This is a genomic window from Streptosporangium sp. NPDC003464 (assembly GCF_053588315.1).
In genome coordinates this window covers 1-47,228 of the sequence record NZ_JBSFPS010000034.1, presented here as the reverse complement: position 1 = coordinate 47,228, position 47,228 = coordinate 1, and the positions used below count along the sequence as shown (strand labels likewise).

Annotated in this window: 48 protein-coding genes, 2 pseudogenes and 1 riboswitch; of the genes and pseudogenes, 27 read left to right on the top strand and 23 right to left on the bottom strand. The window is 69.9% G+C overall.

Going from position 1 to position 47,228, the window contains the following annotated elements; translation table 11 throughout:
• Window positions 1-472: 472 nt before the first annotated feature.
• From ACWDS7_RS10820 to ACWDS7_RS10800, 5 genes are all read left to right on the top strand, one after another.
• Window positions 473-835 (top strand): hypothetical protein, encoded by a 363-nt coding sequence (locus ACWDS7_RS10820; RefSeq protein ID WP_451929082.1) that lies wholly within the window; start codon window positions 473-475, stop codon window positions 833-835.
• Between the two features lie 90 nt (window positions 836-925).
• Window positions 926-1,765, top strand: coding sequence for an alpha/beta fold hydrolase (locus ACWDS7_RS10815; RefSeq protein ID WP_451929081.1), 840 nt, complete (start codon window positions 926-928; stop codon window positions 1,763-1,765).
• Window positions 1,766-1,933: 168 nt separating this feature from the next.
• On the top strand, window positions 1,934-2,110 hold the full coding sequence (locus ACWDS7_RS10810) for a hypothetical protein (RefSeq protein WP_451929080.1): 177 nt from the start codon (window positions 1,934-1,936) through the stop codon (window positions 2,108-2,110).
• A gap of 366 nt (window positions 2,111-2,476) precedes the next feature.
• On the top strand, window positions 2,477-2,704 hold the full coding sequence (locus tag ACWDS7_RS10805; protein ID WP_451929079.1) for a pentapeptide repeat-containing protein: 228 nt from the start codon (window positions 2,477-2,479) through the stop codon (window positions 2,702-2,704).
• A gap of 518 nt (window positions 2,705-3,222) precedes the next feature.
• Window positions 3,223-3,951, top strand: a complete 729-nt coding sequence (locus ACWDS7_RS10800) for a glyoxalase (RefSeq protein WP_451929078.1) — start codon at window positions 3,223-3,225, stop codon at window positions 3,949-3,951.
• A 39-nt stretch (window positions 3,952-3,990) separates the two neighbouring features.
• On the opposite strand, the gene ACWDS7_RS10795 is transcribed toward ACWDS7_RS10800, so the two are convergent.
• The 7 genes from ACWDS7_RS10795 to ACWDS7_RS10765 form a co-directional block, all read right to left on the bottom strand.
• A complete protein-coding gene (locus ACWDS7_RS10795) occupies window positions 3,991-4,266 on the bottom strand; it encodes a hypothetical protein (RefSeq protein ID WP_451929077.1) in 276 nt (91 codons plus the stop codon).
• 59 nt (window positions 4,267-4,325) lie between these two features.
• Window positions 4,326-5,546 (bottom strand): alpha/beta fold hydrolase, encoded by a 1,221-nt coding sequence (locus ACWDS7_RS10790; RefSeq protein ID WP_451929076.1) that lies wholly within the window; start codon window positions 5,544-5,546, stop codon window positions 4,326-4,328.
• A gap of 287 nt (window positions 5,547-5,833) precedes the next feature.
• On the bottom strand, window positions 5,834-6,484 hold the full coding sequence (locus ACWDS7_RS10785) for a response regulator (protein ID WP_451929075.1): 651 nt from the start codon (window positions 6,482-6,484) through the stop codon (window positions 5,834-5,836).
• A 5-nt stretch (window positions 6,485-6,489) separates the two neighbouring features.
• Window positions 6,490-6,753 carry a hypothetical protein gene (locus tag ACWDS7_RS10780; RefSeq protein WP_451929074.1) on the bottom strand — a complete coding sequence of 88 codons (264 nt, stop codon included), beginning with the start codon at window positions 6,751-6,753 and terminating at the stop codon, window positions 6,490-6,492.
• Complete coding sequence (locus ACWDS7_RS10775; RefSeq protein ID WP_451929073.1) at window positions 6,750-7,478, bottom strand: sensor histidine kinase; 729 nt, start codon at window positions 7,476-7,478, stop codon at window positions 6,750-6,752. Before ACWDS7_RS10775 ends, ACWDS7_RS10780 begins: the two co-directional genes overlap by 4 nt.
• Window positions 7,479-7,663: 185 nt before the next feature.
• Window positions 7,664-10,489, bottom strand: a complete 2,826-nt coding sequence (locus ACWDS7_RS10770; RefSeq protein ID WP_451929072.1) for a hypothetical protein — start codon at window positions 10,487-10,489, stop codon at window positions 7,664-7,666.
• Window positions 10,490-10,844: 355 nt separating this feature from the next.
• Window positions 10,845-11,492 carry a winged helix-turn-helix transcriptional regulator gene (locus ACWDS7_RS10765; RefSeq protein WP_451929071.1) on the bottom strand — a complete coding sequence of 216 codons (648 nt, stop codon included), beginning with the start codon at window positions 11,490-11,492 and terminating at the stop codon, window positions 10,845-10,847.
• A gap of 112 nt (window positions 11,493-11,604) precedes the next feature.
• Between ACWDS7_RS10765 and ACWDS7_RS10760 the strand changes: the two genes are divergently transcribed.
• The 3 genes from ACWDS7_RS10760 to ACWDS7_RS10750 are packed head-to-tail and all read left to right on the top strand — an operon-like array spanning window position 11,605 to window position 13,281.
• Window positions 11,605-12,159 carry a dihydrofolate reductase family protein gene (locus ACWDS7_RS10760; protein WP_306872695.1) on the top strand — a complete coding sequence of 185 codons (555 nt, stop codon included), beginning with the start codon at window positions 11,605-11,607 and terminating at the stop codon, window positions 12,157-12,159.
• Window positions 12,160-12,208: 49 nt separating this feature from the next.
• Window positions 12,209-13,042 (top strand): alpha/beta fold hydrolase, encoded by an 834-nt coding sequence (locus tag ACWDS7_RS10755; protein ID WP_451929070.1) that lies wholly within the window; start codon window positions 12,209-12,211, stop codon window positions 13,040-13,042.
• Between the two features lie 29 nt (window positions 13,043-13,071).
• The gene (locus ACWDS7_RS10750; RefSeq protein WP_451929069.1) at window positions 13,072-13,281 is read left to right on the top strand and encodes a DUF4287 domain-containing protein; all 210 of its coding nucleotides are present in this window, start codon (window positions 13,072-13,074) and stop codon (window positions 13,279-13,281) included.
• A gap of 326 nt (window positions 13,282-13,607) precedes the next feature.
• Here ACWDS7_RS10750 and ACWDS7_RS10745 read toward each other — a convergent pair whose 3' ends face one another.
• Window positions 13,608-14,252: a DedA family protein gene (locus ACWDS7_RS10745; protein ID WP_451929068.1), complete on the bottom strand. Its 645-nt coding sequence runs from the start codon at window positions 14,250-14,252 to the stop codon at window positions 13,608-13,610.
• Here ACWDS7_RS10745 and ACWDS7_RS10740 point away from each other — a divergent pair.
• The 4 genes from ACWDS7_RS10740 to ACWDS7_RS10725 all read left to right on the top strand — a co-directional run bounded on the left by ACWDS7_RS10740 (window position 14,251) and on the right by ACWDS7_RS10725 (window position 18,155).
• The gene (locus ACWDS7_RS10740) at window positions 14,251-15,012 is read left to right on the top strand and encodes a Chromate resistance protein ChrB (RefSeq protein ID WP_451929067.1); all 762 of its coding nucleotides are present in this window, start codon (window positions 14,251-14,253) and stop codon (window positions 15,010-15,012) included. The two genes, ACWDS7_RS10745 and ACWDS7_RS10740, sit on opposite strands and share 2 nt — an antisense overlap.
• On the top strand, window positions 15,009-16,247 hold the full coding sequence (locus tag ACWDS7_RS10735; protein ID WP_451929066.1) for an MFS transporter: 1,239 nt from the start codon (window positions 15,009-15,011) through the stop codon (window positions 16,245-16,247). Before ACWDS7_RS10740 ends, ACWDS7_RS10735 begins: the two co-directional genes overlap by 4 nt.
• A gap of 187 nt (window positions 16,248-16,434) precedes the next feature.
• Window positions 16,435-16,695: a hypothetical protein gene (locus tag ACWDS7_RS10730; RefSeq protein WP_451929065.1), complete on the top strand. Its 261-nt coding sequence runs from the start codon at window positions 16,435-16,437 to the stop codon at window positions 16,693-16,695.
• A 335-nt stretch (window positions 16,696-17,030) separates the two neighbouring features.
• Window positions 17,031-18,155, top strand: coding sequence for a pentapeptide repeat-containing protein (locus ACWDS7_RS10725; RefSeq protein ID WP_451929064.1), 1,125 nt, complete (start codon window positions 17,031-17,033; stop codon window positions 18,153-18,155).
• A 90-nt stretch (window positions 18,156-18,245) separates the two neighbouring features.
• Here ACWDS7_RS10725 and ACWDS7_RS10720 read toward each other — a convergent pair whose 3' ends face one another.
• From ACWDS7_RS10720 to ACWDS7_RS10710, 3 genes are all read right to left on the bottom strand, one after another.
• Window positions 18,246-18,893 carry a TetR/AcrR family transcriptional regulator gene (locus ACWDS7_RS10720; RefSeq protein ID WP_451929063.1) on the bottom strand — a complete coding sequence of 216 codons (648 nt, stop codon included), beginning with the start codon at window positions 18,891-18,893 and terminating at the stop codon, window positions 18,246-18,248.
• 273 nt (window positions 18,894-19,166) lie between these two features.
• Window positions 19,167-19,859, bottom strand: a complete 693-nt coding sequence (locus ACWDS7_RS10715; protein WP_451929083.1) for an alpha/beta fold hydrolase — start codon at window positions 19,857-19,859, stop codon at window positions 19,167-19,169.
• Window positions 19,859-20,164: an alcohol dehydrogenase catalytic domain-containing protein gene (locus tag ACWDS7_RS10710; protein WP_451929062.1), complete on the bottom strand. Its 306-nt coding sequence runs from the start codon at window positions 20,162-20,164 to the stop codon at window positions 19,859-19,861. Before ACWDS7_RS10710 ends, ACWDS7_RS10715 begins: the two co-directional genes overlap by 1 nt.
• Window positions 20,165-20,477: 313 nt before the next feature.
• Between ACWDS7_RS10710 and ACWDS7_RS10705 the strand changes: the two genes are divergently transcribed.
• The 4 genes from ACWDS7_RS10705 (at window position 20,478) to bluB (ending at window position 23,561) form a co-directional block, all read left to right on the top strand.
• Window positions 20,478-21,095 (top strand): type 1 glutamine amidotransferase family protein, encoded by a 618-nt coding sequence (locus tag ACWDS7_RS10705; RefSeq protein WP_451929061.1) that lies wholly within the window; start codon window positions 20,478-20,480, stop codon window positions 21,093-21,095.
• Window positions 21,092-21,535: a MarR family winged helix-turn-helix transcriptional regulator gene (locus tag ACWDS7_RS10700; RefSeq protein ID WP_306872727.1), complete on the top strand. Its 444-nt coding sequence runs from the start codon at window positions 21,092-21,094 to the stop codon at window positions 21,533-21,535. The genes ACWDS7_RS10705 and ACWDS7_RS10700 overlap by 4 nt, the downstream gene beginning before the upstream one ends.
• A gap of 213 nt (window positions 21,536-21,748) precedes the next feature.
• The gene (locus tag ACWDS7_RS10695) at window positions 21,749-22,297 is read left to right on the top strand and encodes a DUF6886 family protein (RefSeq protein ID WP_451929060.1); all 549 of its coding nucleotides are present in this window, start codon (window positions 21,749-21,751) and stop codon (window positions 22,295-22,297) included.
• A gap of 333 nt (window positions 22,298-22,630) precedes the next feature.
• Window positions 22,631-22,830, top strand: a riboswitch (cobalamin riboswitch).
• Window positions 22,831-22,862: 32 nt separating this feature from the next.
• On the top strand, window positions 22,863-23,561 hold the full coding sequence (gene bluB / locus ACWDS7_RS10690) for a 5,6-dimethylbenzimidazole synthase (protein ID WP_451929059.1): 699 nt from the start codon (window positions 22,863-22,865) through the stop codon (window positions 23,559-23,561).
• A gap of 184 nt (window positions 23,562-23,745) precedes the next feature.
• Here bluB and ACWDS7_RS10685 read toward each other — a convergent pair whose 3' ends face one another.
• The gene (locus ACWDS7_RS10685; RefSeq protein WP_306872740.1) at window positions 23,746-24,282 is read right to left on the bottom strand and encodes a MarR family winged helix-turn-helix transcriptional regulator; all 537 of its coding nucleotides are present in this window, start codon (window positions 24,280-24,282) and stop codon (window positions 23,746-23,748) included.
• Window positions 24,283-24,413: 131 nt separating this feature from the next.
• Between ACWDS7_RS10685 and ACWDS7_RS10680 the strand changes: the two genes are divergently transcribed.
• Window positions 24,414-25,289 (top strand): NAD-dependent epimerase/dehydratase family protein, encoded by an 876-nt coding sequence (locus tag ACWDS7_RS10680; protein WP_451929058.1) that lies wholly within the window; start codon window positions 24,414-24,416, stop codon window positions 25,287-25,289.
• Window positions 25,290-25,884: 595 nt separating this feature from the next.
• Here the strand turns inward: ACWDS7_RS10680 and ACWDS7_RS10675 are convergent.
• Window positions 25,885-27,069: an FAD-dependent oxidoreductase gene (locus ACWDS7_RS10675; RefSeq protein ID WP_451929057.1), complete on the bottom strand. Its 1,185-nt coding sequence runs from the start codon at window positions 27,067-27,069 to the stop codon at window positions 25,885-25,887.
• Window positions 27,070-27,122: 53 nt separating this feature from the next.
• On the opposite strand from ACWDS7_RS10675, the gene ACWDS7_RS10670 reads away from it, so the two are divergent.
• The 5 genes from ACWDS7_RS10670 (at window position 27,123) to ACWDS7_RS10650 (ending at window position 33,746) form a co-directional block, all read left to right on the top strand.
• Entirely contained in the window at window positions 27,123-27,815 is a 693-nt protein-coding gene (locus tag ACWDS7_RS10670; protein ID WP_451929056.1) for a TetR/AcrR family transcriptional regulator, read from the top strand.
• A 220-nt stretch (window positions 27,816-28,035) separates the two neighbouring features.
• Window positions 28,036-30,639, top strand: coding sequence for an AAA family ATPase (locus ACWDS7_RS10665; RefSeq protein ID WP_451929055.1), 2,604 nt, complete (start codon window positions 28,036-28,038; stop codon window positions 30,637-30,639).
• Between the two features lie 114 nt (window positions 30,640-30,753).
• Complete coding sequence (locus ACWDS7_RS10660; RefSeq protein ID WP_451929054.1) at window positions 30,754-31,005, top strand: DUF4242 domain-containing protein; 252 nt, start codon at window positions 30,754-30,756, stop codon at window positions 31,003-31,005.
• Window positions 31,006-31,059: 54 nt separating this feature from the next.
• Entirely contained in the window at window positions 31,060-31,716 is a 657-nt protein-coding gene (locus tag ACWDS7_RS10655) for an RICIN domain-containing protein (protein ID WP_451929053.1), read from the top strand.
• A 575-nt stretch (window positions 31,717-32,291) separates the two neighbouring features.
• Entirely contained in the window at window positions 32,292-33,746 is a 1,455-nt protein-coding gene (locus ACWDS7_RS10650; protein WP_451929052.1) for an alpha/beta hydrolase, read from the top strand.
• A gap of 18 nt (window positions 33,747-33,764) precedes the next feature.
• On the opposite strand, the gene ACWDS7_RS10645 is transcribed toward ACWDS7_RS10650, so the two are convergent.
• Window positions 33,765-34,520 (bottom strand): class I SAM-dependent methyltransferase, encoded by a 756-nt coding sequence (locus ACWDS7_RS10645; RefSeq protein ID WP_451929051.1) that lies wholly within the window; start codon window positions 34,518-34,520, stop codon window positions 33,765-33,767.
• A 233-nt stretch (window positions 34,521-34,753) separates the two neighbouring features.
• Here ACWDS7_RS10645 and ACWDS7_RS10640 point away from each other — a divergent pair, with 233 nt between their 5' ends.
• A complete protein-coding gene (locus ACWDS7_RS10640; RefSeq protein WP_451929050.1) occupies window positions 34,754-35,692 on the top strand; it encodes an RNA ligase family protein in 939 nt (312 codons plus the stop codon).
• Between the two features lie 141 nt (window positions 35,693-35,833).
• Here the strand turns inward: ACWDS7_RS10640 and ACWDS7_RS10635 are convergent, their stop codons facing one another.
• The 5 genes and pseudogenes from ACWDS7_RS10635 to ACWDS7_RS10615 form a co-directional block, all read right to left on the bottom strand.
• On the bottom strand, window positions 35,834-36,592 hold the full coding sequence (locus tag ACWDS7_RS10635) for a MerR family transcriptional regulator (protein WP_451929049.1): 759 nt from the start codon (window positions 36,590-36,592) through the stop codon (window positions 35,834-35,836).
• 10 nt (window positions 36,593-36,602) lie between these two features.
• Window positions 36,603-37,487, bottom strand: coding sequence for a DUF2268 domain-containing protein (locus ACWDS7_RS10630; RefSeq protein ID WP_451929048.1), 885 nt, complete (start codon window positions 37,485-37,487; stop codon window positions 36,603-36,605).
• A gap of 62 nt (window positions 37,488-37,549) precedes the next feature.
• Window positions 37,550-37,756, bottom strand: a pseudogene (locus ACWDS7_RS10625) (MerR family transcriptional regulator); the annotation flags it as partial.
• 696 nt (window positions 37,757-38,452) lie between these two features.
• A pseudogene (locus ACWDS7_RS10620) lies at window positions 38,453-39,282 on the bottom strand (IS5 family transposase).
• 86 nt (window positions 39,283-39,368) lie between these two features.
• Window positions 39,369-40,037: a TetR/AcrR family transcriptional regulator C-terminal domain-containing protein gene (locus ACWDS7_RS10615; RefSeq protein WP_451929047.1), complete on the bottom strand. Its 669-nt coding sequence runs from the start codon at window positions 40,035-40,037 to the stop codon at window positions 39,369-39,371.
• 198 nt (window positions 40,038-40,235) lie between these two features.
• Here ACWDS7_RS10615 and ACWDS7_RS10610 point away from each other — a divergent pair, with 198 nt between their 5' ends.
• A complete protein-coding gene (locus ACWDS7_RS10610) occupies window positions 40,236-40,817 on the top strand; it encodes an NAD(P)-dependent alcohol dehydrogenase (protein ID WP_451929046.1) in 582 nt (193 codons plus the stop codon).
• Window positions 40,818-40,912: 95 nt separating this feature from the next.
• Window positions 40,913-41,401: a DUF6326 family protein gene (locus ACWDS7_RS10605; protein WP_451929045.1), complete on the top strand. Its 489-nt coding sequence runs from the start codon at window positions 40,913-40,915 to the stop codon at window positions 41,399-41,401.
• Window positions 41,402-41,417: 16 nt separating this feature from the next.
• Here ACWDS7_RS10605 and ACWDS7_RS10600 read toward each other — a convergent pair whose 3' ends face one another.
• Window positions 41,418-41,804, bottom strand: a complete 387-nt coding sequence (locus ACWDS7_RS10600) for a hypothetical protein (RefSeq protein WP_451929044.1) — start codon at window positions 41,802-41,804, stop codon at window positions 41,418-41,420.
• Window positions 41,805-42,188: 384 nt separating this feature from the next.
• Between ACWDS7_RS10600 and ACWDS7_RS10595 the strand changes: the two genes are divergently transcribed.
• On the top strand, window positions 42,189-43,316 hold the full coding sequence (locus ACWDS7_RS10595; RefSeq protein ID WP_451929043.1) for a VanZ family protein: 1,128 nt from the start codon (window positions 42,189-42,191) through the stop codon (window positions 43,314-43,316).
• Window positions 43,317-43,429: 113 nt separating this feature from the next.
• On the opposite strand, the gene ACWDS7_RS10590 is transcribed toward ACWDS7_RS10595, so the two are convergent.
• The 3 genes from ACWDS7_RS10590 to ACWDS7_RS10580 form a co-directional block, all read right to left on the bottom strand.
• Window positions 43,430-43,906 carry a hypothetical protein gene (locus ACWDS7_RS10590; protein WP_451929042.1) on the bottom strand — a complete coding sequence of 159 codons (477 nt, stop codon included), beginning with the start codon at window positions 43,904-43,906 and terminating at the stop codon, window positions 43,430-43,432.
• Window positions 43,907-44,529: 623 nt separating this feature from the next.
• Window positions 44,530-45,555: a hypothetical protein gene (locus ACWDS7_RS10585; RefSeq protein WP_451929041.1), complete on the bottom strand. Its 1,026-nt coding sequence runs from the start codon at window positions 45,553-45,555 to the stop codon at window positions 44,530-44,532.
• A gap of 424 nt (window positions 45,556-45,979) precedes the next feature.
• A complete protein-coding gene (locus ACWDS7_RS10580) occupies window positions 45,980-46,390 on the bottom strand; it encodes a hypothetical protein (protein ID WP_451929040.1) in 411 nt (136 codons plus the stop codon).
• A gap of 333 nt (window positions 46,391-46,723) precedes the next feature.
• Between ACWDS7_RS10580 and ACWDS7_RS10575 the strand changes: the two genes are divergently transcribed.
• Window positions 46,724-47,062 carry a hypothetical protein gene (locus ACWDS7_RS10575; RefSeq protein ID WP_451929039.1) on the top strand — a complete coding sequence of 113 codons (339 nt, stop codon included), beginning with the start codon at window positions 46,724-46,726 and terminating at the stop codon, window positions 47,060-47,062.
• Window positions 47,063-47,228: the final 166 nt, after the last annotated feature.

Here is a 47,228-nt window from a genome sequence, read left to right as displayed (position 1 = left end):
GCCCTGCTGCAGGAGTCGGCGGCCACCTGGGCCGTCGCCGTCTGCGACATCCCGGACGCGTGGGCGGCCGTGACCGGCAGGGCGATGGCCGCTGCAACCAGCAGGGGGGCGGTCATGATGCTGATACGACGAAAATTCAAGATCTTCCCTCCGCGGATACCACGATCAACTAGCAAGATCGTCCAGCAGTGGAGCCGGGGACGCCGCGACGATGCCAGCCCGCAGGCGCGGAGCCCTGAACGCTGAAAAGAGGCGACATCAACGGTGCCGGATCCGTTCCGGACCATGCACTGGGTCGTGAACAGAACGCTCCGCGCCCGGTGTGGCCGCCGGTCAGGAGAACTCGTGGCGGCCAGCCTGGATCAGGCCGGCCGCCTGCCTGGAGAGGTCCCTGACCGCCCACAACCCCCGCTGCACACACCATCCGGCGGCACTGACGCCAGTGAGGCTGCTTATCGGTCACGATGTCCAGATGTCGCTCTCACCGGTTCACCTACCAACTGCTCTCGTCGTGCGATACCGCGCATGCGATCGTGAGACCGTCGACTCCGCGCTCGTCGACACGCCACGTCATCTGGACGCGTTGACGGTTGACATCGGAGAGCGCGGGATCCTCACACCGCTTTCCCTTGGGTTCAACGAGGAGTTCGGGACGCTGGACGGCAACCACAGGATTGCCGTGGCTCTTCGACTCGGCCTGGAATCGGTCCCGGTCACATTGTTCAGACAACCGCTGACCCCTCGGCCTCTTCACGCGCAGCCCATGCTTCCCGAGGACCTGATCATCCTTCAGGACGTAGCGGGGTCGGCAATCCTCCTCGCCACGCACGACTAGAGCCTGTCTGATAGATGATCACGGTGGGTGCGGTTAGATGATCGTCCGTGGTGCGACGAGGTGAGCTGATCGGGAAGGTTCACCGGGTTCATGGACCTGGGGCGTACGAAGATCGGCGGCGATATCGACATGCCGCCGAGCGTGATTCCGCCTAAGGTCTGCTGGATGACGCTCTCTTATGACATGGCTGGCGATGGCCCCGTGCTGGTGCTGTTGCATTCCGGGGTGTGCGATCGGCGCATGTGGGATCCACAGTGGTCGGTCCTGCTCGATGCAGGATACCGGGTGGTCCGCTGCGATTTCCGTGGGTTCGGCGAGACCCCGGTGGCGGACCGCCCGTACGACAACGCCGAGGATGTCGTGGATCTGCTCGGGAGCCTCGGCATCGAACGGGCGGCGCTGGTGGGGTCCTCGTACGGCGGGCAGGTGGCCATGGAGGTGGCCGCCCGTCAGCCAGACATGGTCACGGCCCTGGTGCTGCTCTGTTCCGCTCTACCCGGGCACGTGCCCAGCGACGTGCTGCGATCCTTCGCCGAACGGGAGGAGGCGCTGATCGAAGCCGGTGACATCGCGGGGGCCGTTGATCTGAATGTGGAGAACTGGCTGGGCCCCGAGGCCGATGACACGGTTCGAGAGCGGGTCCGCCGGATGCAGCGACGCGCGTTCGATGTGCAGTTGGCCGCGGCGGAGGAGTTCGCACCGACCGAGGCGGAGGTGGATCTCTCGCTGATCAAGGCCCCGTGTTTGGTTCTGTCCGGTGGCCACGACCTGGCGGATTTCCAGGAGATCGCCGCCCGGCTACCGGAACGACTTGCCGATGCCCGTCACCGGGAGCTGCCCTGGGCGGGTCACTTGCCCAACCTGGAGCGGCCCGCCGAAGTGACGGACCTGCTGATCCGGTTCCTGCACGCAACAGTCCCGGCGCGCTGAGCAAACTCGATCTCAGCCGCGCCGGCCACGGGGACTGTGCCCGTGTCCTGGTCGCCGCGCATTCCCGGGAGCCGGTGACGGTCCCGGAGGCGAGTTCTTCCCACTGGAACGTGACGCCCAGGGCGTGCACGCGCACGCTCCCTGCGGCGGAACAGGAGAGGGAACGACATGAGCGACACCGTCACCCTGACCACTGGATCCGAGACCATCGTCATCCCGCTCGACGACGAGTGCCACAACCTCCCGGACGACACCGTGGTCACCGGCGTGCGCAACGAGACATCGGCCGGAGTGGTGCTCTGGAGCGGCCGAAACTGCCGGGACCAGTGGTGCCCCTGGCCGTAGTCCTGCCAGGCCAAAGCCAGAGCTTCGATCCGGGACTCAACGTGGGCTCGCTCGGCTTCACTCCTGCCGCCGCACTCCCCGCCAACCTCCGCCCCGAGTGACGGCCGGCCGCCGGCCTTCGGGGAGCTTGGCGGTAGCAGCCGCTGCCTGCGATGTTTCGGCGTCATACCGGACAGTGCGTCGGCTCTGTCCGAGCTGCCCGATAACGATCATGTAGCGTCCGGACGGATGTGGGCCGCGGGCGGCTGGAATGGAGGACATGCCGTTACTGCCGCGCCGTCCTTCCTCCCGAGTCGATGTGCCTGTTGTTAACGCCCCGCAGACCAGCGCTCCACCCTCCCGGCCGCACCGACCTTCTGGGAGGGGATGCGCCTGGACCTGACCGGTGCCACCCTCATCGACTTCGACCTGACCGACGGCCACGTCACCGACGCCGGGTTCACCAGGGCGGCCTTCACCAGGGGCGCCTGGTTCAACAAGGCGACCTTCACCGGGTACGCCAATTTCCACGAGGCGACCTTCACCGAAACCCCTCGGCTGGGTGGGGCTGTGGTGGTCGATCCTGCGGCCGCCCATGTGTGGCCGGACGGGTGACGGCTGGAGACGACAGCGGAGGGGACCGGCCGTCTGATCCGCGAGGAGACCGACCGCGACCCGGCCCAGGATGCCTGACCGGAGGTGGCGCGCCGGCGTTGCCCTTTGGCCATACACCGGATGGCCAAACACCGGACAGTGCACCGATTTCTGTTTGGTCATTCTCCGACGGCCCGTTTCAGCCGTATTCCCGTGACACCCCAACAGCTGTTCTTCGCGGTCTGTGAGGTGACGCGGTATCTGGCCGTGTGCCGGCCAACATGGCCAAAACGGTGGCCGGTGTCACCCGAGGTGGCCATGTGGAACGGTGGGCGGGCGGACCGCGGATACCTGACAGCAGCACCTCCAGGAACGCAATGCCGCAGGTCAAAAAAAGGGGTGGCCTGTTTCCGCCGCATTCCGGTGGTATGCCCTTTAGTTCGATATACCTCACGAATGCCTGACTCGCTGGAACGATCCATGTGCGAGGTTCGCCGCAGGGTGCAAGCATCGTCGGACGACCTGGGAGGTGGAATGACGTGAGTGAGATTTCGGTTCGGCCGAACGAGACGACGGTGCCGTTGATGCCGTGCGCGTCGGTCGAGGAGACCTTGGCGTTCTACGAGGCGCTGGGGTTCCAGGCGACCCACAAGCAGAGCAAGCCCTATGTCTACCTGGCGCTGCAGTGGAGCGGATTCCAACTGCACTTCGGTCCGGCGCCCAAGAGTCTGGATCCGGCCCGGGAGGAGTCCGGAGGGTGCCTGGTCATGGTCGACGCCGTGGCGCCGTACCACGCGGCGTTCGTCGCGGCGATGCGCCAGGTCTATGGCAAGGTGCTGAGTTCAGGCCTGCCGCGGATCACCCGCTACCGGCCAGGCGCGTCCCGGTTCACACTGATCGATCCGTCCGGGAACTCGATCATATTCATCCAGCGTGGCGAGCCTGCCGACGTGGAGTACGGCGGCTCGAAGAAGCTGACAGGTCTGGCCAAGGCGCTCGACAACGCCCGGATTCTGCGCGAGTTCAAGAATGACGACCTGCAGGCTTTCCGCGCGCTCAAGTCCGCGGTGCGCAGGCATGGCGCGGACGCCCCGGTGGTCGAGCGGGCCATCGCCCTGTGCCACCTCATTGACCTGGCCATGGTCCTCGGCGAGCCCACCGATCCATGGAGCGCCGATTTGCGCGGTCTGGAGCTCACCACCAGCGACAGGCAGCGCATCGAGTCAGAACTCGGGCATCTCACCGGACTTCAGGAGTGGCTTCCCTGAAAGGGGCCGTGCCCGTCAGGATCCTCGGTCTCCCCGCTGTCAGTTACCGGATTCCACGGTGGGCACCGCGCGGAGCGCCCACTGCCCGACCGGGTTCTGCCGCATGTGGTAGCTGGGCCGGCAGGTGGCGAACACCATCCGGTCCCAGTCCGACAGCCAGGGGGCGTCCGCGCCGGAGAACCACAGGCCGCCGGCGTTCATGCCGACGGGGACGCCGCGCTGGGCGGCCCACCCGTAGATGCGGCCGTCGCGGCGGTGGACGCCACCCGAGTCCGGCGGCGGTTCCTCCGAGGTGGTCCTGGGGCGGACCAGCATGGAGAGGCCTGCCGGAACTCAGGGGTTACTTCTCAGGTGGCGCCGTACCTGGGGGCGGGTCACCGCTTCGAGTTTGTCACCGGCTCCACCTTCACGGGCGGGATCGCGGCCAGGCATGCGGTGTCGCCGAGCTTGCCGTGGCGGATGAATCCGGAAGTGATCCCGGCCACGCAGCCGCTCGGGTCGTATTCGGCCACGTGCCCCATGTTGGGCACCTTGAGGAAGGTGGCGTCGCGGTACTGGCGGGCGGCCTGACGGGTGGCGTGTACGGAGGTTGTGGCGTCGAGGTCGGCGGCGACGCCGAGGACGGGCACGTCGGGGAAGTGCCCGGTCGAGGTGTAGGGCCGGTGGGCCGGCCACTTCAGGCAGGCGGAGGTCATGGTCGAGGCACCGTGGCCGAGCGGGCGGAAGGCGCCGAACTGACCGCGCGCCGCACGGAAGGCACGCTCGAACTGCCGCTCACGCTCGGTGGGCGACGCCTCGACCGACCAGGGACGGCGGTAGTCGTTGCAGGTCACGGCGGTGTGGAGGGCGGCGTCATCGTCGGACTGGAAGAAAAGCGCCGATGCGAGCTCCTTGAGCCGGGTGTAGTCGCCGCGGACCGAGGCGTGCAGGGCCTTGGGTAGCTTGCCGAGGGTCGGGACGATCCCCGGTTGGGCGCCGAGCATGGAGGAGGCACCACTGCCGGCCAGGATGGACAGCTCCGGCTCGCCGAAGGTGGTGTTCTTGCCGCCGGCGGTGAACGTAATGGGCTTGGCACGCAGGCGCTTCGCCGTCGTGGTCAGGTCTCGTACGGCGGCGGCGCCGTCGCAGGCGCGACTGCGCGCGCAGACCAGGCGGAGGTTGTCGGAGCCGGCCTGGCCGGTGTCGCGCCAGAGCGGGTCGTTGTTGAGCGGGATGCCTCCGGACAACACGATCGAGCGGACGGCGGCCGGGTATCGCTGGGCGTAGATGGACATGAGGTAGGTCCCGTAGGACAGGCCGTACAGCGAGACCTTCTCGATGCCGAGCGTGGTGCGCACGGCCTCGAAGTCGTCGGCGATGGCCGTGCTGGTGTACGCGGCGGCTTTGGGGCCGAGCTTCGCGGCGCAGGCGGCCACGGCGTCGACCGAGGAGCGTCCGTAGGGTTGGCTGGTGCCGCAGGTGATCGGGCCTGAGTGACCGGTACCGCGGGTGTCGATGAGCAACAGGTCGTGGTCGGAGATGAGAGGGGCGAGGACGGCGGTGAACTGCGCGGTCACACCGATCGTGCTCTGGCCGGGGCCACCGGGGTTCACCATCACGGTTCCGGCGGCGGGCTGGGCGTGGCGGCCCCGCCGTACCAGGGCGTATCCGACGGAGGTGGTGCCGAGTTCGGGGCGGCCGGACAGGAGCGGGCGCTCCCACGCTGCCGCACTCGACGGTGTGGCCGGGAACGGTGGGGCACCATTCGGGGGCGGCGGACAGCGGAGTGAGCAGGCCGAGGCCCATGGAGGAAGCGGCCAGCAGGCCAGTGACGGTCGGGAACGTGCTTTCAAGCTTGGAGAACGCCGGGGTGGCCGCACATCTGCCGATCGGGTCTTGCGTGTCAACGATCGGGCAGGATTCCGGCGTCGTGGGCGATGATCGCCGCCTGGACTCGATTGCCGCAGCCGAGCTTGGTGAGGATGCGGCTGACGTGGGTCTTGACCGTGCCCTCGCCCATGAACAGGTCTTTGGCGATCTCGGCGTTGGAGTGACCGGCGCCGACCAGCACGAGCACCTCGCGCTCCCGCTCGGACAGGACGGCGATGAGCTCGCCGGCCCGTCGGTTCTCGCGCTGGAGGTAGCGGTCGAGGATGCGGCGGGTGAGCTGTGGGGCGAGGATGGCGTGGCCGTCGGCGACGGTGCGCACGGCGTGGACGAGTTCTTGCGGGCCGGTGTCCTTGAGGAGGAAGCCCGCCGCGCCCGCTCGCAGCGCGCCGGCGAGGTTCTCCTCCTCGCCGGACGTGGTCAGCATGATGGACTTGACGGTTGGGACGGTGCGGGACAGTTCGGCGACGGCGGCCAGGCCGTCCATGCCGGGCATGCGGATGTCCAGCAGCGCCACGTCCACCTGGTGCTTCAGGGCGGCGGCGACGGCTTCCGCGCCGTCGGATGCCTCGGCCACGACCGCGATGTCGTCGGCGTGTTCCAGGATCAGACGGACACCGGTGCGCAGCAGGGCTTCGTCGTCGGAGAGCAGGACGCGGATAGGCATGCCGCTCATTCTCCCGGGCCCACGCGCACGTCATTCTCCAGGCCCACGCGCACGCTGATGAGCCGCTTGTCCACGATGCGCTCGCCGGCCAGGCAGTAGCGGACGATGCGGACCGGGTCGGCGGTGATGTCGTAGCCGGCGTAGAAGTACCAGCAGCGGGTGCCTTCGGGGCGGGGCGGCTCGTGGCCGGCGGCGGCCAGTTCGGCGATCGGCTCCGACGTCCCGACGGCGCGGCGCAGCGCGGTGTCGGCCATCCCGATGTCGATCATGGTTGCCCGTGACGGCAACGGCAGGTAGGCCAGGGCGGTGCCGAGGAGCACCGCCACCGCCGCTGTCCCGGCCGCGTGCGCCAGCGCGAGCCCGGCACGCGAGCTGCCGTGCGGCAGGGCGGTCGGCGTAGGTGGGGCGGGCTCACCGCCGATCCGGTGCAGGCGGCTCCGTCCCAGGGCAACCGGGCCAGGATCCGGAAGCCGCCTCCGGGCGGCTGACCGGCGGTGAACGTGCCGCCCAGCAGGCGTACCCGCTCCCCGAGCCCGGCCAGGCCGCTCCCCGACCCGCTGTCGGCCGTGCCGGGCGAGGGCCCGTTCTCCACGGCGAGGACCAGCTCGTGCGGCTCGTGCCGCACCTCCACCCGGCACGCCGCTCCAGGCGCGTGCCGATGGAGGTTGGTCAGCGCCTCGCGGACCAGCCGATGCGCGGCTATCCGTACCGCCCGGTGCTCCCGCACCAGTCGTGCGCGCTCGGCCAGCGGAGGAGCGGCGCTCAGCTCCAGCCCTCCGGCGTACAGGGAGATGAGGCCGAGCCGGTGGCCGATCAGGTCGTGCATCTCCTGGGCGATCCGGGAACGTTCGAGCAGTCGGGCCCGTGAGGCGGTCAGCTCGTGGGCGCGTTCCAGTACGTCGTTGCGCTCCCGCAGGGCGTGCACGAGTCGCTCGCGCTGGACCACGATGAGCCCCAGGAGCGCCGGCGCGGCCAGGCAGATCACCGATGGCATAGGCCCATTCAAGGGGCTGCCCGTGCCAGGTGGGTCGGGGGCCCGACGGACCAGGACCTCAGAGGCCACGGCTGATCATGCACGAGGTCGTAAGGCCGTGGCCGGAAACCTTTGTCGGGCCGGCACCACCCCCGACGCCTGGTGGCGTAACCGGTCAGACCCGGTGAACCTTTCCGATCACCGCACTATGGACAGATGGGCCGGCGCGGCTCGTCCTTCAGGTACAGGCTCCACTCGGCGTCGGTGAGAGTACGGCCCGCCGTCGCGCAGAGCAGCGCCACCGGGTCGGCCGCCGCCGCGGTCCCCCACAACCGCGCGGCGCCGTCCTCGCCCGCGGTCGCGAGGGTACGGCCGTCGGGGCTGAACACCACCCCCAGGGACGAGCCGCCGGAGCCGGTCATCGGCCGGCCGATCTGCCGGTACGCCTCGGGGTCCCAGAACCTGATCGTCCCGTCGACCCCGGTGCTGGCGAGCAGCTGTCCGTCCCGGCTGAACGCCACCCGCAACACCGTGCCCGTGTGCCCGGTGAGCGGTTGGCCCAGCGGCCGGCGCGTCCGCACGTCCCACAACCTGACCGTCCCGTCGACTCCGGCGCCGGCGAGGGTCCTGCCGTCGGGGCTGAAGGCCAGGTCGTACACCGGACCGGGGTGCCCGGTGAGCGGCGCCCCGATCCGCCGCCCGGTGGCGGCGTCCCAGAACCTGATCGTGGTGTCGAGGCCGCCGGTGGCGAGGGTCCTTCCGTCGGGGCTGAAGGTCACCGTCCAGATCGTGTCGGTGTGCCCGGTGAGCGGTTGGCCCAGCGGCCGGTGCGTCCGCACGTCCCACAGCCTGACCGTCCCGTCGGCGCCCGCGCTTGCCAGGACCCGCCCGCCGGAACCGAACGCCACGTCGTACACCGGGCCGGAGTGCCCGGTGAGCGGCGCCCCGATCCGCCGCCCGGTGGTGGCGTCCCAGAGCAGTACGGTCCGGTCCCCTCCGGCGCCGGCGAGCACACGGCCGTCCGGGCTGAACGCCACCCCCAGGACGGCGTCGGTGTGACCCGTGAGCGGCGCGGCGGTCTCCTCACGGGTGACGGGGTCCCACAGCCTGACCGTCTTGTCGTCCCCGGCGGTGGCGAGGGTCCTGCCGTCGGGGCTGAAGGTCAACGCCCTGATCGGGCCGGCATGACCGGTGAGGGGCCACCCGAGCTGGCGACGGACGGCGGGATTCCACAGCCTGATCATGCCGTCGTTACCCGCGCTGGCCAAGGTCCCGCCGTCGGGGCTGAACGCCATGGCCCTGGCCTGGTCGGTGTGGCCGGTGAGTGCCTCCCCGAGTTGCCGGTGGGTGGCCGGATCCCACAGCCTGACCGTGCCGTCGCCTCCCACGCTGGCCAGGGACCGGCCGTCGGGGCTGAATCTCACCTCCCAGATGACGTTGTCGGTGTGGCCGGTGAGGGCCTTCCCGAGTTGCCGGTGGGTGACTGGATCCCACAGCCTGACCGTGCCGTCGTCCCCCGCGCTGGCCAGCGTCTTCCCATCGGGACTGAACGCCACCCGCAGCACCGTCTCGGTGTGCCCGGAGAGCGGGCGGCCGAGCCGGCGGCGGGTGACCGCGTCCCACAGCCAGACGACCTTGTCGTTGCCTCCCGTCGCGAGGGTGCGGCCGTCGGGGCCGAACGCCACGTCGTACACCGGACCGGGGTTGCCGAGCGGACGCCCGAGCCCGCGGCGGGTGGCGGGGTCCCACAACCTGACGGAACCGTCGACCCCGGCGCTGGCGAGCGTCCGCCCGTCGGGGCTGAACGCCACCCCGTAGACCGCGCCGCTGTGGCCGGTGAGGGGCTGCCCGAGCTGCCGACGGGTGACGGGATCCCACAACCTGACCGTGCCGTCCTCCCCCGTCGTGGCGAGGGACCGGCCGTCGGGGCTGAACGCCACGTCCTGGGCCGGGCCGCTGTGGCCGGTGAGGGGCTGCCCGAGCTGCCGACGGGTGACGGGATCCCACAACCTGACCGTGCCGTCCTCCCCCGTCGTGGCGAGGGACCGGCCGTCAGGACTGAACGCGGCTCCGTTGAGCTTCCCGCTGTGGCCGGGGAAACCGCCCACCGAGGGGTTGGCGAGCGCGTTCAGCAGACCGGCGTGGGCGTCCGGTGTCTGCGTGATCCGCCACCCGGCCACGGCGAGCAGCCGGGACAGGACGGGGTCGGTGTCGTCGAGGTTCTCGCTCCGCGCCGCCAGTTGGCGTGACAGGGCGTCCTGGCGCCTGACCTCCGCCAGGTCACGCTGCTGGACCGCGATCAGGCCCGCCACGACGGACAGGACGAGCAGCACCGCCATCGCCAGCACCGAGCCGGTGATCACCTGGACCCTCCGGCGCTGCGCCCGGACGTCCTCGCCTTCGAGCTCGTCCTTGGCGAGGCCGTGCATGGGCGCGGCCAGTTCCGCGATCGCGCCGCGGAAGGACGCGTTCCGCAGGGTCAGATGGACGTCCTCGTGCGCCCATCTCATGTCCAGGTAGCGGGGTTCGACGCCGAAGACGCCGTGCAGCGCCGGATGGACGGCGGTGGAGGCCGCGCGGTCGAAGTCGCCGGCCGCCTCGTCCCAGACGCAGCCCCCGTCGGTCACCACGATCATGATCGTCTGTGGCCTCTTGACCTCGATCCACCGGCCGATCTCCTTGCCGACCCACCTGGACCGGGCGGACTCCGGTGAAGCCAGGAGGACGAACCAGGCGGACCTGTCGAGGTTGGAGCGGATGCTGGGCCACAGCTCCGCGGTGACTGCCAGGCCGGTCGTGTCCCGGAAGACCTCCAGCGCCCGCCGGCGATGCCAGGGCCTGGCCAGCTGCTGCAGCCCCCGCTGGATGGCGGGGGCGAACGCTCCCCGGGCGCTCCGCGAATAGGAGATGAAGGCCGCGTACCGCTTACCGGCGACGGCGAGGGGCTCGGCGGCCACGTGCCGCTCACCGGCCACGGCCTCGGCGTTCGCGCCCGCCGGGGTGAGATCGTCCCGTCCGGCCAGAACCGTCACCTCCAGCGCGCTCTCCGGCGTCCTCCCGCCCCCTCCCCCGGAACCTCCGTGCCGGGAAGGCCACACTCAATGGGGTCATCGGTCGCCGGCTCCGACTCGTTTCCAGCCGGCGAGGTCGCGGGCCGGCCCCGTGACGGACCAGTGAGCCGAGCGCCTCCGGCGGACGCGCGCCACCTCTCGGGGTCCCAGGAGCAATGCGGCCGACCTGCATCGACTCGCTCAATCAAGATCGCGTTTGTGGGTTTTGGGCTTACCTTGGCCGCGCCCCGGGTGGAGCCGGTCGGAGGGCGCGCCCCAGGTGGAACCGGTAGGAGGGCAGGTGCGGCAGACCGGCGGCGTCCCGCCGGATGGCTGGTCAGAAGCGAAACGCCTGGACGAACCGGTGGAGAAGCGCGGGATCGCCCTCCACCCGCACGCTGCCGTCGGTGAGTGCTTGGTCGGGGGTCTTGGCACCGGTCATCAGCGCGTGGATCCCCTGGTCGTTCAGCCTTTCGATGATGAGGTCCGGGGCCGGGTGCGGACCGATGCCGACCGTCAGGGCTCCGACGGTGATCTGCAGGCGGAGGGTGAACTCGCCCATGCGCACCTCATAGCCGACGGTGGTGTCCCGGGCCGCCTCCGGGCGGTAGGTGGTGCGGAAGGCCATGGCCACCGATTCGGCGGTGATGGCCTCGCCGGGGCGGGGCTCGGTCATCGTGCGGGCGCCCCAGCGGCCGAGCGCGATCAGCGCCGGTTCCAGATCGCGTCCGTAGTCGGTGAGCTCATAGACGACCGCGCGCTCGGGGTGGGGCAGCGCGCGGCGGGAGGCCAGGCCCGCCTCCTCGAGTCGTTTGAGGCGGGTCGACAGGATGTTGGTCGGGATGGCGGGCAAGCCCTTGCGCAGGTCGCCGTAGCGCTGGGGCCCCGACAGCAGGTTGCGGACGATCAGCAGCATCCAGCGTTCGCCGACCATCTCCAACGCGCGGGCCAGGCCGCAGAACTGTCCGTACTCACGAGCCGTCATGCTGCACATCCTATAGCGAACTTCAGTTGACAAAGCATGCTTGTAAAAGACAAGCTTGCTGCTCGTTCGGCCACCCGGCCGGTTCACCTGGTGATGTGTGAGGAGTGATCGCATGACTGACGGCCTTACGGCGCGGAAGATCGCGGCTGGGCTGTTCATCTCGCTGGACGGCGTGGTGGAGGCGCCGGAGAGGTGGCACTTCCCGTACCTGAGCGAGGAGATGGGTGCGGTGGTCGGTCAGATGTACGCCGAGGCCGACACGCTGCTGCTGGGCCGGGTCACCTACGAGGCGTTCGCCGCGGTGTGGCCGCACCAGACCGGTGAGATGGCCGACGCGATCAACGGCATCGGCAAGGTCGTGGCCTCCACGACCCTGACCCAGGTCACCTGGGACAACTCCACCCTGATCGAGGGCGACCTGGTCGCGGCGGTGAAGGAGCTCAAGGAGCAGCCCGGCGGCACGATCGCGCTGTCGGGCAGCGTCAGCCTGGTCCGCACCCTGCTGGCGGCCGGTCTGCTGGACGAGCTGCGGCTGCTGGTCCACCCGCTGGTGGTCGGCGCCGGCATGCGCCTGTTCCCCGAGGACACCCCACCGGTCCCGCTGGAGCTGGCCCGGTCGGCCACCTTCGCCAACGGCGTCCTCGACCTGACCTACCAGCCCGCCTGACTCACCCCCTCTCTGATCCACCCCCACCGGACGAGAACGGAACACCCTCATGAACGATGTCCAGACCGAGATGCTCCAGGTGCCCGGTGCGCGTCTGCACTACGAGGTCCGGGGATCCGGGCCGCTGCTGCTGATGATCCCCGGCGCGCCCGCCGACGCCGGAGCGCTGGCCGCCCTGGCGGCCGTGCTGGCCGACCGCTACACCGTGGTCACCTACGACCAGCGCGGTCTGTCTCGCAGCCCGTTGACCGGACCGCCCGCCGACCAGGACGTCACGGTGTTCAGCGCCGACGCCTCCCGACTGCTGGCCGCCCTGACCGCCGAACCCGCCTACGTGCTGGGCAACAGCGGCGGCGCGCTCACCGCCCTGGACCTGGCCACCCGCCATCCCGAACAGGTCCGCGCCCTGATCGTCCACGAGCCGCCGCTCCCCGAGCTGCTGCCCGACCGCGACCACTGGCGAGCCGCCTTCCAGGACGTGCACGACACCTACCGCGAACACGGCGCCGGCGCGGCGATGGGTAAGTTCATCACCACCGTCGACGGGGAGAACGCCACCCCTCCCCCGATGCCCGACCCCTCCCAGATGCCGCCCGAGGCGCTGGAGATGATGGGCCGCATCCAGGGCAACCTGGACCACTTCCTGTCCCACATCCTGCTGCCCGTACTGCGCTTCACCCCTGACGTCGCCGCGCTGCGCTCCGGCTCTGTCCCGATCGCCGTCGGCGTCGGGACCGCCTCCGGCGACGGAGTCCCCGCCCTGTCGGCCCGGGTGCTGGCCGACCGGCTCGACACCGCGCCGTTGGTCTTCCCGGGCGACCACCAGGGCCTGGCGACCGATGCCACCACCAGCGCCGACATCATCCACGCCACCCTGGCCTGACCACCACCGACGGAACAGGACCGCAGAACATGGCCACACCGGTCAAGGGCAACCCCGCCGGCTACTTCCCCTCGATCGAGACCAAGTACGGCCGCCCCGTCCAGGAGTGGATCGACCTCATCAATGCCTCACCCCTGACCAAGCACATGGAACTCGTCGGCCGGCTCAAGACCGAGCACGGCCTGGGTCACGGCCACGCCAACGCCCTGGTCGCCCACACCCTCGCCAGCAGGAACTAGCCCAGATCGGCCCCGTCCCGTGAACACCGGGCCGGCTCTCACGGGACGGGGTTGGGCAGCCATCGCGCGACAGCATCCGGATCACCTCACAGGCGCGGGCCGCGCCGGTGCGGATCGACCCGATGGTCCGCGGGATGTCCTCCCGGTGCCGCTCGATGCGCCCCAGGTCGATGCGGCCGAGGAACGCCGAGGAACACGGTGCGGCTGGTGAGGCCCTCGCCTCGCACGCCGGCCAGGCGGGCCTTCTTGGCCTGGCGCAGCCGGGCGAGGCCGGTACGTTTACCGTCCGGCGGCGCCTGATCGCCGTGGGCGGGTCGCCGTCAGGGCTACCGGGGGTCGTGGCGGGCATGTCGTCGTCGGCGGACGAGGTGGAGGCCCGCGTAGGCGCCGACGAGCAGGGCGAGTGCCGTGATGGCGTACCACTGGTAGTGGCGCAGGTCGTCTTCGATGGTGACCAGGTGGCGGCCGGCGTAGGAGCCGAGGATTGTCCACAGGGCGACCCAGAGGGCGGCGCCGAGGGCGTTGTAGGTGAGGAAGCGGCGCCAGGGCATGCCAGTGGTGCCGGCGATGACGCCGTTGAGCTGGCGCAGACCTTCGATGAACCGCGCCCCAATGATGATCTTGGTGCCGTGGCGGGCGACGAACCGTTCGGCTCGCGCGAAGCGGGCGGGGGTCAACAGCAGGTAGCGGCCGTAGCGGGTGACCAGGCGGCGGCCGCCGGCACGGCCGATGCCATAGCCGATGTTGTCGCCGATCACCGCGGCGAAGAACGCCACGGCGGCGACGGCCACGATGTTGAGGTGGCCCTGGCCGGCGTAGGCCGCGCCGGCGATGAGCACGGTCTCGCCGGGCACCGGGACGCCGAAGTTCTCCAGCAACACCAGCATCGCGATGGTGAGATAGCCGGATCCACCGCTCAGTCCCCACAGCCGCGCAAGCACGGGCAGGACAGCGGACAGCGGCGCGATCATGATGTACCGCTGTTGGCCGGCGGGTGAGGGGCGGCCGTCATCCTCACCCCGCTCGGCACCGGAGTGCTCACCGCCTGACAGGCCCGGTTGGGCTCGGAGACTCACACCGTTGCGTCCCTGCCGCCGCTGTCGCCTTCGTCGCATCTCCAGCCCTCCCCCTCACCAGCTGGATGTAATCCATGTTACATTCCCCAGTGTGACAGTAAAGGCAGATGTTGGCTGGCTGATCCTGGTGATCAAACTGCCCGCGGAGCCATCGCGGCACCGAGTGGCAGCCTGGCGGGAGTTGCGCAAGATCGGCGCGGTGTCGCTCGGCCAGGGCGTATGGACGGTACCGGACGTGCCGGTCTTCGCCCACGGTCTGGCACGCGTGCGGGAACTCACCGAACAGGCCAAAGGCCAGGCCATCACCATGCGCGCATCCGGCCATGGTCCCGAGGACGCCACCCGCCTGCAGGCACTGTTCACCGCCGCGCGCTCCGCGGACTGGACCGAGTTCCTGGCCGACTGCGGCAAGTTCGACCAGGAACTGGCCAAGGAGATCCGCAACGCCAAGTTCACGCTGGCCGAACTGGAAGAAGAGGAGCAGAGCCTGGAGCGGCTGCGCCGCTGGCACCGGGACCTGACGGCCCGGGACGTGTTCGGGGCACCCGAGGCGGCCGAGGCCGCCGAGCGACTCAAGCAGTGCGTCGCGGCCTGCGAGGACTACGCGGAAAAGGTGTTCAGCGCCCTGCACCAGACATCACCGGAGAATCCATGAACTCGGCGGATGCTCCCCGGGCGGCGCCACGTCGGCAGATGTGGCCGCTGTACGCGGCCGGGTTCACCACCGCCTTCGGCGCGCACGGCATCGCCGCCAACCTCGGCGGCTTCTCCGAGGACGCGGTCACCTCGCTGCTGGTGCTGGGCGGCCTGCTGGCCCTGTACGACGGGGCCGAGGTGCTGCTCAAGCCGCTGTTCGGCACACTCGCCGACCGCATCGGAGCCCGCCCGGTGCTGCTGGGCGGGCTCATCGCCTTCGCCGCCGCCTCGGCGGCCTACGCCATCGCCGACAGCCCCGGCTGGCTGTGGGCGGCCCGCCTGGGACAGGGCGCCGCGGCCTCCGCCTTCTCCCCCTCGGCCTCCGCACTGGTCGCCCGCCTCAACCCGGCGGCCAAGCACGGCCGCGCCTTCGGCTCCTACGGCTTTCACAAGTCCATCGGCTACACCCTCGGCCCGCTGCTCGGCGGCGTGCTGGTGTGGGCCGGAGGAATGCGGCTGCTGTTCGCGGTACTGGCGGTGCTCGGCGTGGCGGTCGCCGCCTGGGCCCTGCTCGCCGTCCCGGCCGTACCCCCGCTGCCCAAGACCCGGCAGACGGTGCTCGATCTGGCCAGACGCCTCGCCGATCCGGCCTTCCTCGGCCCGACCGCGGCACTGGCCGCGGCGACCGCCGCACTGTCGGTCGGCGTGGGCTTCCTGCCCGTCACCGGCGCCGCGGCCGGCCTGGGCACCATCGCCACCGGAGCGGCGGTGTCGGTGCTCGCCGCCTGCGCCGCCCTCGTCCAGCCCAGAACCGGACGCGCCCTCGACGAGGGACGTATCACCGCACGCGGCGGCATCACCGCAGGACTGCTGCTCACCGCCGCGGGCCTGGGCTGCGCCATGGTGCCCGGCCTGCCCGGCCTGCTGTCCGGCGCCGCTCTGATCGGCGCCGGAACCGGCCTGATCACTCCCTTGGGGTTCGCCGCCCTGGCCGCCTCCACCCCCACCGAACGCCTCGGCCAGACCATGGGCGCCGCCGAACTGGGACGCGAACTCGGCGACGCGGGCGGCCCGCTCCTGGTCGCCGCCATCGCCACAATGACCAGCCTCACCTACGGTTACGCCGCGCTCGCCCTCCTGCTCGCCATCGGCCCCGTGCTCATCATCACGATGCTCCGCCGCACCAACACCGCACTGAACAACGCGCCAACCCCCTCCCGTCCGTTGCCCACCGACACGGAGAAGACGACCTGAGCGGTACCCCCGCGCCGAGCGACTCACCCTGTCGAAGCAGATCTCACCGCCCGCTGCATGAGCTGCCATCAAGGGCTCTGACCAGCCCTGTTAACTAACCCTTTCGGCTTACTCCGTCTGTTCCCTCAACGGAGCGACGGGGGACTGGGGTGGGCTACGGCCCTCACGTCCCTCCTCGCTGCGGGTGATGCCCCTCGGACTGCAGAACGACGCGCACCCGACGGACGCGGGCTACGCCAAGATGGCCGACGCCTGGTACAGCGCCATATCGGCGGCGGACGCCAAGGGCTGGATTCAGACCCCGCTGCCGAGTCGATCGATGCGGCCTCTGTCGGCGCTGCCGTTCCGCGAGGTCGGTCACCCGGGCCGTGCCGAGGTCGCGCACCACCTGCAGGATCCGGGGGCTGAGGAACATCGGAACCGAATCATGCGGTTGTACGCTGCGTGATCGCTCGCACGGCGAACCGAGATCGTTATCGCAGGTGACCATGCGGAGTCAGCCATCCCCGAAGGTCTCCCGTCCATGCTCCGCAGGGAGTGCGAGGCCAGAAGCCGCAGACACTCACCCACTGTCTGCGACAGCTGCCCATGATCATTCCTACCGCTGATTCCTGCGCTCAGACTTCTCGCGGGCCGACGCGTTTCTTAACGGCACCCCAACCATGTGGTCCGGTGAGCCACGTGGATCTAGATTGAACGCGTTGACTCCACGAGATAGTTGACTCCACGAGACAGTGGAGCCTCGACCGATGCAACCCTCCTAGCCCGACCCTCGGTGAGGCCATGACGCGCATCGAAGACCGCACGCCCCCGCTCCCCCGCCACCCCATCCGAACGGACAAGATCGCCCGCGTCGGCGCGTCCTGGCGCCAGCGGCTCTCGGCTCCCTTCATCGTCACCGCACTCCTGGGCATGGCCGCCTTGGCCTGTGCCATCCTGCTCCCCCGTCACCTGCTCGCCTGGGACCTGGGATCCGCGCAACCGCCGGCCGACTACGCGGCCGCCGTGAACAACATCCGTACAGCCCTGCTCCAGGGAGTAGGCGGCCTGGTGCTTCTGATGGGCGCCTACCTCACCTGGCGCCAGCTCCAGCTCAGCCGCCACGGCCAGGCCACCGAATCGTTCGCCGCCGCGATCGCCCACCTGGGCGATTCCAGCGTGGACGTCCGACTCGGCGGCATCTACGCCCTGGAACGCATCGCCCACTCCTCCGCAGCTGACCGCCGCACCATCGGCGAGATCCTCACCGCATTCATCGGCACCCGCACCCGCCACCCTCACAGAAACGCCCAGGACGCCCAGCACACGGCCGCGACCCCCGACGATTCGGTCAACCTCTCCCTCCGAGCTCCGGACCTCCACGCGGCACTCACCGTTCTCGGCCGCCGCCAATCAGTGAGAGGCCAGGTGCTTGGTCTGGACCGGGTGGTCCTGCCCAAGGCCAACCTCGCCTCCGCCCGGCTCCAGGATGTGGATCTCCATTTCAGCGATCTCACCGAATCCTCCCTCGTCGGAGCCGATCTGACCCGTGCAGATCTGACTGGAGTACGGCTGGCCGGGGCGGTCCTCCCCGACGCGGTCCTCTACCAGGCCGATTTACGTGACGCCGTCCTGACCGGCATCATCGCCGAGGGCATCGACCTGCGCGCCACCGATCTGAGCAAAGCTGACCTGCGTAACGCCAACCTGCGTGGCGCCCGCCTCGATTACAGCGATCTCCGCGGAGCCACTCTGAGCGGAGCCGTGCTGACCGGCGCCTCCCTGAAACGGGTGGTTTTCGACGAGAGCACCGTCTGGCCTGACGGTTTCGAACCCTCCTTGATCGGACCAGCCCGGCCGCGACCACTCCCACCCGTCCGTCCCCGGACCTACGACGAATTCGCAGTCAGGGACAGGCCGGCTGAGTGAATGCGCGAGTCCACCGAGGCGGTCGTAGGGCGGAACGGCTGACCGAGGAGGGACGGCGGCTCACGGAGCTGGAGCTGGAGGACCGCGCGGTCAGACGGCACCCCGCTGCTCGTTGTGCGCGCAGCCTGGAGCAGAACGGTGAGCGACGCCGGCGAGCACCAGGTCGAGTTCGGCCAGCGAGTCCTCCAACGCGGCCCGCTGATCCGAGGCCCGTGCGATGTCCAGGGCGCTCTCGCAGATCCCCCCGTACAGCAGCGAGGTGGCGGGGTCCAACGGCCGATCGGGGATGCACCCGGCCTCGATCGCGATGGCCAGCCCGCGCCGCATCTGCTCCTTGCATCCGGCCTGGATGTCTCGCATGGCAGACCAGCCGAGCGCGCCCGGCGCCTCGACCAGCGTGATCTGGCGTACGGCGGGTTCGAGGGATGCCTCCAGCAGGCGCCGGCAGCCCGCCGACATCCCGTCCCACGGATCCGGCTGGGCCTGGAACGCCTGCCGGACGATCAATGCGAGGTCCTTCTGGTCGGCGGCGTAGACCTCGCGGAAGATGTGCTCCTTGTTACTGAAGTGATGGTAGAAAGCGCCACGTGTCACGCCGGCCCTGGCACAGATCGCGTCCACCGCGGTGGCGGAGAAACCATCGGCGATGAACAGCTCGCGCGCCGCCGCCACCAGCGCGCCCATGGTCGCCTTGGTGCGCTCGTGCTGGCTCCGGCGCACACTCGTGTTCCCTGCCACCCGCGTATCTCCTCCTGTTCTACGCCCAAGGATAGAAGGACATGCGCGGCGGACGTGTTTCCCAGCCGTCACGGGCCCTGCACGTGAGGCAGCGACGGGACCTGGCCCGCGATCAGGCGCCCATCGGCGAGCCGGTCCAAGGCGGCGGGTCGACGCGCGACAAGATCGGATGCCGGAGCGGAGGCGGCAGTGTCGCGGTGCCGAGCGTGAGCCGGGCCGGCAGCAGGTGGCCGATCCTCACTTCGGTGGCGGACCGCATGGCCTGCGCCCGGCTCAGGACGTGTACGCGTGCTGCAGCAGGATGTCCGCCAGCACCTGCGGTGCGGTGACCATGGCGTCGTGGCCGACGTCCAGGACGGTCGCCGCCCAGCCGTTCTCGTCCGCCAGCCGCGCGAACGGCATGGGGCCGCCGGGTGTGCAGAGCACCGCTCGGCACGCGATCGCGTCGACGGCCCCGGACAGCCGGGCCGGCTCGGAGAACGTTCGCCGGGGGTGGGCCGTCAGCCGGGGCTCCAGCCATGCCACCTGATCCGGTTCCGTCACGCCGACGGCGGCCGCCGGGGAGGGCGGGATCATGCCGTCCACGGTGACCGACTCGATCCAGTCGAGGAAGAACGCGGGAGCCAGATCGTCCAGCGACTCCCCGTCCCGGCCCGCCCAGGCGTCGACCATGACGATCTGGGAGACGCGTTCCGGCACACGGTCGGCGGCCTCGCGCACGACCAAGCCGGCGTAACTGTGCCCGACGAGCACGACATCCCGCAGATCCTCATACCTCAGCAGGCCCAGCAGGTCGTCCACGTGCGTCCGCAGGCCGATCTCGGGGCCGGCCAGGTGGGCCCGCTCGCCGAGACCGGTCAGCGTCGGAGTGTGGACCTCATGGCCGGCCTCTCGCAACCGCGCGGACACGTGCCGCCAGCACCAGCCGCCGTGCCAGGCCCCATGAACCAGCACGTACGTGGTCATCACGCCACCGCCTTCGCCTGCTTGCGCCAGACCGCGAGCCGCGCCGCGACGAGATATTCGAGCTCCACCCCGTAATCGGGAAAGGTGCGCAGGAACGCGGCGGTCTGGACGTCCCAGCCGTTGATGAACGGCAGGTCGAGCACCCGGTTGTACGCCTGCCCCCGGCGCGTGAAGACGTCCACCGGATTGACCGCGGCCGCCATGACCCTGACCAGCACCTCGCCGAACACCGGCGCAGGCTCCTCCACCTCGACCAACGCCATGGTCTCGGCCTCTCCCCACGCCGACTGCTGTATCGCCCGCATGACCGCCCCTTCTTCAGGTGATGGTGACGCCGACGACAATACATACATGCATCATGTATGTAAATGCGGAGAGGGCGACCCGAGAGCGCCTGGGTCGCGAGAATCCATCGGATCCAGCGAGAGACGACGATCCGCGACGACGGCCTCTCTCGGCGACGACACCCCCAGCCGTACGGCCCTCCGGTGAGGTCGTGCAGTTTTCCCGGCTCAGCGGCTCAAAGATCGATCCATGGCCGCCCTCCCCCACACCTCGGCCGGATCCGTCTTCTCGCGGCTCATTGACAGCATATTGTCATTATGACAAGATGCTGTCATGAACAAGATCTACCACGCGGTATACGAGACCATGGCGGACTGGGAGACCGGACACGCCACCGCCCACATCAGAAACGGCCACCACCACAGGGAACCCGGCCGCTACGAGCTCGTCACCGTCGGTCTCACGACCGACCCGATCACCACCATGGGCGGCCTGCGCGTCACCCCCGACGTCTCGCTCGACTCCATCAAGGACGCGGCGATGCTCATCCTGCCCGGCGCCGCACTCTGGGACGAAGGCGACGAACTCTCCCCCTTCGCCCGCAAGGCCCACGACCTACTGGAAGCGGGCGTGCCGGTCGCGGCCATCTGCGGCGCGACGGCCGGGCTGGCTCGCGAAGGGATCTTCGACACTCGGGGCCACACCAGCGCCGCGCTGCCGTACCTGCAGGCGCAGCAGGGCTACGGCGGCGCGGAGCGCTACGTCGAAGCGCCCGCCGTGACCGACGGAGACCTCATCACGGGCACCCCCACCGCACCGGTCGACTTCGCCCGCGAGATTTTCGCCAAGCTGGACCTGTACACCCCCCAGGTGCTAGACGCCTGGCACCGGCTGTTCGCACACAACGACGCCTCGGCCTTCGAAGCGCTGATGGCACCATCGGACATATGAGCAAGACAGGAGATCTGCTGTCGGAGGCCGCGCTCACCGTCTACCGCCTCAACGGGCAGTTCCTCGGCGCCGGCGACACGCTCGCCAAGCCGGCGGGGATGACCGTCGCCTGGTGGCAGGTACTGAGCGCGGTCCCCGACAAGCCCATGTCCGTGGCCGAGATCGCCCGGCTCCGCGGGCTGACCAGGCAGGGCGTGCAGCGGACCGCCGATCTGCTGGTGGACCAGGGCCTGGCCGAGTACGAGCCCAACCCCGCCCATCGCAGGGCCAAGCTGCTGCGGCCCACCGCGAAGGGCATGGCCGCGATAGAGCGGATCGACCCCGACCTGGAAGCACTGGCGGACCGGGTGGTGGACGAGCTCGGCCTCGACGGGCTGAAGCAGGTCATCGAGGCGCTCAAACAGCTCTCCGCCGCCCTCGACCAGGTCACTCGTCAGTGAGCGTCACATCGCCCCACGCCGTCCCCCAACCGATCGGCGAGTACGTCGTCCACGGCCCCGCCGAAGGCGGACGCCAGGTCCGCCTCACCGCCTGGCGCGTCCCCACCGACCACCTGCGCGACGGCCGCCCCGCCGACCAGCGCTCCACCCTCCCTGCCACACCGACCTTCCGGGAAGGGATTCGCCCTTGGGCCACGATGGTAGACACGGGTCATGCGGCCCAGACCAGGTCAAGTTCTGCACTTCTCCGAGGACCCGGAGATCACCCGGTTTGTCCCCCACGTGGCAACCACCGCACAAGAGCCGGAGGCATATGTGTGGGCTGTGTCGGCCGATCGCTGTCCCGACTACTGGTTTCCCCGCCAGTGCCCGCGCGCCATGGCCTGGACCGTGCCGGACACGACGGACGCCGACCGGGAACGGATCATCGGTGCCGGCTGCGGGCGGCGCATCCATGCGATCGAGTACGGCTGGCTGGAGGCGTTCTTGACCGTGCGCCTGTACGGCTACCGCCTGCCCGCGGAGAAGTTCGTCCCGATCGGTGAGCCGGTGCCGAACGCGATGGTCGCCACCGAGCCCGTCGAACCGCTCGGCCCGCCCGAACCGGTCGGCAGTCTGCCCCAGCTGCACGAGGAGGCCGGGATCCAGCTCAGAGTGCTGGACAACCTCTGGGCGTTCTGGGATGCGGTGACCACCAGCTCTCTGGGCTGGAGCGGCATCCGCCTGCGCAATGCCCGCCCCAGGCCGGCCAGAACAGGCTGACGCCCCCGACCCCCACGTCCCGGTGGTCGCTCCCCCACTGACACTCCGGCTAGCTGACCTGTTGCGCTCCGACGCCTATTGAATCGGAAACTTGTGGTCCGGTAAGAGGTCGGTGGACGAGCTGCTCATCTCCTGCTTCGTGATCGTCGTGCTCACCGGTGCTTTCCTGGCGTTCTTCCGCACGCCGGCGGACACGGAGGTTCTGCGGGGCTCTCACCCCGTACGGTGGTCTCCCCTTTCGCTGGAATGCCCGGGGGGACGGTCCTTATCGCATGATCCCTGGCCGTCGCCGGGTGAGCGGCGCGGTGAGGTCGGGAATCCGCTAGCGTACTGAGCGGCGAACTGTTGCAAGGTGCCTCGCGTCGGTGAGGAGAATCGGGAAGCCGGTGTGATTCCGGCACGGGCCCGCCGCGGTGACCGGGGAGCCGCCGCCCACGCGCGCATGCGCAGCCACTGGCCCGCGAGGGCTGGGAAGGCGGGTGGTCAGGCGTCGATCCGGGAGTCCGAAGACCGGCCTTGCGCTCATAGCCCCGCAAAGGGGCACGAACGCAGCGGGAGCCTGCCCATGGACAGCCAGCTTTACGACGTCATCCACCGCCGCCGTGACGTGCGCGCGCAGTTCACCGGTGAACCCGTCCCCGACGAGGCCCTGCACCGGATCCTGTCGGCGGCCCACGCCGCGCCCAGCGTCGGCCTCTCCCAGCCCTGGGACTTCATCGTCGTGCGCGACCCCGCCGTCCGCGCCGCGTTCCACGGACACGTCCAGCATGAACGCGCGGTCTTCGCCGCGACCCTTGACGCCTCCGCCGTACGGCGGTTCGCCCGGATCAAGATCGAAGGAGTGCTGGAGTCCACACTGTCGATCGTGGTCACCTATGACCCGGATCGGGGCGGCCCCGCCGTTCTCGGCCGCCACGCCATCGCCGACGCGGGCCTGTACTCGGTGTGCCTGGCCATCCAGAATCTCTGGCTGGCCGCCACCGCCGAGAATCTCGGTGTCGGCTGGGTGTCGTTCTACCGCGAGCCGTTCCTGAACGACCTTCTCGCCATCCCCGCGCCGATCCGCCCCGTCGCGTGGCTGTGCGTGGGGCCGGTGACCCACCTGGAGACCGTCCCCGACCTCGAGCGGAACGGCTGGCGGGATCGGCGCCCCCTGTGGGCCGCCGTCCACCACGACCGCTGGAGTTCCGGTCTCCACGGCCGCCCTCATCCCGATCGAGCCGGACGCTCCTCCACGCCTCCCGATCGAACGGGAATGAGCTGAACGCTCCTCCATTGACGACGGCCTTCCCCGCCTTCTCGGGACTTCGCGGGTTCCTCTCAGGACTTTTCGCGGATGACCGGCGATCCGGCCGCCCGGAAACGCGTCGCGTCACGCCGGTGTGATCACGGTTCAGATGGCTCGCCCACCTCGGCGACCAGCTGCGAGACGGTGACGCGACGCGTTCTCAGCATGCGCCGGTGGCGGAGGTGTCCGGCCCCGTGTCGCCGAGGGAGACGAGCAGGCGGCGCAGGAGCACGGTGATCTGGTCGCGGTCGGCGGAGCTCAGGCCCTCCAGGAGCCGCCGCTCGTTGGCGACGTGATGCTCGACGAGCCTGTTGACCAGGCTCAGCCCTTGATCGGTGAGGGAGATCAGGACGCGGCGCCGGTGGGCCGGATCGACGGCGCGGTCGACCAGGCCCTTTTTCTCGAGCCGGTCGATGCGGTTGGTCAGGGCGGCCGAGCTGACCATCGCCGCCGTGCTGAGTTCGCCGGCGTTGAGGACGTGGGGCGGCCCGGAGCGCAGCAGGGTGGCCAGCACATCGAACTCCCAGGGCTCGATGTCGTACGCGGACAAGTGGTCCCTGATGGCGCGTTCGAGGAGGCGGGAGACCCGGGACAGGCGACCGATGATCTCCATCGGTGAGCAGTCCAGATCGGGGCGCGCCGTCTGCCACTGGCTGATGATCACGTCCACTCCGTCGTGGAGTCCGTCGGTCGTCATCGTGAGTCCTGTCCTGAGCTGTCCTGAGCGTGGCTTTGCACAGAGGCTAACACTTAGACATCGAAGGATTTGACACTTGCGAACACCGTGATTTAAGTTTTCGACATCGAAATTTTCGAGGGGAGACTTTGATGAAGATCTTGCTTATCGGTGCCGGCGGTTACCTCGGCTCGGCGGTCGCGGACCATCTGGACGAGGCCGGACACCAGATCGTCGAACTGACCCGCGCCACCGACGACCGCCCGGAGAACGGGCGTGAAAAGCGTGTCGGCGACCTGACCGATCCGCGTTCGCTCACCCAGGCGGTGACCCCCGACATAGACGCTGTGATCAACATGGCGACGCCCACCGGAGACGCCGAGACTGACGCCGCCGCGATCGCCGCGCTGACGGATCCGCTGCGCGGTACCGGGCGGGCTTTCGTCTACACCAGCGGTGTCTGGGTGCTGGGAGCCACCGGACCCGGCCCCGTTGACGAGAACACCCCTGCCAATCCCATCCCGATCGTGGGATACCGGCCGACGATCGAGCGTCAGGTGCTCGACACCGCCGAGAGCGGTGTGCGCGCCCTGGTGATCCGCCCGGGCATCGTGCACGGCCGGGGTGGCGGCATTCCCGCTCTCCTGGTGAACCTGGCCCGCGAACACGCGGCGCCGAGGTTCGTCGGGGAAGAGGCGGCGCGCTGGCCCATGGTGCACGTCGACGACCTCGCCGACCTGTTCGTCGCCGCGGTGGAGCGGGCACCCGCCGGGTCGCTCTGGCACGGTGTGGCCGAGACCGCGGTCGCCGTCCGCGACCTCGCCTCCGCGGCCGGACGCGCCGCCGGTGTCCAGGCTGAACCGCAGGGCTGGCCGCTTGACCAGGCGCGTGAGGCGCTCGGCGCCCTGTTCGCCGACGCCCTCGCCCTCGACCAGAGCGTCAGCGGCGACGCCGCACGCGACAAGCTCGGCTGGCGTCCCCAGCGCGACGGCGCGATCGCCGACCTCGCCGAGGGCTCCTACCGGTAGGACGACGGCACCCCCGGGATCAGCACCACGACAACACTTGACCTGGGAAGAAGGCAGGAGCATCCAGGTTTTCGGCACCACCGACGTGCGACAGGTCAGCGTGCACACGCCCCCGGACCGGCGGCCGTAGCCGGCGATCCCGGCCCGGGCCGCCCATCAACTCCACCTGCCGCTTGCTCATGACGTCGAGCCCGACCCCCGGCCCCGGCCGCGTCCCGTCTTCCGGGGGTCGTGGCGGGGCCGTGACGGTCGCCCGTCGGGGCCGGCCCCGTAGGGGGTTGGGGCGATCGACAAGTCCGGCCGAGATACGGCCAGAAGCGGCCACGAGCCGATCATGTTCGTAGTCCCGGAAGCGGGCTGGAGCCTCTCCGATGCCCCGGGATGCGGAATCTCGGAAGTCGGGGCGGTGCTCAACCCTATGTGCGAGCTGCCGTCTGCCCAGGCCGGCGCCTTCAAGATCCGCTCATGGCCGGTATCGCCCGCATCTCGGCTGTCTCGACTGAGCCCGGTATCTGCCGGAAGGAACCGCGGCGGTGCCGTGCTGCCCCGTGAAGCCGTGGCGAGCTGCTGGTGCCGGTGCTCTCGCGTTTGACAGTCAGGATGGCTGGATTTCGTCGAAGAAGGCGAGGGCTTCGGTGGGGTCCGGGCTCACGAGGCGTTCCAGACCGGCCATCGTGATCTTCGCCCACCCGCCGGCCCGTGCCCACATCTGTTCCTCGAAGACGCGGACGGCCTCGTCCAGATCGCCAGGCCCGGGGGCGGCGGCGACGGACTCGGCGAGTTCGGCGCCTTCCAGCATCGCGAGGTTCGCGCCCACCCCCAATGGGGGCATCAGGTGGGCGGCGTCGCCCAGTAGCGTCACCCCGGGGACGTGGGCCCAGGTGTGGGACACGGGCAGGGCGTAGAGGGGGCGGCGGACGAAAGCGGTGCCGTGGCGGAGGAGGTCGAGGACGGGAGCGGCCCAGCCGTCGAACAGAGCCAGCAGGCTTGATCGCACGGCCTCGACGTCGGCCAGGTCCAGGCTCGCCTCCAGGCCCGCGTCCAGGCCCGCGCGCCGGTTCAGGCCCATATGCCGGTCCAGGTCCGTGTGCCGCTCCAGCGGCGCGCGGAACTGGGCGTACACCTTGACGTGGCCGCCGCTGTTGCGCTGGGCGACGAGGCCGCGGTTCACGCCGTACACAGCCATGGAACCGTCGCCGATCAGCCGGGCGAGGTCGGGGTGGCGGGTGTCGACGTCGTCCAGGGACGTCTCGACCAAGGTGACGCCGGTGTAGTGCGGCGTCGCGGACGAGACCGCCGGGCGGACCCGGGACCAGGCGCCGTCCGCGCCGACCACGAGGTCGAACGTCTCCTCTCGCCCGTCCGCGAAACGGACCAGCACGCCGTCCCGGGTCTCCGGCACCACCTCCGTCACGCCCCGCCCCCACTGAACGTCCAGGGGGCCGAGCAGCAGGTCACGGAGCTGCCCGCGGTCGATCTCGGGATTGGCCCGGTCACCCGGACGGGGTTGCCAGTCGCGGAGGACGGTCCCGTCCGCGTCCAGGATGCGCATGGCCTGCCCCTCGGGCCGGGACAGCGCCTGGAACTCCGCCAGCAGCCCCGCCTTGCCCAGCGCGAGCTGGCCCATCCCTTCGTGCAGGTCCAGCGTGCCGCCCGGAGGACGGGAGTCGGGGGCGGGGTCGCGTTCGAGGACGGTGACGGGGTGATCGTGGCGGTGCAGGACGCGGGCGAAGGTGAGGCCGGCGGGGCCGCCCCCAATCACGGCGATACGATGTCTCATATCGATACACTGTATTGCCCTATTACGGCGTATCGCAACAGTACGATGTAACCATGACTGTGTGGGATCGGCCGGAGCCGCCGACTCGCCCCGCGCCGCTCGACCGGGAGCGAATCGTTGCCGCCGCCATCGCGCTGGCCGACGAGGGCGGGCTGGAGGCGGTGTCGTTGCGCAAGGTCGCCGCCCGGCTGGAGGCCGGCCCGATGCGACTGTACGGATACATCTCCACCAAGGAGGAGCTGTTCGACCTCATGGTGGACGAGGTCCACGCCGAGATCCTCCCCGAGGAGCAGCCCGGTGACTGGCGGGAGGTGCTGCGCGTCCGCGCCCACCGCACCAGGCAGGCCACCCTCCGTCACGAATGGCTGGCCGACCTGCTCGGCGGCCGTCCGGCCTTGGGCCCGAACGCCCTCGCCGTGACTGAGGCCACGCTGGCCGCCTTCGACGGCCTCGCCGACCTCGAGACCGTCATGCGCGCCGTGGAGACCGTCAGCGCCTACTTCACCGGCGCGATCAGGCGCGAGATCGCGAACCTGCGGGCCGAACGCGCCACGGGCCTGTCCGAGCGTGACTGGCAGCTCGCCTCCGGCCCGCATGTGACGAGGATGCTGGCCACGGGCCGCTTCCCCGCGCTGGCCAAGTTCGTGCACGACGGCACGGAGGTGGATGCTGAGACATCCTTCGCGACCGGCCTGGACTGGGTCCTCGACGCCGTGGCCGCCAAACTCGCCCGGCCGCCGGCGTGACTCCCAGGATGTCCGGGTGACATCCGTGGCACCGCATGACGCCGCCGGGCTGCGGACCCACCTGCTCGACCGGTTCAAAGGCGAGCTCCGACCCCGATCCGAGTGACGCAAGCTGGTGGCGGCGGCTGCCGCCTGAACCCGGGCCGGGCGACCAGCCCCCGGCCTGACGGGGACCGGGAGATCCCTTACCAGCCGCGCCGCGCTGACGGATACTACGGGAATGCGCTTGCTGGAGCGGGAGTCGTCGTTGGCGTCGCTGGCCGAGTACGCGGCCGAGGCCGAGCGTGGTGAGGGGCGGCTGGTCCTGGTCGCGGGCGAGGCGGGCGTCGGCAAGTCGGCGCTGGTCGAGCGGTTCCAGCAGGACCTGCCGGCGGCGCGGTGGTCGTGGGGAGCCTGTGACGGGCTGTTCACTCCACGCCCGCTGGGGCCGCTGTTCGACCTGGCCGAGCGGCTGGGCGGCCCGTTGCTGGAGCTGTGCCGCGCGGGCGCCGGACGTGAGGAGCTGTTCCGGGGGCTGCTGCGCGAGGTCGGCGACCCGGGAACGCTGGACGTGGTCGTGGTGGAGGACATCCACTGGGCCGACGAGGCCACCCTCGACCTGCTGCGCTTCCTCGGCCGGCGGCTGCGCGGCAGCGCGCTGCTGCTCCTCGCCACCTACCGCGACGACGGCCTGGCGGCCGCCGATCCGCTGCGCGTCACCCTGGGCGATCTGGCCTCGCAGCGCTCGACCAGGCGCATCGGCCTGGCGCCCCTGTCCACCCAGGCGGTACGCGAGCTGGCCGGGGGAAGCGACGCCGACGCCGACGCGCTGCACCGGATGACCGGCGGCAACCCGTTCTACGTGACCGAGGTCGTCCAGGCCGGCATGCACGAGGTTCCCGGGTCGGCGCGGGACGCGGTCCTGGCGCGCGCCGCGCGCCTCAGCAGCGCGGCCCGCCAGGTGCTCGACGTCGCGGCGCTGACCGGGACCAGGGTGGAGTGGAGGCTGCTGGAGGCGGTGACCCCGTGCCCGGCCCCGGCCGTGGACGAGTTGCTGGCGTGCGGGCTGGTGACCGGCGACGGCGAATGGCTGCGTTTCCGCCATGAGATCGCCCGGCTGGCGGTGGAGGGGGCGGCGCCCGCACGCCGGGGCCGCACGATCCACGGCCTGGTCCTGGCGGCGCTGGCCGCGCTGGGCTGTGACGACGACGCCCGGATGGCCTTCCACGCCGAGGCGGCGGGGAACGCCGCCGCGGTCCTGCGCCATGCTCCCGCCGCCGCCCGCCGCGCCGCGTGGCTGGCCTCCCACCGCGAGGCGGCGGCACAGTACCGGCGAGCCCTGCGCTTCGCGGCCGAGGCGGACGCCGCGACCGTGGCCGAGCTGTGCGAAGGACTGGCCGACGAGGCGGTGCTGCTCGACCAGTGGCAGGACGCGGCCGAGGCGTGCGAGCGCGCGCTGGCGCAGTGGCGCCAGGCAGGCGAGCGGCTGCGGGAGGGCGCCGCGCTGCGACGGCTGTCACGCATCAAGTGGAACCTGTGCCACGGCGAGGTGTCCGCCGCCGAGGCCGCGGTGTCCGTCCTGGAACCGCTCGGGCCCGGCACCGAGCTGGCCTGGGCGTACGCCTCGTTGGCCAACCACCGGATGCTGCGCTACGAGCACGACATGGCCGAGGGCCTGGCGCTGCGGGCGCAGGAGCTGGCCGAGCGGCTCGGCGCCACCGACGTGCTCAGCGACGCGCTCAACACCCGGGCCGCGTGCGCCTGGATCCGGGGCGGCGCGTGGGAGGACCGGATGCACCGCGCGCTGGAGGTCGCCCTGGCAGGGCGGCACCAGGACCAGGCGGGCCGGGCGTTCACGAACCTGGTCGCCATGCACAGCGGCCGGCGGCGCTTCGCCGAGGCGGAACGGTGCCTGGCCCAGGGCATCGCCTACTGCGACGAGCACGACCTGCCCACGTACGGGACATGCCTGCGCGGCGAGCAGGCCACCGTCATGGAACGCACCGGACGCTGGGAGGAGTCGCTGGCGATCAGCGCCGGCATCCTGGCCACAGTGGGCCGGTCCCCGTCCAACCGGATGTGCACGGTGCGCAGGATCGGCTCGGTCCTGGCCCGCCGCGGCGAACCGGGTGTCTGGGAGCACCTCGACGAGGCGGCCGACCTGGCCGACCGCACCGGTGAGCCGCAGCAGATCGTCCCTGTACGGCTGACCCGGGCCGAGGCGTACTGGCTGGAGGGCAAGGCGGCCCAGGCGCGGCGCGAGGCGGAGCTGGCCCATGACGTCGCCGCTCCGTCCGACGCCTGGGACCGCGGCGCGGTCGCGGTCTGGCTGGCGCGCACCGGCTCCCCTCGCGCGCCGCAAGGAACGTTTCCCGAGCCGTACCGGCTGGAGCTCGACGGCGACCCGGCCAGGGCGGCGCGGGCCTGGACCGAGCTGGGCTGCCGCTATGACGCCGCGCTGGCCCTGTGCGGCGCGAGCGGGGAGCCGGAGCTGCGCGAGGCCCTGCGGATCCTCACTGACCTCGGCGCCTTCCCCGCGGCGCGCATCGTCAGGCAGGAGTTGCGCAGGCTCGGCGTCCGGTCGCTACCGGCCGGGCCGCGCGCGGCCACGCGGGAGCATCCCTCCGGGCTGACCCGGCGCGAGCGGGAGGTGCTCGCCCTGGTCTGCGCGCAGCACTCCAACGCCGAGATCGCCGCCGAGCTCTTCATCTCGGTCAAGACAGCCGGCCACCACGTCTCGGCGATCCTCGCCAAGCTGGGCGCGCCCAGCCGGGCCGCCGCCGCCAAGGAGGCCGTCCGCCTCGGCCTGACCGAGGCGCACATCCAGGCCACCACGGAAGCCTGAGCACGCGGGAAATCTAGGCAACGCGCGGCGCAACATAGGGAACCGCTCCCGATCCGGCCCCCCGGCCCCCGTCCTTACGGTTGGCGGGACTCACCACGGAACGGGAGGCCCTGCATGCCGCTCTACATGGACGTCCACACCATCGCCCAAGGCGTCGCGATGACCGACGTCGCCCAGGCGCACAAGGCGGACCTGCAGCAGCAGGGCCGACACGACGTCAGCTACCTGCGCTACTGGGTCGACGAGAGCCAGGGCAAGATCTTCTGCCTGGTCGAAGCGCCGTCGGCGGAGGCGGCCGCGGCGGTGCACCGCGAGGCCCACGGGCTGGTCGCCGACCACATCTTCCAGGTGCAGGAAGGCAGCTGACCAGCACCAGCACGACACCAACCGAAACCCGCAACAGGAAGCGAGAAAACGCACATGAACCAGATCTTCTCCGGACGCGCACGACGTTCCTCCGCGCCGCGGACCGGGCGGCGGGCGGCGGCGCCGCTGCTGTTGACCGCGGCGATCTCCATGGCCGCCTGTCTCGTGCCGACCGCCGCGAACGCCTCCGACCAGCCGGCGCCGCTGTCGGTGCCGGGGCAGCCGACCGGAGGGCCGGTGGCGCCTCCGCCGGGACCGGGGCCGCTGGCCCTCGGCGGCTTCTTCAAGGTGCAGGAGGCCGAGCAGAGCAAGTGCCTGGACGTCAAGGATGCCTCCACCGCCGAGAACGCCCTGCTCCAGCGCATCACCTGCAAGGGCAACGACGCCCAGCTGTGGCTGCCGACCCTGCTGTCGGTCGACGGCTCCGGCGCCTTCGTCTACCAGTTGGCCAACCGGGGCAGCGGCAAGTGCGTCGAGGTCAGGAACGAGTCCGCCGCGTTCGGCGCGCAGGTGGTGCAGCACACCTGCGACCCCAGCCGCCTGGCCGGTGAGCGCTGGCTGCACCAGGGGGAGATCCCGTCCACGGGTGTGGGCTTCGGCCAGCTGAGGTCGGCCCTGGACCCCACCCTGTGCCTGGACACCCTCGGGACGCTGGCCAAGGTCTTCACCTGCACCACGCCCAACGACGCCCAGCTGTGGCGCTTCCAGTGACCTTGATGTCCGGACGCCGGGCCCGCGCCGGATGAGGTGAGGCCCCGCCGGCGTGGCGCCGGCACCGCGAGGGCCTCCCACCCGGGAGGCCCTCGTCGTCACCGCCGGGACCGGTCTCGGACCCGTCCGCCGACTCCACCATCCCCGTTACCGGGGCCCCGGTAGTGACGGCGCAGGAAACAACGGATATGCGGGTCAGGAAGGTACGGCTCCGTAGAGGCATCGACCTGTCGGCCCCGCCACAATTCCTCGATGCGGGGGTGGACCTGTGGTGGAACCGGCTTGGCGTGCGTTCCGGTCCCATCGCAGGTCCACCCCCCTGTCGGCCGGAAGGCGCTGACCGTCCGGGTGACGGCCGACGCCTTCCTGGACTCGCTCGACAGTCCCAACACCCTCCGCAACATCGCGGATCATCCTCTCGGAGCTGATCCGCTGCTTCATCCTGGTCCCCGCGCAAGTGACCGGCGTAATGCGACCTAGGTAGTCAGATGACCCGCGCAGTCCGACCTAGGTGGCACATAACCGGCGACTTGAGGTGGATGTGCCGACACCAGTCCCTCCTCAAGGATGGTCAAATGACTGAGGCAGTCGGGGGACTTAGCATGTCGCCCCTAGAGATTCTGGTCTTTCTGGGTGCCGTTGCACTGGTACTGGCCCGCTGGTTCCCGGTCGGCGCCCGCCGGCCGGTCACACTCGCCGCGATGGTGACTGTCGTGCTGTCCGGAGCGGCGCTGATCGTGCTTGGGGTGCGCTGGCAGCTCTTACCTGTACTCGCAGGCGCCGCGATCGCGCTCCTGTTCGCCGCTCCCCCACTGCTGCGACGGCCCACCGGACGACCCGCGTGGCGGGCCCGGTGGTGGCTGGCCCTGCCGGGATCGGCGGCGTGCCTCGCTCTGATCGCGGGGGGCGCAGTGGCCGTGTGGGCGCTACCCCTGCCGGTGTTCCCCGAGCCGTCGGGCCAGTACGCGGTCGGCACCACCGTGATGCAGTGGACCGACCCGGATCGCCCCGAGACCGCCACCTCCGAGCCCGATGACCGGCGCACGGTTGTGGTCCAACTCTGGTATCCCGCGCAGAAGAGCCCTGCGGACCTCAAGCGGGCACAGTATCTCGGACGCACCGCACAAGAGGCGCGTGTTGTCTCCCAGGGCCTGGCCGACTACCTCGGCGTGCCCGGCTTCCTGCTCGATGAGATTCCGCGCGCCCACACAAGCTCGGTGTTCGATGCGGCGGTGGCCGACGGAGGCGGAAGATTCCCCCTCGTACTGTTCTCCCCCGGGCTGGGCGGAGTGCGCACCCAGAACACCGCCTGGGCAGAGGAACTGGCCAGCCGCGGCTACGTCGTCGCAGCTCTTGATCACCCTTACGACTCGGCCGCTGTCACTGTCGCCGACGGCCGAACGATCCGCACGCGGATCAGAGCCACCGGCGATCGGGCCGAGGACGAGAGGCTGGCAGCCGGCTGGACGGCGGTTCGAGCCGCCGATCTCAGCTTCGCCCTCACTCAGCTCGGCCGTCTCGACCGGGGCGATATCCCAGGCCCGTTGACCGGGCGCCTCGACACCGATCGGGCTGCGGCGACCGGGCATTCCATAGGCGGAGGCTCCGCCTTGCAGGCCGCCCGCCAAGATCCCCGGTTCGTGGCCGTCATCAACCTGGACGGCTTCCCCTACGACCCCGCCCCACGACCGTTTCACCAGCCAGTACTCGCGCTCACCCACCCTGTGGACCCAGCTGAGAACCCGATCTACATCCCACGCCTCACCCGGGTCCTCAAGCTCAGCACCACGACGAGCTACCGGGTCACCGTCCCTGGTACGGCGCATCTTACCTTCACTGACGCGCCGCTCTACATGCCACCCATGCCCGCACTCGTCGGCTCATTGGGCCGCACCCGGGGACCGCATATCACCGCCGCGGCCAGCGCCGCATTCCTGGACGCCACACTCCGGGGCAAGCCCGGCGACATCGCCGCGCTTCTGTCGACGTACGGTGACCTCACCGTCCATCACGCAGCAAAAACCCGGTGATCGTTTCCGGCCACAGCGCTAGGCGGCCTCCAGGACGAAGAACAGGAAGCTCAGGAAGGCCCCGGAGGGGAAGTTCGCAAACTCGTCGGGGAAGAGTTCACGGGCACCTGGCGCGGGGCGCGGTTCGCTGATGACGGCTATCCGAAAGCCGGCTGCGGTGAAAGCGTCGGTCATCGCGTGCAGCGGCCGGTGCCAGAAAGTCAGCTCGGCGCTCTGACCGCTGAAGGTGAACTCCTCGGACCATTTGCGGGTCGCGAAATAGTTGGCACCGGGACCGGCCAGCTTCTGACTGACGAAGGGATGATTATCGGCCACGATGAGTCGGCCGCCGGGCGCCAGCACGCGCCGCAGCTCGGCCAGCGGTGCCTTCCAGTCCTCCAGGTAGTGCAGCACCAGGCACACGATGACATCGTCGAACGCGCCGTCGGGGAACGGCAGGGGGCTGCGTAGATCGGCCGGGAGCAGGACCGCGCCGTCGCCGAGCCGCTGCCTGGCGAGCTCCAGCATCTTCGTGCTGGAGTCGACGCCGGTCACGATGGCACCCCGGTCGCGCAACGCCGCGAGCAGCGGGCCGGCACCGCAGCCGACGTCAAGGATCCGCCGCCCTGCCACGTCCCCGGCCAGGTCCAGGATCGCGGGCCGGGTGTAATAGCCGTTGATGAGGTTGGACTCCGTCTCGGCCGCGTACGCCTCGGCGAAGCTGTCGTAGTCGTTGGCCACAGCCTGGTCTGCGGGCCCGGCGGAACTCTCAAGATCGGAAGACATGCGGCCCATCCTGGCATACCGGCCCGTTCGCGCACGGGCCGTTCGCCCCGGTTCACCCTCAAGATCCGCCGAGACGATGACCTCGGTGCCACGCAGGCCTCCTGCCCCCTCGTCCATGAGCCCGACTGCAGATCGGACGGCCGGTGTGGCCGATCATTGTCGACAGGATCCGTCCTCTCTCACGCGGTGTCCGGAGCGAAAAGGAGTTTCGGGGACGTCGGGTGAGGACCCAGACTTCTGCCATGCGTCATGTGCCATTTCCCAAGATCCCGGTTGCGTCGAGCGCTGCCGTCGCCGCCAACGGCACCTGGATCTCTACTGAGAAGATTCACGGAGCACAGCTGGTCATCGCCTATGACGGCCGGGAGTTCCGGGTCGGCAAGCGCAAGGCCTGGCTGCGCGGAGAGGAGGCATTCTTCGGCTGGCAACTGCTGCGCGCCGAACTGGAGCAAGCGGCCAGGGCGGCGTTGTCTCTGGGCGGCACGGTGGTGCGTGTCTACGGGGAGTTGTACGGCGGCCACTATCCACACGCCGAAGTCGCGCCGGTGCCCGGGGTCAGCGCGGTGCAGACCGGGGTCTGGTACAGCCCGGACCTGCGTTTCGCGCTCTTCGACGTGCTCCGACACGACCATCCCGACGACGCCGGCCTCTTGCTGCCCTACACCGACGTGGCAGCCGTGGCGGCCTCCGCCGGACTCGATGTCGTGCCCCTGCTCGGCAGGGGCCCCAGGCACGAGCTGGACGCCCTGCCTCTGCGATTCCCCACCCAAGTGCCGCGCCGGCTCGGTCTGCCGGACATCCCGGGCAACCTCGCGGAAGGGATCGTCATGCGTCCTGATATCTCTGCGACGTCGCAACAGCGCCCGATCGTCAAGATGAAGATCGAAGAGTTCGACGAGCAGCGCTTTGACGAGAGCCGGCCTTGGGACCAGCACACGCAGCTTGCCTTGAGCGACCTGCGCCGAATCGCCCGGACCATGGTGAACGGACCACGGCTGGACAGCGCGCGGTCCAAGACGGGGCCCGAGTCCTTCCGCGAGTTCGTGGACGAGGTCGTGCTCGACGTCATGGTCGACCTGACCGATGCATTCCCCTCCGCCATGGCGGCCCTCGGTGATGGCGGAGAGGACGAACTGCACGCGCATCTGAGGGAGGTCGTCCGAGCGATGCGCCACGAGTGAGAGCAGCCGCGCCGGGTCCGGCAGCGACAAGGCCGGTCAGCGGCAAGCCCACCGATTGCCTGGCGGCCAGGTCTTCCACCCGCATCGTCGAGTCCTGGCTGCCTTGATCGTGCAAAGGGTCATTTCGGCGGACCACACGAGCTACATCCGGGTCCGCGCGTACGCCTGCAGTGCGTCGCGGACGAACGTCGCCCCCGCGGCGTCGTCGTACATGCCGGCGAAGCGGGGGTCGTCGGCGTACATGTCCCCCAGGCATCTCACCATCTCGATCGAGCGCTCCCGGTCGCCCTCGGCCGTGGGAGTACCCGGGATCTGGCTCAGCCACCGGACGTGCCGGGCGGCCAGTGACTGAGCGTGTTCCGAGGTCGGGGAGATCCCGGTCTTCACCGCGGCGACCCACGCGGCCACGAGGTCCTCGGCGGCCTGTTTCCAGGCCCGCTGCTGGTCAAAGGTCTTGCCGTGCCACCAGTCGTTGCTCACCTGGAACGCGCGCTCGCCCCAGCGTGAGATCACGTCGTCCTTGTAGCGGTCGTTGAACCCCGCCAGCATGACGTCCATCTGCGGTTCCACCCCTGCCCGCAGGGCATCGAGCGTGTCACGCGCGGACCGGATCTGCCGATCTACGCGGTCCCGTTCCTCCTCCAGCGCGGCGATGTGGGCGCGGAGCCCGTCGCACGCGTCCACCTCGTCGGCCAGGACCTCGGCGATGGCGGGCAGGCCCATGCCGAGCCGGCGCATGAGCAGGATCCGCTGAAGTCGGAAGACCGCGGTGGAGTCGTAGTAGCGGTACCCGTTCGCGCCGACCCGGGACGGGGCCAGGAGCCCGACGCGGTCGTAGTGACGCAGGGTGCGGCTGGTGATGCCGGCCCTCGTCGCGAGCTCCTGGATCGTCCACTCCATCGTCCCAGTGTCACCCGCGGTGGAGCGTGGTTGCGATGATCTCCGAGCTGTCGGCGTGCAGGGCCTGCGCCGCCGTCTGCCCGGTCGCCGCCAGGTAGGCGTCGACCAGCCGGTTGCCCGCGGCGTACCCGGCGCCCATCGGCAGCCCCACCGGGGTGACACCGAGGTGCTCGGCGCCGGGGTCGCCGTGCACCCAGGCGGTGAAGTTCTGCATGCCTGTCACGTCGAGCCCGGTGAGCACCTTGTCGAAGACCGCGTCGTCGTGCAGGTGCGGCACGCCGATGCGGGCGGGGCCGAGCTCGTCGCCGTAGAGCTGGCGGGCGAAGGCGTCGGCCAGGCCCTCGCCGACGATGTGCTCGCCGACCGTGACGGTCATCGGGTCCCACACGACCCCGCCCGGGGCCCACCTCAGGTTGTGGTGGAGTTCGTGCACGGCGGTGGCCTCCAGCCGCTCCACGTTCTCGGGGAAGGGCCAGAACGTGATGGCGATGTTGCCCGAGATGCCGCCGAAGCCGGTCACTCCTAGGCAGGGACCCATGAAGTGCTTGTCAGCCGGATCGCCGAGGACGAACAGCACAGTGATGTCCGGGGCCTCCAGCCCCGGCGTCGCCTCCAGCAGTACGGCGAGAGCGTCGTCGAGCGCGCGTTGCATCCGCTCCCAGGCTCCGGCCGCCGCCAGTGTTTCGAGCGCGTCGAGACAACGCTCCTCGTCGCGGTCGATGGGGAACCCGGACGTTTGGAGGTGTATGGCCACCAGGTCGACCTCGCCGGGGTAGTAGCGGTACATGCCGCTGTTGGGCTCCAGCATCGAACGCAGCAGGTCGGCGCGCTCTGCGACCGGGGCCAGCAGGATCCGCCGCATGGCGGAGTAGGTGTCAAGAACAGTGATCGACATGGCCCCGATGCTAGAAGTTGACGCAGCGTCAAGGTCAAACCAGCGGCGCTGCTGCGCGGCGGTGGCCCGCCACGGTCCGTGTCGATCAGCTCGGCCACCTCCTCCAGGGTGAAGCCGAGCCGCTGGGCGGCCTTGATCACGGTCAGCAGGGTGACGGTCTCGGGCGGATAGGCGCGGTGCCCGCCGGTACTGCGCCGCGGTTCGGCGATCAGCCCACGCCGCTCGTAGTAGCGCAAGGTCTGCGGGTTGACCCCGGCCTGCTCGGCCACCTGTCCGCTGCGCAGGTACGGCCCGTCGATGTCCTGTCTCACGCCGGCCGCCCCACCCCAGTGGCGGCGAAGGCGCCGGCCGGCGGGGCCTCCGCCGGTCGCACGGTCCCGGCCTCAAGGACTGCGAGCAGCTCCTCGCGGCTGATGCGGTCCATCACCATCGTCTCCCGGACTCAGAGTGCGTTACGTGAGCTGACGCCCTTTTCGTCGTTGCGGTTGGATGAGGTCTGCTGGTCGATGGGTCGCCGCTCGGTCTGTCGTCACGGCTGAGTGAACAAGCCGGGCTCGGTTTCGATGAGGATGCCGCGGCTGGTCAGGCGTTTGAGCTTGGCGCGGACGTTTTGGATGCCGTTGGGCGTCAGGGGCAGGTCCATCGCCAGAGCCAGGTCGCGGGCGCGCAGCGAGCCGCCGGTCTCGTCGAAGACGGTGAGGATCTGCTGGTAGTCGGGATGATCGAAGCCGACCAGCGGCGGCGCGTCCGGTTCGGCCGGAGCGGGGTCCGCTTCAGCGAGGGACAGGAGCGTCTTGCGGCTGATCCGCAGATGCTCGGCCTCCTGGCTGAGTTCACTGAGCCGCGCGGTCAGGAGTCGATGTCGGTCTGGGTCTGCTCGATCTGGCGGGTCAGGGCCTGTTCGCGGGTATCGAGGCGGTCCAGGAGCCAGGTTCCGGGATCGGGCGGGCGGGTATCGGGCCTGGTCATGTCCACCGCCAGGACGGGGTCGCGGAGGTCAGGCGCCGGGACATCACGTCCGTCATCGCCCGATACACCCGTGATTCAGAACTGGCTGGACGGTGCTCGTAGTCGCGGATCAGGCGCCGGTGGAACATCAAGATTCCGTAGGTCTGCTCGACGACCCATCGTTCTGGCTGGGGCACGAAGCCTTTGTCGGCGGGGTTGCGTTCGACGATGTCCACGGCGATCCCCAGGCTGGCGCCATGGGCGACGACCGTGTTCTTGAACCCTTGGTCGACCAGCGCTTTGGTCACGCTGCCCTCGGTGACGACGGCGGCCTGGTCCAGCAGGGCGATCCCGGCCGTGTTCTCGTGGGCTGAGGCCGCGAGCACGACGACCGCGATGACCAGGCCCAGCACGTCCACGGCCAGGCCTCGCTTGCGTCCCGGCACCTTCTTGGCGACGTCCCGGCGGTCGTGGTGGCGGGGACGCCAGCCGCGACGTGGACGCTTTGGGTGTCCAGTACGACCAGGCTCGGGTCGGCTAATCGGCCCTTCTTCTCGCACGGGTGCCAGCGCAGCAGGTCATGGATCGTCTTGTCGGTGCCGTCGTCGCGCCATTTGGCGAAGTAGTAGTACGTCGCGCCCTTGGGCGGCAGATCGTGCGGGAGATAGTCCCATTGGACGCCGGTCCGTCCCTGGTAGCGGATCGCGTTGACGATCTCCCGCAGCGCGTAGTTGCCTTCGTGGCCGCCGGCCGAGGGGTGCGCGGCCTTCCATGCCGTGAGGACCGGTTCGATCAACGCCCACCGAGCGTCGGTCAAGTCGCTCGGGTACGGCTTGCGCTCAGTCACCGCGCCATCCCAGCACAACTGGACCCGCAGACTGGCGGTAACACTACAAATCCACACGATCACATAACGACATCACGGATGGAGGCTCACGTAGGCACTCTCAGGGGCTCGAGGGCGGCTAGGACGAGGTCGAGGCCGAAGGTGAACTCCTCCGCCGGGTCGTAGCCGGCAGCGGCGAGCACCGCGGCAGACTCGTTGAGGTAGGGGAACTCGTCAGGAGGAAGCTGGGGCAGGAAGACGCCCTCGGCCATGTCCGCGAACTCATCGGCGGTGTCGAACGGCAGGCTGGATTCCTGCAGGGCGAAACCGTAGACATAGCTGTCGAGCAACCAGTTGGCGTGCGTCGCCATCAAGACCGGGAAGCCAGCCCTCCGCAGGCAGGCGGTGACCGCTTCGCGGTGGCGGAGGTTCGCGGGCCCCGGCGATGTCCGCGACTCCATCAGGCCGATCGCCCACGGATGGCGTGCGAGAACCTGTCGGGCGGATACCGCCCGCCGTCGCATCGCTGACTGCCAGTCGGTCTCTTCAGGCGGGAGCTCGATCTCCTCGAACACGACGTCGATCATGGCGTCCAGCAAGTCCTCCTTGCTCGCCACGTAGTAGTAGAGCGACATCGCGCCCGCGCCGAGCGCGCGAGCCAGCCGGCGCATGCTCAGCTCGCCGACCCCCTCGCGGTCGGCGAGCCGGACCGCCTCGACCACCACCCGCTTCTTGCTCAGCCCCGCATCTGACGCGACCTGGCGTCGTTCCCTCACAGACAACGGGTCTCCTCGCTCCCTCGAACGGCTTGACAATCGTCCAGCGTACGGTCATGGTACAGCGTACTACTCGTAGTACAGCGTACGACGTACGATGTACGAACCAGCGAGAGTCGTAGCTCGGACGCGAGGAGGATTCTGTGGGAATCGAACAGCGATCGAATGCCGGGGCGACGACGATGCGGGCCGCCCTCAGTGCTCGAGTCGTCCGAGGTCGGGCTACCGCTGCCCGGTCGAGGCGATGTGCTCGTCCAGGTGGGCGCGGCCTCGGTACATCCTGGCAACTACTTCGTCATGACCGGTGAGCCGTACGTGGTGCGCTTGGCGTTCGGGCTCCGCCGGCCGCGCCACGGCATCCCTGGCAGGGACCTCGCTGGCGTGACGGCAGCGGTCGGGAAGGATGTCACCGCTCTCCGCTCCGGCGACGAGGTGTTCGGCCGGAGCACCGCTGGAACGCTCGCGGAGTACGCCTGCGTCCCGGCGGACAACCTCTTGTCCGTGCCCGCCAACCTGTCGGTCGTGGACGCGCCAGCGGTGCCCACCTCGGCCATGGCGGCGTTGCAGGCATTGCGCAAGATCGCGAACGTTCGACCGGACCAGACGGTGCTGGTCACGGGCACGTCGGGCGGCGCGGGCTCCTTCGCCGTAAAGATCGCCAAGGCGTTTGGCGCCGAGGAGACGGGTGTGTGCAGCACCCGCAACGTCAACGAAGCAGCCCACGCCCTCCGCTACGTCGCGGCCGGCCACACCCGAGGGAAGGTCGTCGTCACCGCCTGACGACCGGACCGACGAGAACGACCCAACCCGTGCGTATGCACGCCCCAACCTGCCGCCACTCCGGCGGACGGACCGCTCCTCTCGGAAGAGAACCGATGACCATCCGAACGAACACTCCGAACCTGCCCGACAACCCGCCGATCCCCGTGCAGGCCAAGCTCGCCGCCACATGGACCAGCTTCATGTTCCTCTACATCTACGTCGACTACTTCCACCTCCACAAGCCTGGCGTCATCGACAACCTCCGTGCCGGCGTCGTCTTTGAGTTCGACATCAGCCCGACGTTGTTGACCATGATGCTCGCGTCCGTGGCGATCCCGGCCCTGATGGTGATGCTCTCCATCACGCTGCCCGCCCGGGTGAACCGCGCCACGAACCTCGTCGTTGCATCGCTCTACATCCCCTACTCGGTGTTCAACGCGGTAGGGGAGTCCTGGGACTGGGCCCCCTTCTACGGCCTCTCCATCGGAATCGAGGTGCTGCTCCTGGCCTTCATCCTGCGCTCCGCCTGGACATGGCCTCGAACCCCCGCCGTCCCAGCCGGTCCCGCGACGACCGACCTTCGACAGGACCTTCGACAGTAGGTATCCGTGTAAAGCCCTACGGCGTGAAGCCCGCCGCCGCGGACACCGGGCCGACCGTGACCAGCTCAGTCGCGGTATACGCAGAGAACCTGCTCACGAGCGGCCCGGTGTCCGCGCCAGCCGCGCCCGTAGGCCGAACGGTGGCTGACCGACCAGCAGACCTCATCCAACCAACCGCAACGCAGCAGCCGTTCTCCCGGGCCGTCAGTTCGGCGGTCCGGGCGGCGTTGTCCGGGCTGAAGACGAGTTCCAGGCGCAGCCGGGTGCGCTCCGGCCGTGCCACGCCCTGCACCGCGTCGGCGAACAGGGCGTCGAACTCGGCCACGCGGAGCGGCTGCTCGGCGGTGGGCAGAGTGCAGGCGGAGGGAGCCCATCCCAGGTCAACGGTGATGTCTTGGGTCATACCTAGACGGTAAACCTGTACCTGGGTACCGAATGCAAGCCCTTATGGCGTACCGCCGGAATCCGGTCCGATCTCCCCGAGGGCCGATCCTGGCGCCGCCCCACATGGTGGCGATGCTGCCGGGCACGTGGGGCGGTTCATCCGCGACCACTTCACCCCCAACGCCGGGATGCAGATCACCCAGGTGAACCCAGGAGTCGGGCCGGCGCCGTGGACCGGTCCGCCCTCTGCCTCGGCTGGATCGCGGTCACGCTGCTCGCCGCGGCCCTCCTGCTGAACAAGCGCTGCGGGCCGTCGGCATGGTCCGCCAGGAAGGTCCCCTGAGGGCCGCACTTACATCCTTAAATATGCCTGTATGTCCTCTTTAGCTAGACTTCGCGGCTTGTGGAGATCTACCTGACCCAGGCGAAAATCGCCCTGCTTCTCGCCCCGCTGGCCATCGCGCTGCTGTTGCTGCCCTTCGTGTCCCGCCAATACGGCCGTTTCGGGCAAATCGGGCGATGGTCGGGGTTCGTCACGGCGGTGCTCGTCCTGTACGCCTGCGGCGTGGTGGCCTTCACCCTCTTTCCGCTCCCTGAGGTGACGCCGGACTTCTGCGCGATCCGGCAGAGCCTCGCGACGCCGCGCTGGCAGCCGCTGTCGAGCGTCCAGGACGTGATCAGAGAGAACGCAGGACGAGGCCTGCCCGCCGCGCTGTACAGCAGGTCGGTGCTGCAGATCGTGTTCAACGTCGCCCTGTTCGTGCCGCTCGGCTTCTTCTTGCGCTACCGGCAGGGGCTCGGCGTGGCGCGCACCCTGATGATCTCCCTCGCCGGTTCGCTGGCGATCGAGTTGACCCAGCTCACCGGCCTGTGGGGCCTCTATCCCTGCGCGTATCGGCTGTTCGACCTGGACGACCTGATCATCAATACGGCCGGCGCCGGACTCGGCTGGACATTGGCGGGCCCGGCCGCGCGGCTGCTGCCGGGGCCATGGCCGGCGCCCCGCCAGGACCTCGCCTCGCCCACCGTCGGCCGGCTGGCGCTCGCCATGCTGCTCGATGGCGTGGTGTGGTTCTTCGCCTCGCCGGTGTTCGGGTTGCTCTCCGTCCAGGCCTATCGGCTCGTCACGGGTGGCCCGATGCCCGACGATGCCCTCCTGAGGGACATCCTGCCCAGCTTGTCGTACGCGGTGACCGGGCTGGCCATCTTCGTACTCTTCCCGGCGGCGCGCGGGGACGGCGCCACACCGGGCCGCGCGGCCGTACACGTCGCGGTCTGCCACGCGACGACCGGGCGGCCCGCGCCTGCGCTCGGGCGGCTGACCCGCTCGGCCGCGCCGTACCTCGCCCTCGCCGGGGGCGCGGCCGTCGGCAGCTTCGTGCCCGTCCTTGCCCTCCTCCTCGTCATGGAACTGGAACGGCGCGGCGTCATGGCGCGCTGGACCCGGACGCGGCTCATCACCCGGGCCGCCGCCCGCCTGGATGCCCGCCGAGCGGGAGTCGTCGAGGAGTCCGTCGCTCACACTCCATGAACGGCCCGCTGACGCCACTGGCCGAGCGGTTGCTGCTCAAGCCCGGACGCCGGCGGCGCTACCGCGGACGGTGAGTCGCTGTCCGCGGTAGCGCTCAGGCGGGCGGCGTGGTGTCAGGCCTGGTCGTGGAGTTCGGTGCGGGTGGTTTCGGCTTGTTCGGCGATGGTGGCCAGGACCGGTGGCGGGAGGTGCTTGTCGCGGAAGGTGTCGACCAGCTGGTCCAGGACGGTGTCGGCCTGCCTGAGGTCATGGGCGCGGGCGTGCGCGCGGGCCAGGCGGCGCATGGTGGCGTTGAGGGTGATGTTGTCGACCCCGGCGTCGGTGCCGGGGTCGAGGGTGGTCTGCACGACCGCGCCGAGTTCTTCGATGCTGGTGTCGGTGTCGGTGTCGGCGGGGCGGACGCCGATGCCGTTGTGGCCGAGGGTCAGGAAGTGACGTCCGGCGTTGGTGCCCTTGACCATGTGCGCGTACACCGCGAGCGGGTGGTCGGGGTGGGTGGCGATGAGCTGGTCCAGGGCGGCGTTGCCCTGGGCCAGTTGCGGGGCGTCGGAGCCCAGCAGCGCCAGCAGGGTGCCCTGCTGCGGGCCCATCAGCAGGTCGCCAGTCCGCCGGTCGGCTTCGCCGGTCAGGCGGGCTGATCTGGATGGTGTGCTCGGGGGAGGTGACGGTGGAGCCGTCGGGGGCCTTGCACAGGGCGCGCAGCCGGTAGGTGCCGGGCTGGGCGAAGGTGAGGCCGTCGGCGCCGTAGCCGAGGTAGGCGCTGTCGTAGAGAGCGGGAGTGCCGGCATCCAGGGTGACCCGGCGCTCAAGGCTGCCACAGCCGCGGGCGATGGGCCGGAAGGGGCGGATGGCTCCGGCGGGGTCGGTGACCAGGATGGTCAGGTTGTCGCCGCGGGGGCTGAGGCCGGGGAAGGCGTCGGCGTGGAGGGTACTGCCGTCCAGGGACAGCTTGATCTCGGTGACGACGGGTTCGCCGTGGGAGAAGCTGTCGCGTCCGTACAGCTCCAGCCGCAGTCCGGACCGGCCGGCCGGCGGCGGGACGAACTCCTTCAGAGCGGGACGGTCGGCGGCACCGGCCTGGAAGGCGTTGCCGCCCATGACGACGTCCCGGTAGAAGCCGTGGCGCAGGTGTCGCAGTTCATTGGCGGTGAACTGGTAGGCGAAGGCCGCCCAGTAGGCGTCCTCGCCCTTCTGTCCGTCCAGGCCCTCGTAGTTATCGGGGTAGTTCATCCACGACAGGTCGCCGTAGCCTCCATTCGGCCCGAGTGGCTGCGGGGGCACGGCCAGGCCCTTCTGCCAGCTGTGCAGCAGGTTGAGGGCGTGGCCGAGCTCGTGGACCCAGGTGCGGATCTCCTTGCGCGTTCCGGCCATCTGCTGCTCGACCAGGGCGGTGACGGGTGGCGATGAAACTCCACACCTTCCACTGCTCGATTTCTCGATGGCTGCTGAAGTTGCTGACCATCGCGGCATGGAGCTCAGCATCGGACCACTTCAGGTCCGCGCCCGCCTGATCGACGGCGACCTCGTTGACGACGGCGCCGGAGGCGCGCAGTTCGATCCCGGCCTCGGCGTAGGTCGAATGGACGGTGATCAGTTTCTCGGTCAGGCCGGCCGGGCGGGGATCGGCGGTGGTGGCGTACTGGACAGGCGGCTGGGTGCCTGCCACGGCGTCGACCTCCCAGTCGATGGTGCGCAGGAACCGGGAGACGTAGGAGCAGGTGAAGGTGGTGGCTGCCGTTCCGTCAGCCGCGCTGCGGGTGAGGGTGGCGGTGCCGCCGGGGGCGAGCTTGTCCACGACCACCGAGATCTTGGGCATCTGGGTGGAGTTGGCGAACGTCGCGGTGCCGGTGATGGTGGCGGGCAGCGTGACGGGCTGACTGCCCTCCAGGACGAAGGAGTTGAGGTATTGGCCGTCGGGGACGCTAAAGGTGTCACCGGAGATCACCGGCACCGGGCCCGTCAGGTCTATGCGGAGATCGACTCGCTCATTGTCGGCTGTCCCGTCGAAACGCCCGGTGGCCAGGTGCTGTCCATCCACACCGAGGACGAACTTCTCGTACGCTCCGGCGCCGTACTGGCAGTTGACCGTCCCGCCGCCGGGACCGGTAAGGGAGGTCACCCCGGAGCCGTCCATGCGTAGATGCACGTTGGGAAAGTGCGCGGACCGGATCGTGATGGGGTCTCGCCGAGTGTCGCCAGGTCGCTGGCTTTCAGCGTCATGATCGTCTTCCTTGCCCATGGATGGGAATGCGCCGCTGGGGTGGGCGGGGCCCACGCCGATGACGCTAGAAGAGCGCATTGACGCCCACAGTGATCAGAAAAGGATGGCGGTCTCAAGGGGTCAACGCATCACCGTCTTTGATGAGGTCAGCGTAGACCTCGGCTGGACTTCGGAAGTCGTGGATCCGGCGAGGCCGGTCGTTGAGCTCGGCGGCGGGGTGCCAGGACCTCGGTGACCTTGGCGATGGCTTCGGCGCCGGGTTTGACGTAGCGCATGGCGGTGCGGGGGTAACGGCGAAACTTTTAACGGATATGCAGGTCAGATCCCCGGTAAGGGCCTTTGCGCATAGCCTGGAAGAGGGCTGCTGACCTGCATATCCGTTGTTCCTGCGCCGTTACTACCGGGCCCCCGAACTGGCGGACCGTCTCAAGGACGGCCTCGGTCAGGGGACGATGACGTGGAAGCCGGTGTCGCGGGCGCCGGTGGCGGTGCCGGTGCCGACGAACACGTCGCGGGAGTCCCCGCAGGCGGCGACACCGTCGGGGCGGACGAAGATGCTGGAGTTCCAGGGCGCACTCGTCCACCGGACGGTGGCGACCGGGACGGTGGTGGCGGCGTTGACATCGGCGTCGAGTCGGATGCAGTACTGGCCGGTGGCGATCTTGCGGACGGTGGTGACGCCCTTGGAGCGGAAAATGGAGCCGTCGGCGTTGACGACGGCGGCGGCGCGGACGCCCGGGCCGGAGGCGCCGCCGGGATCGGCCAGTGCCGGGGCGGCGAAGGCGCCGAGTGTGCCGGTACAGGCGGTCAGGGTCACAGCGGCGGCCATGACGGTCTTCATGATGCGCGGCATGCTGGCTCTCCTTCGAGCGAGGGACAGTACGGGGCCAGGTTTCTGGTCGGGCTGGGATGATGTCCCGCCCCCCAAGGCCATCACTGACTGTAACTATTTAGATACTGAGAGTTACTATGGCGCGCGGTAAAGGCGTCCTCCTCCCGAACGTGGCCCCAGCCCCAAAGTGAGCTGATCAGTTGAGGAACAGAGGCCACCCCACGCGCCCGCGCGTAAGAACTCTGAAAACTCCAAAAACTTGCCATCCCCATCTCCTGCTCGCCCCTGCCTGGGGCTCGCCTCAGCCGTCAGCGCCGCCTGCGGTCAAGTCCCTTACGGAGGTCGGCCTCGGCGGTGGCCGCGGGACTTGACCGCGGGCAAGCGACGGCTACGCTCGGCGCCCCGGCCGGGGGCAATGGCCACCCGGACTCCGACCCCGGCAGGCCGGTGGTCGCTCCCCCGCTGGCCGCCGAGGCCGGCCCTATGACCCGGCTGGACCGGCTGCACCGCGCGGTCACCCGAGGCGACCCCGCCAACCCGGAGGCAGCCTGCGGCCTGACCACCGCCCACCACAGCGGACGCCTCGACCCCACCCAGGCCATCCCCGTTGACCAGGCGGACCCGGCGCTGCCGTGCCCGGTCGGCGGCTGCCGGATGCGCGCCTGGCCACCAACCAAACCCAAGATCGAATGAGAAGTTTCCGTACGTCTATCAAGGCGGCCCGCCCCTGGCGGGCCGCTGGCGTTCGCGGGCCGGGCTGCGGCCGCGGTCTCCACCCGGCACCCGTTCGCGCGCCGTGCCTCGATAGCCGCCGAGGAGCTCGCCGGCTGCCCGGTCATCCGGATCGCCGGCCCCGCGC

Excerpts from the sequence above, each read along its gene's own strand:
- ACWDS7_RS10805 (WP_451929079.1), top strand. The coding sequence starts at position 2,477 with ATGCGCCTGGACCTGACCGGTGCCACCCTCATCGACTTCGACCTGACC.
- ACWDS7_RS10700 (WP_306872727.1), top strand. The coding sequence starts at position 21,092 with ATGAGCAAGACAGGAGATCTGCTGTCGGAGGCCGCGCTCACCGTCTAC.
- ACWDS7_RS10585 (WP_451929041.1), bottom strand. The coding sequence starts at position 45,555 with ATGGGCAAGGAAGACGATCATGACGCTGAAAGCCAGCGACCTGGCGAC.
- ACWDS7_RS10775 (WP_451929073.1), bottom strand. The coding sequence starts at position 7,478 with ATGCCATCGGTGATCTGCCTGGCCGCGCCGGCGCTCCTGGGGCTCATC.
- ACWDS7_RS10815 (WP_451929081.1), top strand. The coding sequence starts at position 926 with ATGGACCTGGGGCGTACGAAGATCGGCGGCGATATCGACATGCCGCCG.
- ACWDS7_RS10685 (WP_306872740.1), bottom strand. The coding sequence starts at position 24,282 with ATGACGACCGACGGACTCCACGACGGAGTGGACGTGATCATCAGCCAG.
- ACWDS7_RS10730 (WP_451929065.1), top strand. The coding sequence starts at position 16,435 with ATGCCCCTCGGACTGCAGAACGACGCGCACCCGACGGACGCGGGCTAC.
- ACWDS7_RS10655 (WP_451929053.1), top strand. The coding sequence starts at position 31,060 with ATGAACCAGATCTTCTCCGGACGCGCACGACGTTCCTCCGCGCCGCGG.
- ACWDS7_RS10765 (WP_451929071.1), bottom strand. The coding sequence starts at position 11,492 with ATGACGGCTCGTGAGTACGGACAGTTCTGCGGCCTGGCCCGCGCGTTG.
- ACWDS7_RS10810 (WP_451929080.1), top strand. The coding sequence starts at position 1,934 with ATGAGCGACACCGTCACCCTGACCACTGGATCCGAGACCATCGTCATC.
- ACWDS7_RS10790 (WP_451929076.1), bottom strand. The coding sequence starts at position 5,546 with ATGGTGAACCCCGGTGGCCCCGGCCAGAGCACGATCGGTGTGACCGCG.
- ACWDS7_RS10695 (WP_451929060.1), top strand. The coding sequence starts at position 21,749 with ATGCGGCCCAGACCAGGTCAAGTTCTGCACTTCTCCGAGGACCCGGAG.
- ACWDS7_RS10635 (WP_451929049.1), bottom strand. The coding sequence starts at position 36,592 with ATGGAGTGGACGATCCAGGAGCTCGCGACGAGGGCCGGCATCACCAGC.
- ACWDS7_RS10650 (WP_451929052.1), top strand. The coding sequence starts at position 32,292 with ATGACTGAGGCAGTCGGGGGACTTAGCATGTCGCCCCTAGAGATTCTG.
- ACWDS7_RS10715 (WP_451929083.1), bottom strand. The coding sequence starts at position 19,859 with ATGACCACGTACGTGCTGGTTCATGGGGCCTGGCACGGCGGCTGGTGC.
- ACWDS7_RS10735 (WP_451929066.1), top strand. The coding sequence starts at position 15,009 with ATGAACTCGGCGGATGCTCCCCGGGCGGCGCCACGTCGGCAGATGTGG.
- ACWDS7_RS10740 (WP_451929067.1), top strand. The coding sequence starts at position 14,251 with ATGATGTACCGCTGTTGGCCGGCGGGTGAGGGGCGGCCGTCATCCTCA.
- ACWDS7_RS10725 (WP_451929064.1), top strand. The coding sequence starts at position 17,031 with ATGACGCGCATCGAAGACCGCACGCCCCCGCTCCCCCGCCACCCCATC.
- ACWDS7_RS10760 (WP_306872695.1), top strand. The coding sequence starts at position 11,605 with ATGACTGACGGCCTTACGGCGCGGAAGATCGCGGCTGGGCTGTTCATC.
- ACWDS7_RS10820 (WP_451929082.1), top strand. The coding sequence starts at position 473 with ATGTCGCTCTCACCGGTTCACCTACCAACTGCTCTCGTCGTGCGATAC.
- ACWDS7_RS10780 (WP_451929074.1), bottom strand. The coding sequence starts at position 6,753 with ATGATCGACATCGGGATGGCCGACACCGCGCTGCGCCGCGCCGTCGGG.
- ACWDS7_RS10710 (WP_451929062.1), bottom strand. The coding sequence starts at position 20,164 with ATGCGGGCGATACAGCAGTCGGCGTGGGGAGAGGCCGAGACCATGGCG.
- ACWDS7_RS10580 (WP_451929040.1), bottom strand. The coding sequence starts at position 46,390 with ATGCCGCGCATCATGAAGACCGTCATGGCCGCCGCTGTGACCCTGACC.
- ACWDS7_RS10665 (WP_451929055.1), top strand. The coding sequence starts at position 28,036 with ATGCGCTTGCTGGAGCGGGAGTCGTCGTTGGCGTCGCTGGCCGAGTAC.
- bluB (WP_451929059.1), top strand. The coding sequence starts at position 22,863 with ATGGACAGCCAGCTTTACGACGTCATCCACCGCCGCCGTGACGTGCGC.
- ACWDS7_RS10705 (WP_451929061.1), top strand. The coding sequence starts at position 20,478 with ATGAACAAGATCTACCACGCGGTATACGAGACCATGGCGGACTGGGAG.
- ACWDS7_RS10640 (WP_451929050.1), top strand. The coding sequence starts at position 34,754 with ATGCGTCATGTGCCATTTCCCAAGATCCCGGTTGCGTCGAGCGCTGCC.
- ACWDS7_RS10670 (WP_451929056.1), top strand. The coding sequence starts at position 27,123 with ATGACTGTGTGGGATCGGCCGGAGCCGCCGACTCGCCCCGCGCCGCTC.
- ACWDS7_RS10630 (WP_451929048.1), bottom strand. The coding sequence starts at position 37,487 with ATGTCGATCACTGTTCTTGACACCTACTCCGCCATGCGGCGGATCCTG.
- ACWDS7_RS10755 (WP_451929070.1), top strand. The coding sequence starts at position 12,209 with ATGAACGATGTCCAGACCGAGATGCTCCAGGTGCCCGGTGCGCGTCTG.
- ACWDS7_RS10675 (WP_451929057.1), bottom strand. The coding sequence starts at position 27,069 with ATGAGACATCGTATCGCCGTGATTGGGGGCGGCCCCGCCGGCCTCACC.
- ACWDS7_RS10600 (WP_451929044.1), bottom strand. The coding sequence starts at position 41,804 with ATGACCCAAGACATCACCGTTGACCTGGGATGGGCTCCCTCCGCCTGC.
- ACWDS7_RS10785 (WP_451929075.1), bottom strand. The coding sequence starts at position 6,484 with ATGCCTATCCGCGTCCTGCTCTCCGACGACGAAGCCCTGCTGCGCACC.
- ACWDS7_RS10750 (WP_451929069.1), top strand. The coding sequence starts at position 13,072 with ATGGCCACACCGGTCAAGGGCAACCCCGCCGGCTACTTCCCCTCGATC.
- ACWDS7_RS10660 (WP_451929054.1), top strand. The coding sequence starts at position 30,754 with ATGCCGCTCTACATGGACGTCCACACCATCGCCCAAGGCGTCGCGATG.
- ACWDS7_RS10680 (WP_451929058.1), top strand. The coding sequence starts at position 24,414 with ATGAAGATCTTGCTTATCGGTGCCGGCGGTTACCTCGGCTCGGCGGTC.
- ACWDS7_RS10745 (WP_451929068.1), bottom strand. The coding sequence starts at position 14,252 with ATGATCGCGCCGCTGTCCGCTGTCCTGCCCGTGCTTGCGCGGCTGTGG.
- ACWDS7_RS10605 (WP_451929045.1), top strand. The coding sequence starts at position 40,913 with ATGACCATCCGAACGAACACTCCGAACCTGCCCGACAACCCGCCGATC.
- ACWDS7_RS10645 (WP_451929051.1), bottom strand. The coding sequence starts at position 34,520 with ATGGGCCGCATGTCTTCCGATCTTGAGAGTTCCGCCGGGCCCGCAGAC.
- ACWDS7_RS10795 (WP_451929077.1), bottom strand. The coding sequence starts at position 4,266 with ATGCTGGTCCGCCCCAGGACCACCTCGGAGGAACCGCCGCCGGACTCG.
- ACWDS7_RS10590 (WP_451929042.1), bottom strand. The coding sequence starts at position 43,906 with ATGGGCCCGCAGCAGGGCACCCTGCTGGCGCTGCTGGGCTCCGACGCC.